This is a genomic window from Actinocorallia sp. B10E7, assembly GCF_039871655.1.
Classification (GTDB): domain Bacteria; phylum Actinomycetota; class Actinomycetes; order Streptosporangiales; family Streptosporangiaceae; genus Actinocorallia.
In genome coordinates this window covers 227,674-283,036 of the sequence record NZ_JBDPLZ010000004.1, presented here as the reverse complement: position 1 = coordinate 283,036, position 55,363 = coordinate 227,674, and the positions used below count along the sequence as shown (strand labels likewise).

Sequence of the window (55,363 nt, the reverse complement as noted above, 5' to 3'; positions counted from 1 at the left end):
CGCGCAGGTACTGCGAAGCGCCGGTCTCGTTCCCGAACACGCCGTCAGGGAGACTTCGGATGCCGTGGAAGGCACAGCCGTCGGAACCGACCCTCCCGCCGGGAGCACCGTCAAGGCCGGATCCAAGGTGACCGTCTACATCGCCAAGGCCCCGCCCCTCACCCTCTCGGCGGCGGCGTACGTCAGTCCGCCCACCGCGTACGCCCGCTGCGACACGGGTTACGCCTTCACGTTCTCAGGGTCGATTTCGGTCTCCCGGGGCCCGGTCACCGTGACGTACCGCTGGATCCGCAGCGACGGCGCGTCCGGCCCTGTCGGGACCCTGCGGTTCACCGGTACGGGACCGCAGACCCTTCCCGTGGGACGGAGCCTGTGGAGGATGGGCGGCCGGGACTACGCAGGCTGGCAGAAGGTGCAGATCCTCACCCCGAACGCCGTCCTGTCCGAGGCCGCGAACTTCCGGTACGACTGCCGCCGGCGCGGCTACTGAGCCCCTCTCGGAGGCGGACCGCGCCCGCGCGTGGCCGGACGCCGCGTTCTGTCGTGGCCCTGTCGTAGTGTGCTCGGCGAGAGCGGCCGGGAACGGAGGACGGCTTTGGGCGCGGAGGATGCCGGGGGCTTGGCCGCCGCGCGGTCGGGTGACGGCGAGGCGTTCGCCGAACTGGTCGAGCGATACCGGGCCGAGTTGCGGGTGCACTGCTACCGGATGCTGGGCTCGTTCGACGAGGCCGAGGACCTGGTGCAGGAGACGTTCCTGCGGGCCTGGAAGAACCTCCCCGGCTTCGAGGGCCGCTCGACGCTGCGCGCCTGGCTGTACCGGATCGCCACGAACGCGTGTCTCGACTTCCTCGACGGGCGGGCACGGCGGGTCCTCCCGCACCAGGTGGAGGCTCCGTCGCAGCCGGATGCGGCACGACCGGCCCGTGCCGACTTCGCGTGGCTGCAGCCGTTCCCGGACAGGCCGTACGAACAGGACGGCGCACAACCGGAGTCCGCGGCACTGGCAAGGGAGACGATCGAGCTGGCGTTCCTGGCCGCCATCCAGTACCTGCCGCCCCGGCAGCGGGCGGTGCTGATCCTGCGCGACGTGCTCGGCTGGCCCGCCAAGGAGACCGCGGCTCTGCTCGACGGCAGCGTCGCCTCGGCCAACAGCGCACTGCAGCGGGCCCGGACCACGTTGAGAGAGCACCTCCCCGCCGACCGCTGGGAGTGGGCTCCGGCCGCGGAGCCCACCGAGCAGGAGCGGAAGATGCTGCGCCGGTACATGGACGCGCTCGAACGAGCCGACCTCGCCGCGATGGCCGGGCTCCTGGCCGACGAGGTCAGAACCACGATGCCGCCCTACCCGATGTGGTTCCAGGGGCGTGAGGCGGTCATGGCGGCATTGGCCTCGAGCTGGGATCCCGCCTCGCCGTCCTACGTCGGCCGGTTCCGGACCGCGGCGACCCGGGCGAACGGGCATCCGGCCGTCGCGGCCTACCTCCGGCGCCCCGGCGAGACCGTCCACCGGGCTTTCGCGATCGCCGTCCTGCGGATCGAGGACGGCCTCATCGTCGACCTCACCGGCTTCCACGACCCCGCGCTGTTCCCCGCGTTCGGCCTGCCCCCGCAGATGCCGCCGAAAGACCGATGAGTTTCCGCGCGGTCCTCCGTCTCAACGGGGACAGACCGAGCAGAGACGCACGGAGGTAGATCATGTCCGGGTTGCAGTGGCAGTTCACGATGTCCCTGGACGGCTTCATGGCCGGGCCGGGAGGCGACATGTCCTGGTTGCAGGGCTCGCTGGGACACGGACCGGAGGTCGCCGAGACCATGGAGCGGACCGGTTCCCTCCTGGTCGGCAACCGCACCTTCCGCGGCGACGACCCCTACGCGGACACGCCTCAGCAGGGCGAACCGTACGGCGGAGGGTGGGACGGCCACCAGTTCGTCCTCACCCACAACCCGCCGCGCACCCCGGTGCCGGGCGTGACCTTCGTAAGCGACCTGCGCGAGGGCATCGCAGCGGCCAAGGCCGCAGCGGGCGACAAATACGTCGGCGTCCTGGGCGCGAACGTCGCCCGGCAGTGCCTCGAAGCGGGGGTGCTCGACGAGATCCTCATGTTCGTCGCCCCCGTCCTGCTCGGCGACGGCACCCGCGTCTTCGACCATCCGGGTGGAACCCGCATCGCCCTCGAACGCATCCCGACCGGTTCCTCGGATCCGACGTACCACCGCCTGCGCGTCGTCCGATGAGCCGGCGGGGCTCCGGTCAGTCGTAGTAGCGGGCTTCGAGGATGTTCCCGTCGGGGTCGGTGAAGTAGAACGTCTCGGGTGCGTGGCCCTGGGCGCCGAAGGAGTCCTTCATCGTCACCGGGACGGCGATGCCGTGTTCCTCGAGCCGGGCCCGGAGCTCCTCGAAGCCGTCCCGGGAGAAGGACAGGCACAGGTGGTTGACCGGGTGCCCGGCGCTGCCTTCCATGCCGGGTGCCGAGCTCACGGACTCCGCCATCGTCCTCGGCATGAGGTCGATGATGCTCTCGTCGGTGACGCGGACGCTGGGGAACGGCACGGCGCCGGCGCGGAACTCCTCCAGCCGCAGGGGCTGAAGCCCGAGGACGTCCTGGTAGAAGCGGGTGGAGCGGATCGGGTCCGAGACCCACAAGACGACGTGGTCCAGACGGACGGTCACGGCTGTCCCCTCTCGGTTCGGCTTCCGCAAGTCTGACATCTTCCGGGGGTGACCGGGGCGTCTCCGCACGTTTGTCCGAGGATGGGCGTGCGGAGACGGTCAGGTCCAGCGCTCGCCGTCCACCTGGAGTTCCACCTTGTCGGGATAGAAGCAGAGCAGTCCGGCGATCTTCTGCGACTCGGCGAAGGGCGCCCGGTAGGACCAGGCGACGTCAGGGACGGAGGTAGCGCTCGACTCGAGCGACCAGTACTCGGCCTGCCCCTTGTACGGGCAGTGCGTTATGGTCTGCGACGGTTTGAGCAAGTCCATCCGGACATGGGTCTTGGGCAGGTAGACCCGGGCGGGCAGCCCCGTCTCGAAGAGCAGCCTCGGGCTGCGCGACTCCGCCAGCGTCACCCCTTCGAACGCCACGACGACATGCCGCGAACCGGCCAGGACGTCCACCCGCTTGTGCGGGTCCCGGGCGTGGGTGAAGACCTCCTCGTCCTCCTCAAACCAGGAGTCCACGGCACCCCAGTCGAACGCCACATGCCCGTCGTGCCTCCTGAGCCCGACGGCCCGCGCGGCGAGCACGTCCCCCCGCACGTCGTCCTCCGGGAAGTAGTAGGTCGGGTAGTAGGGCCGCTCCCACACCAGCAGCGTCCGGCGGGAGTCCGCCACCGCCTCTCCTCCCAGGAAAGCCCTGACCCGCTTGCCGCACCGTTCGGTCCGCATCTCGTCCATACGGCTCACCTTCCCCTGTCGCGGGATCTCAGCCCCGTGCGGCCGGGTCAGGGCACGGGGTCGGCCTTTCGGGGGGATCCGCTGGAGAGGGAGCCGTCTCCGGAGCGGTGGTGGATGAGCGCGGCCACCGCCGCGGTGAGGGGGGTGGCGAAGAAGGCGCCCGCGATGCCGGCGAGGGTGGCGCCCAGCGCGATGGCCATGATGACGATCGCGCCGGGGAGTTCGAGGGCCCGGCCGTAGATCTGGGGGGCCAGGACGTTGCCCTCGATCTGCTGGACGGCGACGGCGAGGGCCACGACGACCAGGGCGATGAGCCAGCCCTCGTCCGCGAAGGCCACGATCGCGGCCAGCAGGCCGGCGAGGAAGGCGCCGACGATGGGGAAGAAGGCGGCGATCCAGGTCAGGACGGCCAGGGGTATCGCCAGGGGGACACCGAGGAGCCACAGGCCCAGGCCCATGAGCAGCCCCTCCATGAGGCCCACGACGGCCACGCCGCGCATGTATCTGCCGATGACCCGGAAGACGACGGAGGCGCCCGAGCGAAGGCGTTCGCGGGACGCTTCGGGTGCCAGCCCGGTGAGCCAGGCGAACAGGTTCGAGCCGCTGTGGGTGAAGTAGACGGCCAGCACGAGGGTGAGCACGGCTCCGACGAGGATCTCGCCGGTTGTGATGACGCCGGTGATCGCCCCGTCGGTGATGTCGCCCCGCTGGCGGGACAGCCATTCCCTGCCCTGTTCGGTGAGGTCGGTGAAGCGGGTCTCGTTCACGCCGAAGCCGGCGGCGGCCTCCTGCAGGTTCACGACGAACCGGTCGACGCTGATGCTCAGGTCGTCGACGCCCGCGGCGATGATCGGGACGAGCCCCGTCACCAGGAGGGTCCCCCCGCCGAGGACGCCGAGCCAGACCAGGGCGGTCGCCAAAGCCGCCGGAAGCCCCCGGCGCACCATCCAGCGCGCGGGCGGAACGGTCATGGAGGCGATGAACACCGCCAGCAGGACCGGGATCGACACGGTCCGCACCCGCCAGAAGGCCCAGATCGCCAGGGAGACGAGCACCACCACGAGCAGCAGGTGCCCGGCCCGCAACACCCTGGTCTTCACCGCACCATCAGCATCCACAAGTCCGATCATCCCCTGACATAACCGGCATCACTAGTGCCTCAACCGGTCAAGCTCTCCGAGTCGGCCTGCGCGCAACGGGAAGAGCGGGGTTCTCGATGGGCGCACGGCTCGTCGCGGCGCTCACCGCGCGGGAAATCGGGCCTTGCAACCTACCGATCGATCGGTAGGCTCCTTGGCATGGAGATCGTGGTGAGTACACGGCTGGGCGGGGTCCGGGGGCGGGTCGAGGAGGGGATCGCCGTCTTCCGAGGCATCCCCTACGCGGCGGCGCCGTTCGGGAAGCACCGGTTCGCCGAGCCCGCAGCGCTGGAGCCCTGGGAGGGCGTACGGGACGCGCTGGAATTCGGGCCCACCGCGCCCAAGCGGCCCTACCGGCCGCCGCTGGACGAACTGATCCCCGAAGAGGACATCCCCGGGGACGAATGCCTCAACCTGAACGTATGGACGCCCGCCCTGGACGACGGGCGCCGTCCCGTCATGGTGTGGATCCACGGCGGGTCGTTCCGCAACGGCTCCTCTGGATTTCCCCTCTACGACGGTCGGGCGTTCGCCCGTGACGGAGTCGTGCTCGTCTCCCTCAACTACCGCCTCGGCGTCGAGGGCTTCGGCGTCTTCCCCGACGCGCCCGACAACCGGGGGCTGCTCGACCAGATCGCGGCCCTGGAATGGGTGCGCGACAACATCGCCTCCTTCGGCGGCGACCCCGGCAACGTCACGGTGTTCGGGGAGTCGGCCGGAGGCATCAGCATCGCGGCGCTGCTCGCCTCCCCGCGGGCGCGCGGCCTGTTCAAGCGCGCAGCGATGCAGAGCGGCCCGCCGCAGATCATGACGCGGGACGAGGGCGCGGCGATCGTGAAGCTGATGGCCGAGAGCCTCGGCGTCCCCCCGACCGCCGAGGCGTTCGCCTCCGTCGACCGGGAACGCCTGCTCGACGCCCAGGCCGAGGCCTCCGCCAAGGGAAGCCCCCTCGGCGGCGGACCCGGCTTCTTCATCGTCGAGGACGGGCAGGTCGTCCCGTCAGGCGCACGCGAGGGCATCGCTCCCCCGGAGGACGTCGCGCTGCTGCTCGGCACGAACCGCGAGGAGTACCGGCTGTGGTTCGTGCCCACCGGCGTCGTCGACAGGATCAACCGGCTGACGTTCCGGCTCGCCCTGCTGAAGTTCCGCGTCCCCGGCCGGATCGCCAGGCTGTACCGGGCGAACCGGCCGGACGCCGCCCCCGGCGAAGTGCTCGGCGAGATCGCCACCGACATGCTGCTGCGCGCTCCCGCCCACCGCCTCGCGGACGCCGCCGCCCGGGCCCACGTCTACGAGTTCGCCTGGCGCTCCCCCGTCCGGGACCTGGGCGCCTGCCACGCCCTGGAGATCGGCTTCGTCTTCGACACCCTCGCCGCCGGCGAGCAGCTGGCCGGCCCCGACGCGCCCCAGCCGCTCGCCGACGCCGTGCACCGCGCCTGGGTCGCCTTCGCCGCCCACGGCGACCCGGGCTGGCCGCTCTGGGACGAGACCCGTCCCGTCATGACCTTCGACCACCCCGAGTCCCGGGTCGTCCCGGCCCCGCGTCACGACGAGCTCCAAGCCTGGTCGTGACGCTCCTCCCCACCCCCCGTATCGAGGAGCCCCCCATGTCCCACCGCCGACGTCTCACCCGCCTGGCGCTGACGGCCGTGCTCGCCGCCACCGCCTTCCTCCCCCTCCAGGCGCCCGCCTCCGCGCAGACCGCGTTCCCGTCCGTGAACGGGAACTGGGGCGCGCCCGGCCCGTACGCCACCGCCGTCGAGATCGGCGCGGTCAACACCCTCTACTACCCGCGCGACATCGCCTCCAGCTCCCGCCGCCACCCGGTGATCGTGTGGGGCAACGGGACCGGTGGCGCCCCGCTGGTCTACCGCGACCTGATGCTGCACTGGGCCAGCCACGGATTCATCGTCTCGGCCGCCAACACGCCCATGTCGAACCTCGGCATCTCCATGCGGCTGGGCATCGACGAACTCGCCGCCCGCGACGACGACCCGTCCAGCGCCTTCCACGACCGCGTCGACCTGGCGAACATCGGCGCGTCCGGCCACTCCCAGGGCGGCGCGGCCGCGATCGTCGTGGGAGCCGACCCGCGCGTCGACGTCATCCTGCCGATCCAGCCCGGCCCGCTCGCCGACATCGACGACGTGCACGTCCCGGCCTTCCTCATGGCGGGCCAGTACGACGACATCGTCCACCCGTTCCTGGTGAAGGCGTTCTACTACGACGCCACCCACATCCCCGCGATCTACGGCGAGCTGCGGAAGGCCGACCACTTCACCATCGTCGGCGACCCCGGCCCGTTCGCCGCCCCCACCACCGCCTGGTTCCGCCTCCACCTCATGGACGACGCCCAGGCCGCCCCGGTGTTCCACGGCCCCGGCTGCGGCATCTGCACCGACACCGCCACCTGGTCCGACGTGCGCCGCAACTCCCTGGTGCCCTGATCCCGCCCCGGCGGGCGGCGACTCCACGGCGAGGATGGAGCGCGGCATCGCGGTCCTGGGCTCCCTGAGGAATTCCTTCGGGGCCCGGGGCCACGCCCCCGAGACGCTCTGCTTCGCCGGCCCCGACGGCGACATCCTCGAGGCCCGTTCGGACCGTCCTGTCAGCGGTCGGCGAGGACGAGGTCGGCGGCGTGCCAGGCCATGGCCATCATGGGCCCGTTGAGATTGCCGGAGACCATGGTCGGCAGGATCGAGGCGTCGACGACGCGGACCCCCTCGAAGCCGCGCAGGCGCAGGCTCGGGTCGACGACGTCCTCCTCGTGCGGGCCCATCGCGCAGGTGCCGATGGTGTGGTAGCCGCAGAAGCCGCGGTCGAGGGCGGCGTCGATGATCTCGTCGTCGGAGCGGACGTCGGCGCCGGGAAGGGTCTCGTGCTCGATCCGGGACGCGATGGGCTCGGCGGCGAAGAGGTCGCGCATCCGGCGGAAGATCGCGGCGCTGGTCTCGCGGTCGGAGTCCGAGCGCAGGTAGCCGGGGTCGAGATCGAGGGGCGCGTCGGGGTCGGCCGAGGTGATGGCCAGGGAGCCCTCGGAGGTCGGGTCGAGGACGTAGCCGACGCAGGAGAGGCCGGGCTCGCGCTCGACGCCGACGGTCTCGCCCGCCTGGTAGGTGCCCGGGGACATCGGGCCCATGAGGAGCTGGGCGTCGGGGCGCTCCAGGCCGGGGCGGGACTTGAGGAACGCGATGACGTCGTAGGCGGGCGTCGACAGCGGGCCGGAGCGGTCGAGGAGGTACTTCAGGGCGGTCACCGCCTGGCGGCCGGGGGTGCTCAGCATGCGGTTGTAGCCGATGTTCTCGCGCAGGCGGAACTTCAGGACCATGCAGCGGTGCTCCCGCAGGCGGGCGCCCACGTTGGGGCGGTCCAGGCGCAGCGGGACGCCCGCCGCGCGCAGCACGTCGGACGGGCCGATGCCCGAGAGCTGAAGGAGTTTGGGGGTGGCGAGGCTGCCCAGCGTCAGGAGCACCTCGCGGGAGGCGCGGTACTCGACGGGGGCGCCGCCGCGGGAACGTCCCGTGACGCCGACGACCTTGTCGCCCTCGAACAGCAGGCCGGTGACGACGGTGTGCGTGACGACGGTGAGATTGGGACGGTCCATGACGGGCCGCAGGAAGGCGCGGGCGGCGCTGACCCGGCGGCCGTCCCTGATGGTGGCGGTGGCGTAGCCGATGCGCTCGACGTCGGCTTCGTTGGCGTCCTCGGTGACGGTCAGGCCGAGGGACGCGCCCGCCGCGATCATCTCGTCGCACAGCGGTTCGGCGCGGCCGGGCGGGCCGACCTGGAGGGGGCCGCCGGAGCCCCGGGTGTCGGACGGGCCGAGGGCGTGGTCCTCGATCGCGCGGAAGATCGGCAGGAGCGTGTCCCAGTTCCAGCCCGGGTTGCCGAGCCGCTCCAGTTCGTCGTAGTCGGTGCGCTGGCCGCGGTTGTAGACCATCCCGTTGATGGCGCTGGAGCCGCCGAGGGCCTTGCCTCGCGGCCAGATCTCGTGTTTGTTCCCCGGCCCGAAGGGGCGGGTGGGGTGCTGCCAGGAGGCTTTCGGGTCGTCCATGAGCTTTCCGAAGCCCTTGGGCATGGTGAACATGAAGCCCGTGTCGGGCCCGCCCGCCTCGACGAGCAGCACTTTGATCTTCGGGTCGGCCGACAGCCTGTTGGCCAGGACGCAGCCGGCCGAGCCGGCTCCCACCACGAGGTAATCAAACATAGCGATCTTTTATCGCAAAAATCATGTATTAGAAGTTTTCTAACAAACCTTGCTATGTCATAACTAGTGACCGTTTCCGGCCACCCGTGGAACGGGCTCACCCGGCCGTGAACCCACAGAGCGGCGCCCGGGAAGCCGGAGGCCGCCGGCGCGGCGGAAGGGCCCCGGCCTTCCACAGCCTGGTCGGGGTTCCCGCCGCCGGGCGGCAGAATGAGGGCATGAGCACCGAGCGAACGGCCGTCGCCGAGGGGCAGCGCCGCATCGCGGCCTTCGAGGCGCGGCTACCGCCCCACGTCCGGCTGGAGGGCACGGCGGGCCGCATCCTGAGCGAGGCGCTGCTGCTCTTCGCGGAGAAGGGCTTCGCGGGGACCTCCATCCGGGACCTGGCGAACGCCTGCGGGATCCGCTCGGCCAGCCTCTATTCCCACTTCCCCACCAAGGAGCACATGCTGGCCGAGCTCGCGCGCATCGGCCACGAGGAGCACCACGCCCGCCTGACCGCGGCCGCCACCGCGGCCGCCGACCCGGCCTCCCGCCTGCGCGACGTCGTCCGCGCCCACGTCCTGGCGCACGCCCAGTACCCCCTGCTGGCCATCGTCGCCGACAACGAGCTGCACTCGCTCTCCCCCGAACTGGCCGAGCCCATCATGCGCCTGCGCGACACCGGACGCCGCCTCCTCCTCGGCATCCTCGACGACGGCCTGGCCCGCGGCGTCTTCGACGTCCCCGACTCCTACCTGGCCCTCACCGCCATCAGCGGCATGGGCATGCGCGTGGCCAACTGGTACGGCCCCGACACCCCCTACACCCCCGACCAGGTCGCCGACTCCTACGCCGAGTTCGCCCTCCGCCTGGCGGGCACCCGCCAGACCTGACCCGGCCGGGGGGCGACGCGGCCAAAGCGCTCACCGCCACGGCCTCTTAACGGCCGAACGTCCGCCGCGGCGGAAGGCGAGAACGCCGCGGATCGCCGCCAAGCGGCGACGGCGGGCGCGGAGAACCGCCTCTTCATCGCCCTGCATCCTCTCTCCGCCGTTCCTCCGGCAGGGCGGAGAGAGGTTCCGGCGCCCATCGGGGAGACGGCTCCGCCGTCCGGGGTCGGGGGCGGAGCATCTCCCGCTGGGCGGAGGTCAGCCTCGGGTCGTCCCGGAGTTCGCGGATGCTCCGCCCCCTCACGGGCACGACTCCCCCTGGACTTTTCCGGCCCCGTGCCCGCAACACCACCCAGGACACGCCGATCCAGCCCCAGAGCGCGAGAATGAGGAGGGCGAACAGCGCGGGCAGGGAGAACAACACGACGAAGACCAGGTTGCTGATTCCCGTCTTCTCACCGCCGAAGACCTCATCACGCGCGCCGGTGTCACGCGCGGAATGCAGCTCCCCCTCCACGTCGCCGCAGTACTCGTCCCCGACGTAGGAGACGCCTCGCCGGACCTCGCCGGTCCGGGACGTGAAGGTCCCCTCCCAGCCGCAGGCCCCCGTCTTGGCGTTGCGGCTCAGTGACTCGATCTGGAAGACGCCCGGAGTGCCCCCGCCCCGGACCGCGTCCAGAGTCGGTTCGACTGCCAGCAGACCGTGGACGAAGGACAGGTAGACCAGGCCGAGGGCGACGAGCCACCCGAGCGTTTTCTTCACCGCGTCCACCGCCGACCCGCCTCTCCTTTGTGTCTTCCTCTTCTTTGAGACAGCAGGAGAGGCGCTCTGGTTCCTCACCTTTCCCGTACCGAGCCGTGGTTCCGCTCCGTCCGGCCTCCGGAAGACCATAAAGTCGGAAGGACGGATTCCGAGTAGGAGGAGCGATGGGCAAAGCGTTTGACTGGTCGTTTCTCAACGTACGGCCGCCCGTCGTCGACATGGCCGTGTACTCGGAGATGCCCGAGGACCTGTCCCGGCTGATCGAGATCAAAGACGGCCTGATCTTCTACTGCGAATCGCTGTCACCGAACCACATCGCGATCTCCCGGACGATCGAGATGGCACTGCGCAACGGGGTGGCGAAGCAGGAGGGGCGCGGCCCCTGTCTGAAGGCCAGCGGGGATCTGGACATGCTCGTCTCCGAGGTGCCGTTCAGCTTCAGACGGCCGGACGCGATCGTCTACCGGTGCGTCGAGGAGCCACGCGGCCGGTGGAAGACGAAACCGACGGCCGCTGACGCACTGCTGGTCGTGGAGGTCGTCTCACCCGGGACCATCACCGCGGACCTGCGTGACAAACGCACCGAATACGCCGCTCTGGGAATCCCTCACTACTGGATCGTGCGCATGGCACAGGACGACGGGCCCGCCGTCTCTGTGGAGCGCCTCCGGCTGATGTCCGACGGCGCCTACGTCACCGACGGGATCGGCCTGCGCTCCCATGGGCCCGCCGTGGACGTCGTCGACCCTGTCGAGGTCCTCATCACCTGGGAGGACCTCGATCAGGGGCTCGACTGACACCGGCGAAGAAGCGCCAGATGGCGGAGGTGGCGGCGGGCTGCTTGCACCGGGCGGTGGCGCGCCGGTCCTTCACCACCGAGTGGATCGTTTCCGGGCTCCTCATGCCTCCGGCCACGAGAAGGATCTCTTCTCGTGGCCGGAGACGGGGCCGGGATTCCCCTGGGAGAGGGAGGGACCGGCGGCGGAGGTCAGGCCCGCTGTTCGGCGGCGAGCTCCAGGGCGATGTCGATGAGCTGGTCCTCCTGGCCGCCGATGAGCTTGCGCTGGCCGGCGCGCAGGAGGATCTCGGCGCCGGAGACGCCGTAGCGCTCGGCCTGGGTGGCGGCGTGCTTGAGGAAGCTGGAGTAGACGCCGGCGTAGCCCATCATGATCTCCATGCGGCCGAGGTTGCACTCCGACGGCATGGTGGGGCGGACGACGTCCTCGGCTGCGTCGACGATCTTCATGACGTCGATGCCGGTCTTGATGTCCAGCTTGTCGCAGACGGCGGCGAACGCCTCGACGGCGGTGTTGCCGGCGCCCGCGCCGAAGCGGCGGACGGAGCCGTCGATCTGGAGGGCGCCCGCACGGACGGCGGCGATGCTGTTGGCGACGCCGAGGCCCAGGTTCTCGTGGCCGTGGAAGCCGACCTGGGCGTCGTTCCCGAGCTCCGCCACGAGCGCGGAGATGCGGTCGGAGGTCTGCTCGAGGATGAGCGCGCCCGCCGAGTCGACGATGTAGACGCACTGGCAGCCCGCGTCGGCCATGATGCGGGCCTGCTTGGCCAGCACCTCCGGCGGCTGGGTGTGCGACATCATCAGGAAGCCGACGGTCTCCAGGCCCAGGTCGCGGGCGAGCCCGAAGTGCTGGATGGAGACGTCCGCCTCGGTGCAGTGCGTGGCGATACGGCAGATGGAGCCGCCGTTGTCCGCGGCTTCGCGGATGTCGTCCTTCACGCCGACGCCCGGCAGCATCAGGAAGGCGATCTTGGAGCGCTTGGCGGTCTTCGCCGCGGCCTTGATGAGCTCCTGCTCGGGCGTCTTGGAGAAACCGTAGTTGAAGGACGAGCCGCCCAGGCCGTCGCCGTGGGTCACCTCGATGACGGGGACGCCCGCGTCGTCCAGGGCCTCGACGATCGAGACGACCTCGTCGACGGTGAACTGGTGGCGCTTGTGGTGGGAACCGTCACGCAGGGACGAGTCCGTGATGCGGATGTCCCATTCGTCGTTGTAGGGCATCGTCAGGCTCCCGCGATCTGCTTGGCGAACTCTTCGCCGACCTTCGTGGCGGCGGCGGTCATGATGTCGAGGTTGCCGGAGTAGGGCGGCAGGAAGTCACCGGCGCCCTCGACCTCCAGGAAGATCGCGACACGGGCGAGCCCGCCGCTGATCGGCGTCGGGTCGTCGTACTGCGGCTCGGCGCGCAGCCGGTAGCCGGGCACGTACTCCTGCACGGCGGCGGCGATCTCCACCACCGACTCGGTGATCTTGTCGCGGTCGGCGTCGGCGGGGATCGCGCAGAACACCGTGTCGCGCATCAGCGGCGGCGGGTCGGCCGGGTTGAGGATGATGATGGCCTTGCCCTTGCGGGCGCCGCCGATGGTCTCGACGCCGCGCGCGGTCGTCTTGGTGAACTCGTCGATGTTGGCGCGGGTGCCGGGGCCGGCCGACTCCGACGCCACGGACGCGACGATCTCGGCGTACTCGACCGGGACGATGCGGGAGACCGCGTAGACCATGGGGATGGTCGCCTGGCCGCCGCACGTGATGAGGCTGACGTTGTCCTCGCCGATGTGCTCGAGCAGGTTCGCGGGCGGGACGACCGCGGGGCCGACGGCGGCGGGCGTCAGGTCGATCGCCCGGATGCCGGCCTCCTTGTAGCGGGGGGCGTCGGCGCGGTGCACGTAGGCGCTGGTCGCGTCGAAGACCAGGTCGGGCAGCTCGTCGCGGGACAGCAGCCAGTCGACGCCCTCGTGGCTGACCTCCAGGCCCAGCCCGGCGGCGCGCTTGAGCCCGGGAGACTCCGGGTCGACGCCGACCATGTACCGGGGTTCGATGTGCTCACTGCGCAGGAGTTTGTACAGCAGGTCGGTGCCGATGTTGCCCGGACCGACGATGGCGGCGGTTGCCATGATCACCCCTTACTTGAAGGTGAGAGAGACGGAGCCGAGGCCGGTGAACTCGGCGGTGAAGGTCTGACCGGCGGCGACGTCGATCGCACGCGTGCAGGAGCCGGGGAGGATGACGTGTCCGGCGTGCAGGCGGACCCCGAACGAGGCGACCTTGCGCGCCAGCCAGGCGACGGACGTGACGGGGTTGCCGAGGACGGCGTCGGAGCGGCCGGAGACGACGAACTCCCCGTCGCGGGTGAGCGTCGCGTCGATCGCCTTGAGGTCGAGCCCCGCCGGGGAGACGCCCTCGCCGATGACGTACCCGGCGGACGAGGCGTTGTCGGCGATCGTGTCGGCGATCGTGATCTTCCAGTCCCGGATGCGGCTGTCGATGAGCTCCAGCGACGGCACGACCCGTTCGGTGGCCTCCAGGACGTCCTCTTCGGTGCAGTCCTCGCCGGGCAGGTCCTTGCCGAGGACGAAGCCGACCTCGACCTCGACCCGCGGGTAGCAGAAGCGGGAGATCTCCACGGGGACGTCCTCGCGCAGTTCCATGTCGCCGAGGAGGTGCCCGTAGTCGGGTTCGTCCACCCCCATCATCTGCTGCATGGCCGGGGACGAGAGGCCCACCTTGTGGCCGTTGATGACGGCGCCCGCGTCGAGCTTGCGCCTGATGTTGATGAGCTGGATCTCGTAGGCGTCCACGGCGTCGACGCCGGGGAAGAGTTCGGTCAACGGGGCGATGGGTGCCCGCTCCAGCTCGGCGGTGTACAGCCTTTCGGCGGCCGCTCGCCGGTCGTCCTGGGTCAGCATGCCCAAGACGGTACGTACCGGTGAGCGGCCGGTGCCTCCTCCCATCCCGCTGGATGGGAGTGATTCGACCTATGCTCCGTAAACAGGCTCAGGAGCGGCGGATTCGGCGAGCAGCTCGCGCACGACGGGGTCGACGTCGGCGGGGTCCCAGCGCTCACCCTTGTCCACGGTCGGGCCGTGCCGGAAGCCCTCCATGACGGTGATCTTGCCGCCTTCGAGCTCGAAGACCCGGCCGGTGACGTCCGCGGACAGCGGCGAGCCGAGCCACACGACGGTCGGGGAGACGTTCTCCGGCGCCATCGCGTCGAACTCGCCCTCGCCGGGGGCGGCCATCGTCGCGGCGAAGACCTCTTCGGTCATACGGGTGCGCGCCGCCGGGGCGATCGCGTTGACGGTCACGCCGTAGCGGCCGAGTTCGGCCGAGGCGACGAGGGTCAGGCCGACGATGCCGGCCTTGGCCGCGGAGTAGTTGCCCTGCCCGACGCTGCCCAGCAGGCCCGCGCCGGAGGAGGTGTTGATGATCCGCGCGTCGGGCTGCCGTCCGGCCTTGGACTCGGCCCGCCAGTGCTGCCCGGCGTACTTCAGCGGCAGGAAGTGGCCCTTGAGGTGGACGCGCATGACGGCGTCCCACTCGTCCTCGCCGAGGTTGATGAGCATGCGGTCGCGCAGGAAGCCGGCGTTGTTGACCAGGACGTCGAGCCGGCCGAAGGTGTCGAGCGCGAGCTGGATCAGGGCCTTGGCGCCGTCGTCGGTGGCGATGTCGTGCGGGCTGGCCACGGCCTCGCCGCCCAGCGCCCTGATCTCGGCGACGACCTCGGCGGCGGGTCCCTCGGTCTGCTCCCCGGCGCCGTCCCGGCTCACTCCCAGGTCGTTGACGACGACCTTGGCGCCCTGGCGGGCGAACTCCAGCGCGTGGGCCCGGCCCAGGCCGCGGCCCGCTCCGGTGACGATGACCACTCGGTCCTTGCAGATCATGACAGCTCCATCCAGTGAGACTCCGGCGTGACGGCCGCGGGGCCCTCCTGCTACGTTCTAACAAATGTTAGATTGAACGAAGGTAGCTTATGGGAATCCTCACCACCACGAAGGGCTCTGACGGGATAGCGGGGCTCGCTGAGATCACCGTGGAGGCCCCGCCCGTCAACGCACTGACCGTCCAGGGCTGGTTCGACCTGGCCGACGCCGTCACCGCCGCGGGCCGCGACCCCGAGGTCCGCGTGGTCGTGTTGCGTTCCGAAGGACGCGGCTTCAACGCCGGCGTCGACATCAAGGAGATGCAGCGCACCGAGGGCTTCGACGCCCTCCTGGGCGCCAACCGCGGCTGCTACGCGGCGTTCAAGGCCGTCTACGAGTGCGAGGTCCCCGTCGTCGTCGCGGTCCACGGCTTCTGCCTGGGCGGCGGCATCGGCCTGGTCGGCAACGCCGACGTCATCGTCGCCTCCGACGACGCCACCTTCGGCCTCCCCGAGGTCAAGCAGGGAGCGCTCGGCGCGGCCACCCACCTGGCCCGGCTCGTGCCCCAGCACCTCATGCGCGCCATGGTCTACACGACGCAGACCGCCACGGCCGCCCAGCTGCACGCCTTCGGCTCGGTGCACGCCGTCGTCCCGCGCGAGGAGCTGCGTGACAAGGCCCTGGAGGTCGCCGGGCAGATCGCCGTCATGGACCCGTTCGTGATCCGCCGCGCCAAGGAGTGCCTGAACGGCATCGACCCCGTCGACGTCAACCGCTCCTACCGCTTCGAGCAGGGCTTCACCTTCGAACTCAATCTCCAGGGTGCCGGCGACCGGCACCGCGACGCCTTCGTGGGGGGCAAATGAGCAAGCTCGTCTCAGTTGAGGAGATCGTCGGCAGCGTCGAGAGCGGCATGACGCTCGGCATCGGCGGCTGGGGGTCGCGGCGCAAGCCGATGGCCCTGGTCGAGGCGCTGTGCAAGACCGACGTGAGCGACCTGACCGTCGTGTCCTACGGCGGCCCGGACGTCGGGATGCTGTGCGCGGCCGGGAAGGTCAAGCGCGTCGTCGCCCCGTTCGTCACGCTCGACTCGATCGCGCTGGAGCCCCACTTCCGCAAGGCCCGCCAGAGCGGCGCCATCGAGTTCACCGAGTACGACGAGGGCATGTTCATGTTCGGCCTGTACGCGGCCGCGCACCGCCTGCCGTTCCTGCCCACCCCCGTCGGCATCGGCTCGGACGTGCTGAAGTACGCCCCCCAGCTCAAGACGATCACCGACCCGTACGGCGACGAGGAACTCGTCGCCGTCCCCGCCCTGAAGCTCGACGTCGCGTTCGTGCACATGAACCGCGCCGACGCCCGCGGCAACGGCCAGTACCTGGGCATGGACCCGTACATGGACGACCTGTTCGTCAAGGCCGCGACCCGCGCGTACGTCTCGTGCGAGCAGATCGTCGAGCGGTTCGAGGGCCACCCCTCCACGCTGCTGATCAGCCGCATGCACACCGCCGGGGTCGTGGAAGTGCCCGGCGGCGCCGGATTCACCGAATGCCTCCCGGACTACCCCCGCGACGAGGCCCGCCAGAAGTCCTACGTCGAGGAGGCCGGAAAGTGACCGTGACCCGAGCCGAGATCTGCGTCACCGCCTGCGCCGACGCCTGGCGCGGCGACGGGGAGATCCTCGCCGCCGCCATGGGCACCTGCTCGGTCCTGGGCGCGCGCCTGGCCCGCTCGACGTTCGAGCCGGACCTGCTCACCACCGACGGCGGCCCGCTGCTGACGGCCGAGCCGATCCCGTTCGGCGCCAAGGCCGGCGATGTCGAGGGCTGGATGCCGTTCCGCGATCACCTGTGGCTGGTGCTGAACGGCCGCCGCCACGTGATGATGGGCGCGTCCCAGATCGACAAGTTCGGCAACACGAACATCTCGTGCGTCGGTGACTGGGCCCAGCCGAAGTCCCAGCTTCTGGGCGTCCGGGGAGCTCCGGGCAACACCCGCTGCAACCCGACGTCGTACTGGATCCCCAAGCACTCCACCCGGGTGTTCACCGAGAAGGTCGACATGGTCTCCGGCATCGGCTGGGACCGCGGCGCCCACGAGATCCGCCGTGTCATCACCGACCTGTGCGTCCTGGACTTCGAGACCGAGGACCGCCGGATGCGGCTGCGCTCGGTGCACCCCGGTGTCTCGGTGGAGACCGTCGTGGAGCAGACCGGTTTCGAGCTGGTCGTCCCCGACGAGGTCCCCGAGTCCCGCACCCCCTCCGAGGAGGAGCTGAAGGTCCTGCGCGAGGTCCTCGACCCGCGCGGCCTGCGCGACCGCGAGGTCCGCTCATGATCCGCACCGCGCTGACGGAGCTGGTCGGGGTCGAGCACCCCGTCGTCCAGACGGGCATGGGCTGGGTCGCCGGTCCCAAGCTGGTCTCGGCCGTCGCCAACGCCGGGGGCCTGGGCATCCTGGCCTCGGCGACGATGACGCTCGAGCAGCTCGAAAGCGCCATCCACGAGGTCAAGGAGCGCACCGACGCCCCGTTCGGCGTGAACCTCCGCGCCGACGCCACGGACGCCGGAGCCCGGATCGACCTCATGATCCGCGAGGGCGTCAAGGTCGCGTCGTTCGCCCTGGCCCCCAAGCAGGAGCTCATCGCCAAGCTCAAGGACGCGGGCCTGGTCGTCATCCCCTCGGTCGGCGCCCGCCGCCACGCCGAGAAGGTCGCGGCCTGGGGCGCGGACGCCGTCCTGGTGCAGGGCGGTGAGGGCGGCGGCCACACCGGCGCCGTCGCCACGACCGTCCTGCTCCCCCAGGTCGTCGACGCCGTCGACATCCCCGTCATCGCCGCGGGCGGCTTCTACGACGGCCGCGGCCTGGCCGCCGCCCTCATGTACGGCGCCGCGGGCGTCGCCATGGGCACCCGCTTCCTGCTGACGGCCGACAGCTCCGTGCCCGAGGACGTCAAGCAGGTCTACCTGGGCAAGACCGACACCCTGGTCACCCGCCAGGTCGACGGCATGCCCCACCGCGTCCTGCAGAGCGAGCTGGTCACCGAACTGGAGTCGACCAACGCCCTCTCCCGCACGCTCCGCGCCGTCCGCAACGCCGCCCGCTTCAAGAAGATCTCCGGCCAGTCCTGGAAGACGATGATCCAGGACGGCCTGGCGATGAAGCACGGCAAGGACCTCACCTGGTCCCAGGTCCTCATGGCCGCCAACACCCCCATGCTGCTCAAGGCGGCCATGGTCGACGGCCGTCCCGACCTCGGCGTCATGGCCTCCGGCCAGGTCGTCGCCCTGATCGACTCCCTGCCGACGTGCGCCGAGCTCATCGAGAGCATCGTCACCCAGGCCGAGAAGCAGATCCGCTCCATCGATCTGCGGTAACCCGCTGCACGGAAAGGGCCCGGAATCCCTCCGGGCCCTTCGCCTTTCCGCCGACCGTCCGTGCACCGCCCTGCTCCTCGGTGAACCGCATCGGCCTGTCCATGAACCAGTTCGCCCAAGCCTCGGCCGCACCCAGCAGTGGATCCGCAAGACGGAACGGGTCGAGAAGGCCGTCTCCGAACAGGAGGTACCGACCGGGACGTTAGGGGTTCGCAAGATCTTTCCTGCGGGATCGGGACTAGTTTCGATCATGTCGAGGCCGGGCCCGCTTCGCATCATCAAGCTCCCGTGGAAAGCAGGTCTCCATGCGTACTCCCCTGAACGTGCTGGTCGGTGCCGCTCTCGCGGTGCCCGCCGTTCTCGGCCCTCCCTCCGCCGCGCACGCGGCCGACTGCGCCGCGACCACAGACCGGTGGTCGGCGCCCGTGCTCACCAGGGCGGAGTTCCGGCCGACCGCCATCAACAACGCCGGGCAGATCGTCGGTTACAAGGGCGGCCCCGGATACGGCCAGCACGGCGTGGTCTACAAGGACGGCGGGCTGACCGACCTTCCGGCGCTGTTCGGCGGCTCCGACGGCAAGGCCACCGACATCGACGACCAGGGCCGGATCACCGGCTCCAGCAAGAACCTCGGCGGCCGCACCCACGCGGTCGTGTGGAAGGACGGCAAGGTCACCGAACTCGGCGGATTCTTCGGGCCCGAGTCGATCGGCAACGCCATCAGCAACGGGCAGATCGCGGCGACGGCCGACGCCGACGACGGCACCGCCGACGCCTACGCCCGCAAACGAGCCATCCGCTTCGGCCTGAACGGCACCCAGATCGACCTGGACGCCGACCAGGGCAGCACGACCGTCGGCATCAACCGCGTCGGTGAGATCACGGGCACCCAGAACCTCTCCAAAGCCGTGGTCGAGTCGCCCTACGACCGGGTTCAGCGGGCGTTCATCACCCACGGCGACTCGGCGTTCGACCTCGGCACCCTCGGCGGCAGCTGGAGCGAGGCCGTCGCGCTCAACGACGACGGCCACGTCATCGGCTACTCCGCGGCCGGGCCGCAGGGCGCTAACGGCGCGGCCTTCTACTGGAGCGTCGAGACCCGCATGAAGCGCCTCGCCGACTTCGGCGGCGAAGCCAAGCCGGCCGCCATCAACAACGCGGGCGACATCGCCGGCCAGCTCGCCTGCCCGCAGGGCACCCAGACCGACCTCTCCCAGGCCGCCGTCTGGAGCGACGAGGGCGCCGCCGCCGCGTTCCTTCCCCGCCCCTCGGTGGAGGGCCGGACCTTCGCCGTCGACATCAACGACAACGGCGACGTCCTCGGCTACGTCCAGGCGCCCATCACCAACAACATCCAGGTGATTCTCTGGAAGAAGGCCTGACCACCGTCCTCTTCCCCGAGGCGGAGCCCTCGGGGAAGAGGGGTGGTCGCCGCGGATCACGTTGTGCGGGTCGCGGCGGCGTTCGATGTCCTGGAGGCGGGTGATGACGGTCGGGGTGAACACGGCGGGAACGTCCTGTTCCACGGCCAGGTTCCAGGGACGGCGTGCCCGGTCGAAGAAGCCCGTTACCACTGAGTAAACCGCGTATCCAAAAACACGGTTACGTCGTAGGATCGACGCCCATGCGAAAGGCAGTCATCACCGGCAGCACCAAGGGAATCGGTTTCGCGATGGCCCGCGAACTGCTCCGCCGCGGACACTCCGTGGTCGTCTCGGGCCGCACCCGGACGGCGGTGGACGACACCCTCGAACGGCTGCGTCCGGAGGCCGCCGGAGACGCCGCGGTCCACGGGCAGGTCGTGGACGTCACCGACGCCGCGCAGGTCGAGGAGCTGTGGAGCGCCGCGGTGGACGCGCTCGGCGGAGTCGACCTGTGGATCAACAACGCCGGCGTCGCCCACACCACCCGTCCCATCGTCGAGACCACCCCCGACGACGTCCGCGCGATGGTCACCACGAACATGTTCGGCACCATCTACGGCTCCCAGGTCGCCGTCCGCGGCATGCTCGCTCACGGCGGCCAGGTCTTCAACGTCCTCGGCGGCGGCAGCGACGGCCGCGTCCGCCCCGGCATGGGCGTCTACTCGGCCACCAAACGCGGCTTGGACTCCTTCACCAGGGCACTGGCCAAGGAGGTCGCCGGCACCGGCGTGCGGATCGGCCAGATCAGCCCCGGCATCCTCATCACCGAGGGCTGGCTCCGCGAGGCCGCCGCCGCCCCGGACCAGGTGGCCAAGCAGCGCAGGCTCCTCAACATCCTGTGCGACCACGTCGACGACGTCGCCCCCCACCTGGTCGACAGAATGCTGGCCAGCACCAGGAACGGCGACGCCATCGCCTGGCTCACCACCGGCCGCATGACCCGCAAGTTCCTCATCCCCAGCAAACGCGACGTCCTCGGCCGCTACGGCCTATAAGCCCGTCTCCCGACATTTCGCAGCTCGAATGGAGCCTGATCTCGATCGGGCTTGATTTTCTCTCGAGATTCTGTACTAATTATTAGTACAGGAGGCTTAGGCTTTGCTACATGCCTGCCAAGGAGATCATCGCCGCCCTCCACGCTGCGATCATGGCCGGGCGGCAAGAACCCGACCGACCATCCGGAGGGAGTGCGCACGTGTACCGCAAGCTGCGCTGTCCGGGAGGCCGAGGTTGCTGTCCCCAACTCAACGTGTACGGAACGCCGCGAGTACCGGAGCATGAGGCGGCGAAGATCTACCGGGCCATCGCCTCATGCCCCGCCGGCAAGTGAAGGAGAGTGAGACGTGAACGTGTACTGGTTCGACCTCGAGGTCGCCGGACCGGTGACCGACGAACACGTCGACCGGCTGGCCGAGGTCATCGTCGAGAACCGCGGTGACGGTATCGATGCCACCGTCCAGGCCGACGAACGCGGTGGGATGGTGATGTTCTCCCGCGAGGCCCAGGACGTCGCCGAGGCGATCCTGTCCGCGGTCTCCGACGTCCGCGCCGCGGGCATGACGGTCACCGGCGTCGACGGAGGCGATCTCGTGCCCGTCGAGGCCATCGCCACGAGGGCGAAGGTGACGGTCCACGCGGTCCGCCACTGGGTGTCGGGTGTACGGGGGCCGGGCGGCTTTCCCGCACCGGTGCGGGCGAAGTTGTTCTCCTGGGCCCAAGTCTCGGACTGGCTGGTCCGCAACAAGCTCGGCGACGTGGACCACGCTGCCCTGGAGGTGGCCCGTGCTTCGGTGTTCTTCAACGCGCTGCTGACGGCCGACAGAACCATTGACGACGTCATTCCGGCACACCGTCGGGCCGAACTCGCAAAGATGCCCGACAAACTGACCGACCGTCTGACGCCCTGCGGTTGAGGCCCTGGCGTGTGGGGAGCCCGGATCTGTCCGACCTCGCCTTTGACCCGGTGGTCAGAAGGCGAGGTCGTCCCAGGAGATCTCCAGGGGGAAGGGCTCGGGGAAGTCGATTCCGGGGCCTTCGGGCTCCCATTCCCCCACCGGGACGTAAACCGCCGGCCGCAGCGGCTTCACCGTGAGCCCGGCGGCGGGAACACGTGCCAACTCGTACGCGCGCACCACGGAGATGTCCCACGAAGCCTCAGAATCGAGTTCGATCTCCCAGTACCAGGGGATCGAGGCTTCGGCGTACCGGTCCATCTTCCACACGCGCCGCTTCGGCGTATCGGAACCGGAGAGCACCTCACCCGCCACGACGACGTCGGCCGCGGTGGTGTCCGCCCCCCGGGGCAGGCACCTGCGGACGAGGAAGTCCGGGGTCAGGTAGCTGGACTTGTCGTCGGAGAAGAACACGTTCGTCTCCACTCCGACCTGCCAGCACGGCGGTTGATCCCCGTCGTCACCACGGACACGCATGGCACGGCGGGCATGGGACTCCAACGCGTTGCGCATGCGGACTGAGAACTGCTGGTGCTCCAGCGGCCCACGCCGATTCCACACCACGCGCCGGTCCCACAACTCGATCTCCGCGGCGATGTCTTCCGGCAGTCGCTGAAGCTGATCCCAGCTCAGAAACTCGGGTACATGGATGCCCGACGTGTCAGACGCATTCGTCGGCATCCCGCCTCCCTGCTTCGACGCACGTTACGTCCACGATATCGGACCGCACCGAAGCTGGAAGCCGACCTTGATCGCAACTGATGATCCGTTCCCGTTCCCTTCGCTTGAAATCGCCCTGATCCGGGACAGAGCTCTGCGGTTCAGTCCTCGACTTTGATTCCCAGCGCCGACGCCAGGGTGTGCAGCAGGCTCTGCGCGTCGGCGCTGCTCACGACCGAACCGCGCAGGCTTTCCACGCCCGACACTCCCCACAGGTCGCAGCGGGAGAACCGGGTGCCGGCCGTCTTCGCGCCGCTGAACTGGGCGCCTTCCAGCCTGCAGTCCTCGAAGCGGGCACCCGTCAGGTCCGCGCCCTGGAAGTTCGCCTCCACCAGGTTGCAGCCCCGGAACACCACGTTCCTGAACCGCGAGAACCGGAACGACGCCAGATCCGAGCGGCAGCCGTCGAACAGCACCTCGCGGAACCCCGAGTCCGTCCACGCCGAGCCCGTCAGCCTGCACTGCAACACCGCCGCGTTGACGAGCGCCGAGTCCGCCAACCGCGAACCGGCCAGGTCGGCGCTCTTGAACTCCACGTCGGAGAACTGGCCGCGGCGCAACGACAGGCCCGACAACCTGGTCCCGTCGAACCTGCAGCGCTCGAACTCCACGGCCTCCGCGACCTGCCCCGACAGGTCGTCCTGCCCGAACTCCAGAGACAGGAACACTCCGTCGTCCGCGATACCCTCCGCCGGCCGCGCGGAAGCGAGCTCCGCCGGGAACTTCGGGGCGACGGGATCACGCGGGGGACGGGGAGCTCGGGTCCGGGACGCTGGCATGCGCCGACCTTATCCGTTGTCTCCGCTACCGGCTCGGACGGCGCCGGTTCGGCCCTTTCGCCGTTCCGTGCCGGTACCGCCGGGAATCCCACGAAAAGAGGAGAGCGATATACCAGGCTTGTCGGTTATTGATCATCGCTTCCCTATGCTTCTCCGATATCAGCACTTTCAAGGAGTCACGCGATGCGGATGAAACCCGTGGGAGCAGCCTTCCTGGGAGTCGCGACGTGGCTCTCGCTCTGCGTCCCGGCCACGGCGGCTCCCGGAACGACCACGGCGCCGGCCGCCGACCGGCAGCATGCCCGGGTGAACTGCGCCAAAGCGAAATGTGTGGCCTTGACCTTCGATGACGGGCCCTCCTCCGGCACCTCCCGTCTACTCAAACTACTCAAGCAGGGCGGTGCGCGGGCCACGTTCTTCGTCGTCGGCCCGCAGGCCCGCTCCCGTCCCGGCCTGGTCGCCCGCGCCCACGCCGACGGCCACGAGATCGGCGACCACACCGAACGCCACCCGCAGCTGACCGGGCTGTCGTCCGGCAGGATCCGCCAGGAACTCAGCGGCACCCGCCGGACCATCACCAAGCTGACCGGCACGCGACCCGCTCTCTTCCGCCCGCCGTACGGCGCGACCGACCGCAGGGTCGCCGCCGAGGCCCGGCGCCTGGGCCTCGCCCAGATCCTCTGGGACGTCGACACCCGCGACTGGCGCGACCGCAATTCCTCGATCGTCGCCCGCCGTGCCATCAGCGGCCTGCACCGCGGCGCGATCATCCTCATGCACGACACCCACCCCACGACCATCGCCGCCGTCCCCCGCATTCTGCGCACCGCCAAGGCCAGGGGCTACACCCTCGTCACCGTCTCCGAACTCCTCGGTTCCCCCGTCCCCGGCAGGGTCTACCGCCACGGACGGCGCTGAGCCCGGCCGACGGCGCTCACACGCCTGGGAGGTGTCCCGGATCGTCCCTCACTCCTCGGTTTCCTCGCGAGGTGCCGTCACGGGAGGATGCGGTTCCTTCTCGGGCCTGCGGACGGCCTGCGCACCCTGGTAGAGCACCGCGGCGCAGCCGAGCCAGGCCGCCAGCGCCACCAGGTCCAAGAGGTCGAAGGACACGTCGCCGGGCCGGCGCGGAGGGACGACTCCCACGGGATCGGCGACGACCCTGACCTCGTCGCCCACGTCCAAATCTCCATGGCGCAAGGAGCCTGCCACGGGCCGATCGTCCTTCCCCGCGAGATCGTAGGACCAGGAGCAGCTCCCCTTGGAGCGGGAGCAGATCTCCTCCACCACGACCGCCTCACGGGACTCGCCGAAGATCTTGAGGTAGAGGTCGCCGGGCACCGTGAACGCGGTGAACGTCAGCGCGAGGCCGACCGCCACCATGGCGCCGAATTCGGGCCCTCCGCGCTCGAGCACGAGCGCCATGCCCAGCGGGAACAGCAGGAGTATCAGCATCGCCGGGCCGGCAAACAATATGGCGACCCCGCCCCACGCGGACATGAGCCCCACGAAGCACCAACTGGCCGCCACCAGCGTGGTGAAGAAGGCCATCCGAAGCCACAGAGGCCTGCCCGGAAGCGTCACCCGCTCAAGGAACATGCCAGGACGGTAGGCGGCGCGCGCTCCCGCCGGAAGGGCCCGCTGTCCCGCGACCCTCGGGACATGCGTCAGGCATGACGCCACCGCGATCAGCCGGTTCGCTCTGATGTTGAAGCGTTTCGCAGCTACCGCGCCTTGTGCGATTCTCCCGTTTTGCCACAATCGTCCCGTTGAACGCACGGGGATCGCCGGTGGCCTCCCTCTCCTCTGGAGGCACCAGTGGCCATCGTCGCCGTGAAGAGCCGGCTCATCGACTTCGAATGGCTCTGGCGGAGCCTGATCTGCGCGTTCCTGCTGTTCGCCGGGCTGGCCGGCAACGAGTACGGAATGGAGAAGCGGGCATCGCTCGCGCAGCTCTACGCCGACACCCGGTCCGGCCGAGCAGATGTCGTCGAACACCGCTTCAGGCAGAACGGCGAGAACTACGACCTCATGGTGCGCTGGGCCACCGGGCCGTTCTCCTGGTACCAGTTTTCCGAGGGCGGCAGCATGGACGGCGTCTCCCCAGAACTCGTGGAGGCGTTCCCCGAGCACTATGCGGGGCCGCAGGGCCACACCTTCCCGAAGGACTTCGACGCCGCCAACAGCGCCGGGCACGTCCGCGTCGAACCCTACTCCCGCCAGTCGGACAGCGCCTTCTGGGCGTTCGACCTCTTCCCCGGCTGGTGGGCCGCCCCCGCCGCCGGCATCGCCATCGCCCTGTCCATCCTCATGCTCCGCACCCGCGACCACCACTACGCCAACCGCTGGGCCTGGTTCTGGATGTTCCTGTCCACGCCTCTCGGCATGATCGGCTACATCCTCCTGGAACGCCGTCCTTTCCCGCCCGTGCGCGCTCCCCGAACAGCCGAGCCCATGGGCGGCTTCCGCGGCTTCGTCCTCGGCACCATGGTCTTTCCCATCCTTTTCGCCGCCCTCGCCCTCGCCGTCGGCTATCTGCTTTCCTGAGCGGGACGCTCAGGATCCGAGATCACGGCCTGGGAACGGTGATCTGGGAGTTCTCGGAGCGGCAGGCTCTTCGATGATGACGGTCACGGATTCGTCGCTAACCGGTCTTACGCCGCCGCAGGACCACGGTCGTACCGAGAGTGAGGACGGTCAACGTCGCGCTGGCCGCGAGCCACCACCAGCCTGGTGACTGCGCGGGTGTGGGTTCGGCCTTGGCAGAGGTTGAATCCGTTGGTGGCGGGGGTGCCACGTCGGGTAGCCGGCGGACTCCTGCGCACAGGCCGGTGGCGCCGCCGATGGAATTCACCCGGTACCGGGTACCGACGCGGAAGCCGTAGCCGCAGGTGTTCTCGTCGCGGTTCGTTTTCAGCTCGAGGGTGGGTCCTTCCCCAGGGCTGCCTTTTTCGGTCGACTCGACTGCGAGCCGGATCCCCGTGTTCGTGACCTCGGTGACGGTGCCGATGACGATGAGATCAGCCCGTTCGTCCTGGCCACCGGCAACGCAGGAGCAGGCCCAGGCGGGCGCTGCGGGTGAGGCCAGCGGAATCAAGCTGAGACCGAGAACGGTCAGGGCCAGCAGAATCGTGCCACGCGGTTTCATACCGTTAAGACGTGCCTGAAGGCTTCCTGCGTTGCCTCTCGAAAAGCCTGGGGAAATGGCACCTGCGGTTGGATCGGTTACAGCTGTGCCAACCAGTCAGTGATCGTGGCGAAATCGGCGTGTGTGAGACCACGACGGGGGTCGACACGGTGAAGGAGCGCCTGTCCGTGGTGGTGTGCGGACACCCAGGCGCGATCCGCGTCGGTGATCTCGTCGTCGACCCAGACGAACGGGCGTCCGGCCGCCCAACCGACCAGGCCGCGGGTCTTCCAGTGCAACGGTCCTTCGTCGTCCGAGTCCGGCCAGTCCACCACCGGCAGCTCGGGCAGACCGAGCAACGGGCTGATCACTTCGTTCGCGTCGGCCATCCAGGTCGTCGCCCACACGAGATCGCACGGCAGCGCCGACAATCGTGTTCCATGCCGGGGATCGATCCTGGCCAGCAGCGGGTTCGCTCCCGTCGGCGGCGGGGGCGGCGCCGACAGATCAGCTGATCGCTCACCGAGGTGCGGCGCGGGCGCCCCGAACGGGATGAGGGGGCCGTCGACGTCGAGGAACAACAACGGGCGGTCCGAGGAGTGCAGCACCGCCCAGATTCTTCGGCCCGGCTCCGCAGGTTCGCAACCCCATTTCAGGGACAACGTTTCGACCATCCACAGTCCGCGGCCGCTGACGGCGTCGGTGTCGACGGTGCAGGCCGCCGGTTCCTGTTCGGCGCCCATGTCGGTGACGGCGACGGCCACTTCGCTCGGGGTGAACCACGTCTCCACCGTGAACCATCCGCCGGGTTTTCCGCTGTCGCTGTGCAGGACGGCGTTGGCCGCCAGTTCACTGGCCACGAGTTCCGCCAGGCGCATCGCCTCGTGTCCACCCGCGGCGAGCCTGACGAACCGTCGGACCTCCGCCAGTTGGTCCAGGGTGCCTTCGAAGCGGTGTTGCGGCATCTTTCTTCTCCGTTCGGTCGTTTTCGGTGAGGGTCGGCGACTCCTTAGAATTTGTGCCGATTTCCGCGCGTTTCTCTAATATTAAGCACTCCGATGAACAGGGCGATGATAAGGATCACGACCCAGAGAACAATGGTGAGTATCGCCACGCCGCTTCACCTCTCTGTGTAGGTTGCCAGGGTTGTTCGACAGCCGAGATTTCCAGTGCCAGGCGTGATTGTCACGAGTTACTCGGGGGCTGGGAAACCCGCGGAAACCTGGAGGTGGCTTCATGTACATGCGAGAGAACCCGGACCCGAAGGATTCACTCGGCACGCTCATCGCTTTCATGCTGCGGTTCTACCGACTCCGTGCCGGAGAGACCGGCGAACAGGTCGGGCGGATCATCGGCGTGGGCAAGGCCCAGGTTTCCAAGCTCGAACACGCTCGGCAGCCGATCGGCAGCGCGCAGGCGGCAGCCCTGGACCGGCACTGGAAAACCGGCGGATTGCTCGCTTATCTGGTGCATTTCTCAAAGGTGCTGCACAATCCGGCTTGGCTGGATCAGCATTTCCAGCACGAGGCGCAGGCACTGGCGATTCGCTACTTTCATCCGACTCTGGTACCGGGGCTGTTGCAGACCGAGGATTACGCGCGCGCCGCTCTGGTGGCAGGGCGGACACCCGACGTAGCGCAGGCGCTCAAGCGGCGAATGAAACGGCAGGAGCTCCTGACCCGGGCCGAGCCTCCGATGATCAGAGCCATCGTGGACCAGGCCGTCCTGGATCGCTCGATACGTCCGCAGGGTGTCCGCCTCAACCAACTGCGTTGGCTCGCAGAATTGGCCGATCGACAAAATGTCAGCATTCGAGTGGTCCCCAAGGGGGAGCCGCTGTATCCGGGGGTCGACGGCCCGATCAAGATCATCACTCTTCCGACAGGCGATGTCGGCTTCATGGAGACCCCCGGTGTCGGCAGTGTCGTCACCGACCCGGACAGAGTGCGTGATCTGGTTGCCCGCTATGAATTGGTGAGCGATCATGCCCTATCGGTCGGGGCAACCAGACGGCTGATAGAAGACATGATCGGAGATGCGGAACGTGATGACCAACTGGCGTAAATCCAGCTACAGCAATACGCAGGGCGGCGAATGCGTCGAGGTCGCCGACTTCGGCTCCGGGCTGGTCGGTCTTCGTGACTCCAAGAACCCCGGTGCCGGGCACCAGGAGGTGACGCGAGGCGCGTTCGCCGCTCTCGTCGCAGGGATCAAGAACGCTTAGAGACCGTCCCGGGGAGGCGGGCCATCAGGTGGGCGTCGAGGAAGCCCCGCTCGGAAGCCGGGTCGTGGAGGAGCCGTGCGAACGGGACGAGCCCGGCCCCGGCCAGCAGTTCGGCGAGCCGGTCCACCGGCCAGCTGTAGGCGGGCGTCACCTTGTGGTCGAAGCGGACCGGCTCCAGTCCATCGGTCGCGAAGAACGAGACCAGGAGCAGGCCCCCCGGTGCCAGGACGCGCGCCTGTTCGGCGAGCAGCGCGGGTAGTTCCCCGGGCGGAGTGTGGATCATCGAGTAGTGGGCCAGCACGCCGCCGAGCGCGCCGTCCTCGACCGGCAGGGCCTCCATCCGTGCCTCGTCGAACCGCAGCGCCGGATGGGCCCGCCGGGCGTGGTCGACCATGGCCGGGGAGAGGTCGAGCCCGAAGGCGTCCAGCCCCAGGTCGTGCAGCATGGCCGTCAGATGTCCGGGCCCGCACCCGACGTCGGCCACCCGCGGGTTCCCCGTCTCCCGCACCAGCTCGGCGAAGCTGCCGAGCATGGCCCGCGTGAACGGCCGTGCCTCCAGCCGGTCGGCGAACATCGACGCGTACAGCTCGACGACCCCGTCGTAGGCCGCCCTGGTCTCATCCTGATGCTTCACCACGGGCAAAGAAGCTAACACCCGCAGAAATGACGTAGGTGGCGGAACGATCCCGCGTGGAAGGATCGGTCGGCATGGGCGCCTCCCGCCGCCGGACGCCGCCGGCACGGTACCGGCGGAAGAAGGCGCCCTGGGTCCGCCTCAGCCGCCCTGGTACGCCTCCCAGACCATTCTCCTGTGGATCTTCTCCTCGCAGGCCTCCGTCCTGAGGTACTCCAGGTCGCCCAGCGAGCCTTTGGTGAGGCACCGCTTCGGGAGGCCGGGCGAATGGAACGCCTCCTGGAAGACCACCCTGTCGGCGCTGCCCTGCGGCAGGGTGACCCAGATGACCTGACTGCCGTCGCACGATGAGAGGACCGGCGCGTAGGTACCGTCCGATGTCCTGGCGATCCTGCTCGAGATACATTTTCCCGTCAATTTATTCCGCAATTTTATCTGGCCTATGCTGCCCCGCGCGGGAAACACCGCCTTCCACAACTGCGAGTCCTTCGGAGATCCGCTCGCGTTCATCCGGATGAATCCGGTGATCCTGCCGTCAGGAGCCCACTGCGTATCCATCGAGCGAAGGGCGAAAGGTACTTTCGAATCCTTGACGGTTCCCCGGATGTGGAACCATCCGGCGGGCAGGGCGTGAGCGGGTGCGCTCACGACAGGCGCGAACCAGGACGCCAGGACCGCTGCGGCGGCGAGGGCCGACGCGGGACTGACACGAAGAATCCGTCTGCTCATATCCGTTTTCCCTCCCAGCGAGGAGACCCGGGCGACGATTCGATCAGAGAACTCCGCCTACCACTCTAGGACCACACTGACACCGAACGCCGAACAGAACATATATGAAAACGTCAAATATCCTGCCATATACATCAATCCATGCGACAGGTGTTCACTCTTCAACAGGATCTGGCGAGGAATCCCGGCCGTTCACGGCCGGGAGGCATTGCTCCCCGCGGAGCGGGGTCAAGCGCCGCGCGCCGGGTCAGTCGGGGCGTTTCTGCTGTTCGATGTAGTCCTTGATGATGTTCGGTGGTGCGCCGCCGCAGGAGGTGGCGAGGTACGACGGCGACCAGAAGTGATCTGCCTGCAGGTGGTGGCGAACGTGCTGGTCGAACTCTTTGCGCAGGTAGTGCACCGATACCCTTTTCAGCCGGTTGACGAGGGTGGAGATGGGGAGCTTGGGCGGATAGTGCACCAGGAGGTGCACGCGATCGTCCTTGCCGTTGAACTCCCGGAGCTCTCCGCCGAGCCGGGCGCACATGTCCCGCATGACCGTCTCGCAGCGGGTGAGCAGGGCGTCGGTGAGGATGCCACGCCGGTACCTGGTGACGAAGACAGAATAAACATGCAGGCTGTGGCCGATACTCCGTTCCCTTGCGTGTCTCGGGGTCACCGAATCTCTCTCGGCGACGGGGGCAATACGCTACGTTGCGGGTGTGAAGCTCGTGGTGCAGGTGAAGCTGCTGCCGGACGAGGCCGCTCGGGCGGCTCTTCGGGAGACGCTGCACGCCTGCAACCGGGCAGCGAACCACGCCTCCCGGCGCGCGTTCGCCACAGGCGTTCAGGGCAAGATGCCGCTCCAGCGGCTGGTGTACGCAGAGGTGAAGGCGATGGGCCTGTCCGCCCAGCCCGCGATCCACGCGATCCGCAAAGTCGCCGGGGCCTACACGACCTTGAAGGCGAACCTGGAGGCCGGGAACTACGGCCGTGAGGGTTCCCAGCGGCGCAAGGCGGTGGAGGGCAAGCCGGTCCGGTTCCGCAAGGAGGCCGCCCAGCCGTTCGACGACCGGTGCCTGTCCTGGCAGCTGGAGGCCCGTACCGTCTCGATCTGGACCGTCTGCGGCCGCCTGAAGGGTATTCCTTTCCAATGCTCGCCGTCCCAGTGGAAGATGCTCACCGAGCACCGGCGCGGGGAGTCCGACCTGGTGTTGCGGGGCGGGAACTGGTACCTGTACGCGGTCTGTGAGGTCCCCGAACCCGACCTGGGCGACCCGGTCGGCTTCCTGGGTGTGGATCTGGGGATCGTGAACATCGCCACCACCAGCGACGGCACCCGGTATGCCGGCAGGCACCTCAACCAGGTCCGGCACAAGAACCGGCGGCTGCGCGCCAAGCTCCAGAAGAAGGGCACCAGGTCCGCCAAGCGGCTGCTGCGCAAACTCTCCGGTAGGGAGGCGCGGTTCGCGGCCGACACGAACCATTGCATCGCCAAGCAGTTGGTGACCGAGGCTCAACGCACCTGCCGCGGTATCGCCCTGGAAGATCTGGGCGGTATCCGCGACAGGGTACGGCTGCGCAAGCCCCAGCGGGTCACCCTGCATTCCTGGTCGTTCGCGCAACTGGGCGCGTTCGTCTCCTACAAGGCCGCCCTGGCGGGGGTGCCGGTGGTGTTCGTCGATCCCCGCCACACCTCGCAGGGCTGCTCCGCCTGCGGGCATGTCAGCCGGGGCAACCGGCCCGACCAGTCCACCTTCCGTTGCACGTCGTGTGGCTTCGCTGAGCACGCCGATGTGAACGCAGGCCGCACCATCGCCAGGCGCGGTGTGGCGGTCTGGGCAGTGAGTCACGCTGCCGACGACGCGGCCTGAACCACACCGGCCAGGTGTGGTGAAGAGCTGCAAGCTTGGCCCTTCAAGGCCGAGAAGCTGACTGAATTGACCGGCTCGCAACCGGCCTCGGCCCGCACCCGACGTCGGCCGCCCGCGGGTTCCCCGTCCCCGCACCGGCTCGGCGATCCCGCCGTAGACCGCCCTGGCCTCGTCCGGATGCTCCGGCTACGGGCAAAGAAGCTGACACCCGCAGAAATGACTTGGTGGCGGAACGATCCCACGTGGAAGGGTCGGCCGGTATGGCGGTCACCATGCGGAGGTATGAAGGCGTCCATGATCTGCGGGCGATGCAGGGGCTGACGCAGCGGCTCTGGTCCACCGCCGCCCCTCACCATGTCGGGGACCTCGCCTGGGGACGGTTCATGTTCCCCGTCGAGCAGGCCGACTGGCCGATCGCGTTGTGGGAGGACGACGGCCGGGTCGTCGCCTGGGGCTGGACACAGCTCCCCGACGACCTGCGGCTGCAGATAGATCCGGCGTACCCGGAGTTGCCGGCGGAGGTCTTGGACTGGTTCGACGGACTGGCCGATGGCGGAACCCGTGAGGTCAACCCGCTGGACGCGCAGGACGACGTACGGGAGGCGCTGCTGCGGCGCGGGTACGAGCCGCTGGACGACGACGCGCCCTTCTTCGCCCATCACGTCCGGGAACTCGACGACCTGCCGGATCCGGTGCTGCCGGAGGGCTTCACGGCACGGGCCGTCCGTGGCGCGGAGGACCTGGACCGGCGGGTCGCCGTGCACCAGGCCGCCTGGAATGACCCAGGAGTCCTACGGCACGCTCATGACGACCTGGCCCTACCGGCCCGACCTGGACTGGGTGGTCGAATCCCCGGACGGACGCTTCGCCGGCAGTTGCCTGGTCTGGTACGACGACGTCCACCGCGTCGGCCTCATCGAACCGGTCGGCACCGACCCGGAGTTCCGCCGCCTCGGCCTCGCCCGCGCCGTCTGCCTCGCCGCCCTGCACGCCCTGGCCGAGGCGGGCGGAGAACGCGCGATCGTCTGTCCGCGAGGCGACGCCGCCTACCCCGTGCCTCAGCAGCTGTACCGGGGAACGGGATTCCGCCCATACGGAAGAACACGCACCTACCGCAGGTGAAGCGACCGACCTCGGGAGAGCCCGGCCCGGAGGCATCGGCGGCATCGGCGGCATCGGCGGCCTGACGCTACCGGCTTAGAAAAGCGCGGTACCAGGCGAGTTGTCCCAGCCAGTCCGCGAGAGCCGCGGGATCGTCCTCGCACCACTCGTAGTACTCGTTGTCCCCAGGGCGCACGACCCGGTCGAGGGCAGCGGCCGCCAAGGCCCGCAGGTCCTCGGTGACGCTGAAGAGGATTTCCTCCAGGTGTCGTTGTGCGTCTTCGTCAAGGGCTCGGCCGGACAGGCGGGCGGCGACGAGGCAGGCCGCTGCGACGGGACCGTCCGTGTCGTCGGAGTAGATCCGGTCCGACGTGCGGCCGAAGTCCGCGAGGAACGCCGTGAGCGCGGCTTGGACGTCGGTGGCTTCGGCGATTCCCGCCAGGTCGTCGGACGCCTCATCGCTGTCGAAGGGGCCCGGATAGTGGCCGAGCCCGGGGGCGTTCCACGGGAGTACCGGCGTCACCGTCTCCCACCAGGCTTTGCCTTCCTCCATCACAGGCATCTTGTACATCGTTCCTCACCCGTGTTCTACCGCATGCCGGGCATCCGCTTTCGTCGGTACCGGCTGTCATGATCCCTTCCATGACGAGGCCCGCTGTTCCGTGTCGTTCCGGAGCCGATCTGGCACGGCTGCTGGAGGAAGTCACGCAGGACGTCTGGCCGGGGGTGCCCGGAGAGGATCGGCGGGTCGTCTTGGACTGGTTCCGGCTCCTCATCGAGGGTGGCGGCGACGAGTTCGGATTCGAACTGGCCGAAGGCTCGTGGCGGATCGTCGAGGGCGGCATGGTCGGAGCCGCGGCTGCGTACGCGGTGCCGTATCTGGTGCGGTTGGTCGTGGCCGGGATCGAGGTGGAACCGCTGATGCGGGTGCTCACCGAGGTCGCCGCGGCGGATCACGGCGGACGGGCGCGGGAGGCCGTGCTGGCGGGGCTGCCCGATGTGCTGCGACTGGCGGGTGAGGCGGATACGGAGACGCGGGAGGTCGTGATCTCGGCCTGCCCGGCGTTCGGGGCTCCCGAGGCCGTCCTTCCGGTGCTGCGGGAGCGGTGGGCCGTCGAGACGGAGCCACTCGTACGTGCGGCGGTGCTGGCGGCGTTGGCCGAGATCGATCCGCACGAGGGCGTGGCGCTCGCACGGGAGGTGATCGCGGGACGGGTCGTCGCGGACGGCGCGGTTCGGGCACGGGCGGTCGTCGTGGCGGTGGGTGCGGGTGAGGCCTGGGCTCCCGAGCCGGTGCACGCACTGCTCGGAAGTTATGAGAACGATCCCCGCCAGTTCTGTGCCGTCGTGTCTGAGCTGTGCCGCAGGGGCTCATGGGAGGACGCGTGCGCGCTGGTCGTCGAGGCCGTGAAGCGCGGAGCGGCGGACGCGCCGTCGCGGGGAGCGCTGTTCGCGACGGTTGAGAAACTGTGCGGCACGTTCCGGTCCGCGCCCGCTCTGCTGCTGCCCTCGCTGATCGTGATGCTCGGCTGGGACGGTTTCCCCTTGGACCCCCGTTCCTGGACCCGTGGGCCCGAGCGGGTGATGGAGCTGATCGGCGACCTCGGTCCGCTGGGCGCGCCCGCGGGCGACGCCATCGTGACGAGACTGCACGACCTCGACTCGCTCGACTGCGCCGTCACCGCCCTGGTGAAGATCGGCGACGCGAGGGCGGCAGGGCTGCTCGCGCGGCATCTCCCCGAATGTCCCGGTGCGGTCTTCGCGGCGCGCGAGCACGGGCTGCCCTGCGACCCCGTGCTGCTGGCAGCGGTCCGGGCGCAGCTGCGCGACCCCGTCGACCACCATTACCAGCGACAGGAAGGCCTGTTGGACCTGCTGCGCTCCTGGGGTTCGCACGCCCATACCGCGACACCCGAGGTGTACGCGGCATGGCGCGACCACTACGAGACCCAAGACCTGCTCGCCGTCCTTCCGGTCGAGCCGCAGGAGTTGGCGTTCGCGGTCGAGGCGTTGCGGGAGGCCCTCGCGACAGGTGGACGCAACACACGAATCCACGCCGCGGCTGCGCTGTTCCGGCTCGCCGGTGACGCCGAGCCGGCGCTCACGGAGCTCACCGCGGTGTTCCGGAAGCGTCCCGGCACGCTGCACGGCATGGCGGCCGCGCAAGCCTGCCTGGAACTCGGGGAAACCGCCCGTCCGCTTTTGCCGCTGCTCCTGACCGTTCTCTCCCGGTCCATCGCAGAGGCCGAGGAGGAGATATGGCCCGCGCTCCTCGCGACGGCCGTCTGGCGTCTGACCGGGGACCCGGAACCCGTCCTGCCCGTCCTGCGCCGGGCCGTGCGGGGCGTCTTCTTCGACCGGTTCCCCGCGCTCGAGCTGGTGAGGGAGATGGGTCCGGCGGCGCGGCCCCTCGCCGATCTCCTGGCCCGCCATGCGGGAAAACGCTCCTACGCGATGCCCGAGATCGTCCGGGCGCTGCGTGCAGCCGTCCCCGAGGACGCGGATCGGCCGCGTGGCCGGACCGACCGCAAGCTAGCCGGGGCGCTACTGCAGAGCATCTACGACGATCCCGGCGACGTCGGGAACGCGCTGGCCGTCCTGTCCGAGATCGGAGTCCGCCGCCTCTCACCGAAGGCACGCGCCCGGCTCATGAAGTATGTCCATGCCGAACGCCGCCCCCGCGAATTTCGGGAGGTCGCCGTCGATGAGGCGGTGCGGGCCGCGTGCAGGGAGATGCTCCTCAGCCCGAGCGCGACTTCCTGAAAACGGCCGCCGGGCGCCCGGGCGCCCGCTCTGTCGAGCAGACCACGAAGGCCCGCGTCCCTGCGGGGGCGGCTCAGGCCGGTGGAGGAACAAGAGGAGGCGGTCCCCGCGCCGGGACCGCCTCCTCAAGCCGGTTGTGTCAGAGGCGTTCGATGATGGTGACGTTGGCCTGGCCGCCGCCCTCGCACATGGTCTGGAGGCCGTAGCGGCCGCCGGTGCGCTCGAGCTCGTGCAGCAGGGTGGTCATGAGGCGGGCGCCGGTGGCGCCGAGGGGGTGGCCGAGGGCGATGGCGCCGCCGTTGGGGTTGGTCTTGGCGGGGTCGTAGCCGGTGTCCTTCAGCCAGGCCAGCACGACCGAGGCGAACGCCTCGTTGATCTCGACCGAGTCGATCTGGTCGATGGTCATGCCGGTCTTCTTCAGGGCGTAGGCCGTGGCCGGGATCGGCGCGGAGAGCATGCGGATCGGGTCCTCGCCGCGGGCGCTGATGTGGTGGATGCGGGCGCGCGGGGTCAGGCCGTGGGTGCGGACGGCCTCCTCCGAGGCGATCAGCAGGGCGGCGGAGCCGTCGGAGATCTGGGAGGAGACCGCGGCGGTCAGGCGGCCGCCCTCGACCAGGGTCTTCAGGCCGCGCATCTTCTCCAGGCTGGTGTCGCGGCGGGGGCACTCGTCCTGGGTGAGGCCCTCGACCTCGACGGTCTCGCGGGAGAAGTAGCCGTTGTCGATGGCGTTGATGGCGCGCTGGTGGGAGTTGTAGGAGAACTCCTCCATCTCCTCGCGGGAGAGGTCCCACTGGGAGGCGATCATCTCGGCGCCGTTGAACTGGGAGACCTCGCCGTCGCCGTAACGGGCGACCCAGCCCTTGGAGCCGACGAACGGGCCCTGGGTGAAGCCGAGGGGCTCGCCCGCGAGCATCGCGTAGGAGATCGGGATCTGCGACATGTTCTGGACGCCGCCCGCCACCACGAGGTCGGACGTCCCGGACAGGACGGCCTGGGCGGCGAAGTGCACGGCCTGCTGGGAGGAGCCGCACTGGCGGTCGATGGTCACGCCGGGGACCTCCTCGGGCAGGCCGGCGGCCAGCCACGCGGTCCGGGCGATGTCGCCGGCCTGCGGGCCGACGTTGTCGACGCAGCCGAACACGACGTCCTCGACGGCGGACGGGTCGACGCCCGTCCGCTCCATCAGGGCCTTCAGGGCGTACGCGCCCAGGTCGGCCGGGTGCACGCCGGACAGCGAGCCGCCGCGGCGGCCCACGGGGGTGCGGACGGCGTCGACGATGTAGGCCTCGGCCATGGGGTTCTCCTTATGTCGCGGGGTGCTGGTTCGCCTGGATCCCTTCGAGGACCATGGCGAGGTACTGCTGGGCGATCTCCTCGGCGTCGAGCCGCCCGCCGGGCTGGTACCAGGACGCGGCCACCCAGACGGTGTCGCGGATGAAGCGGTAGATCAGCCCCGTGTTGAGGTCCGAGCGGAAGGCGCCTTCCTCGACGCCCTGTTTCAGGAGGTCCTTCCAGGTGCTCTCGAACCGGTGCTGGGACTTCGTCAGGTACCCGAACCGCTCGTTCTCCACCAGGTGCTTGGACTCGTTCTGGTAGATGACGACGGCCGCGCGGTGCCGTTCGATGCTCTTGAAGGAGGACGCGACCAGCGCCCGGAGCGTCCGGGTCGCGTCCAGCCCCGAGGCGAGGACCTTCTCGTAGTCGGTCCACATCTCGTCCAGGAACGTCGAGAGGATCTCGTCGACCATCGATTCCTTGGAGTCGAAGTGGTAGTAGAGGCTGCCGCCGAGGATTCCGGCGGCCTCCGCGGCCTCCCGGACGGTGGTCGCGGCGTAGCCGCGGGCGGCGAAGACCTCGGCGATCGCGGAGAGCAGCTCGGCTCTCCGCGTCGCCCGCGTGGCGGCGGTGCCTTCGGCATCACGCCGACGTGCGCACATGGGACTCCTACCGGTGCCGACCGACGCGGGAGGCCCGAACCTTCGGGGAAGTTCTCACGGCCGTGCCTCGCGCGGAAGGCCGAGCACCCGCTCGGAGATGATGTTGCGCTGGATCTCGTTCGACCCGGCGTAGATCGTGTCGGACCGGGAGAACAGGAACAGCCGCTGCCAGTCGTCGAGGTCGTAGGGCTCACCTTGGGCGAGCATGCCCGCGGCGCCCAGGACCTCCATGGCGATCTCGCCGAGCTCGCGGTGCCAGGTGCCCCACACCAGCTTGGAGATCGACGATTCGGGGCCGGGCGCGCCGGCCGCGACGCCCTCCATGATCCGGACGGCGTTGAGGCGCATCGCCTCCAGTTCGATGTAGGAGCGGGTGAGCCGGTCGCGCAGCAGCGGGTCGTCGACGGCGCCGGTCTTGCGGGCCAGTTCGGCGACGCCCTCGAACTCGCGGCGGAACCCGACCTGCTGGCCGAGGGTGGCGACGCCGCGCTCGAAGCCGAGCGTGGCCATCGCGATCTTCCAGCCCTCGCCGGGCGCGCCGATGATGTGGGACGCGTCCGTGACGGCGTCGTCGAAGAAGACCTCGTTGAACTCGCTGGTGCCGGTGATCTGGACGATCGGCCGGATCTCCACGCCGGCCTGGTCCATCGGGACCAGCAGGTAGGACAGGCCGTGGTGCCGGGACGAGCCGGGCTCGCTGCGGCAGACCACGAAGCACCAGTCGGCCTCCATCGCCAGCGACGTCCAGACCTTCTGGCCGGAGACCTTCCAGACGTCGCCGTCGAGGACGGCCTTGGTCTGCACGTTGGCCAGGTCGGAGCCGGCGTTGGGCTCGGAGTAGCCCTGGCACCACAGTTCGGTGGCGGCCACGATCGGCGGGAGGAAACGCTTCTTCTGCTCCTCGGTGCCGTAGGCGATGATCGTCGGGCCGATGAGGTTCTCGCCGATGTGGTTGACGCGCCCGGGGCCGTTGGCCAGCGCGTACTCCTCGTGGAAGATCACCTGCTGCTCGACCGAGGCGCCCCGGCCTCCGTACTCCACGGGCCAGCCCACGCACGTCCAGCCGTGGGCGGCCATGTGGCGCTCCCACTCCAACCGGATCTCGAAGGCCTCGTGCTCGCGTCCGGAGCCGCCCAGCCCACGGGCGTGGGCGAAGTCGCCGTTCAGGTGCTCGGCGAGCCAGGCGCGCACCTCTTCGCGGAAGGCCTTGTCCTCGGGCGTTTCGTTCATACCGCGAACTCTACCAAACAGTTGTTAGAAAGAATCGGCTACGATCCCACTCCACGGGACCGGCGTTGCCCCCGGCGTGCGCGTCCCTGTCATATAGCGGCATCCGATCAGGCACACCCGCGTGTCCCGTGATCGGGACACATCGGACGAAGGAGAGAAGGCCGGATGGTTCCGAACACGGTCCCGGCGCTCGTCGAGTACGCCGCCGCCACCCACGGCGATCGCGAGGCCCTCGTGGACGGCGAGGTCCGCTGGACGTTCGCCGAACTCGCCGCCGAGATCCGGCGCGCCGCCCGCGCCGCGGCCTCGCGCGGCATCCGCCCCGGCGACCGGGTCGGCCTCTGGGCCCCCAACAGCCGGCACTGGATCGTCCAGGCCCTCGGCCTGTCCCTGGCGGGCGCCACCCTCATCCCCCTCAACACCCGGTACAAGGGCCCGGAGGCCGCCGACATCCTGCGCCGCTCCAAGGCCGTCGCGCTCTACACCGTCACCGGCTTCCTCGGCGTGGACTACCCCGAACTACTCAAGGGCGAGGACCTGCCCGACCTGAAGCAGACCGTGATGGTCGACGACTACGCCCTGTCCTGCTCAGCGGAATCCGAGCCGCTGCCCGAGGTCTCCCCCGACGACATCTGCGACATCATCTTCACCTCCGGCACGACGGGACGCCCCAAGGGCGTGCTCAGCTCCCACCAGCAGAACATGCGGACCTTCAAGGTGTGGGCCGAGGTCGTGGGCCTGCGCCCGGGCGACCGCTACCTGCTGATCAACCCGTTCTTCCACACCTTCGGCTACAAGGCGGGCATCTTCGTCTGCATGCTGAGCGGCACGACGATGGTGCCCGAGCCCGTCTTCGACCTCGACGTCGTGCTCGACCGGCTCGCGAACGAGGGCATCACCGTCCTGGCCGGGGCGCCGACCATCTTCTTCTCCCTGCTGGAGCACTCCCGCGAACTCCGGCACTCCCTGCGCATCGCCGTCACCGGCGCCGCGAACGTGCCCGAGGACCTCGTCCGCCGTATGCGGGAGGACCTGCGCATCCCCTCCATCCTCACCGCCTACGGGCTGACCGAGTGCGGCGTCGTCTCCATGTGCCCGCCGGACTCCGACGCGCAGACCGTCGCGACCACCACCGGGCCCGCGATCCCCGGCACCGAGATCCGCATCTCCGAGCGCGGAGAGATCTGCGTGCGCGGCTACAACGTCATGCGGGGCTACCTCGACGACCCCGCGGCCACCGCCGAGGCGATCGACCCCGACGGCTGGCTGCACACCGGCGACATCGGCGTCCTGGACGAACGCGGATACCTGACGATCACCGACCGGCTCAAGGACATGTTCGTCGTCGGCGGCTTCAACGCCTACCCCGCCGAGATCGAGAACGTGCTCGTCACCCACCCGGCCGTCGTCGAGGCGGCGGTGATCGGCGTGCCCGACGAGCGGCTCGGCGAGGTCGGCGCCGCCTTCCTCGTCACCCGCGCCCCCGTCGAGGACGCCGAGCTGACCGCCTGGCTGCGCGAGCGGCTGGCCAACTTCAAGGTGCCCCGGCACTTCCACGTCGTGGACGCCCTGCCCCGCAACCCCGGAGGCAAGGTCGTCAAGCCCGAACTGCGTGCCCGGGTCAAGTGACACGCCCCCAAGCCCCACCGAAGACCACTGGAGGACGTCCATGACCCCCGACGAGCGGGAAGAACTCCGCGCCACGGTGCGTTCGGCCCTGCAGCGCGACGACGCCGCCGCGATCCTGGCCGAGCAGCTCGGCGCGTTCGGCCTGGCCATCCCCGAGGAGCACGGCGGCATCGGCTGCACCCTCGCCGAGACCCACATCGTCTGCGAGGAGCTGGGCCGCGCCGTCTCGCCCGTGCCCTACCTGAGCTCGGCCGTCCTGGTGCCGCAGGCGCTGCTGGCCGCGGGCGCGCACGACCGGCTGCCCGACCTCGCCGAAGGCTCCGTCACCGGCGCGCTCGCCTGGGCCGAGCGGGGCTCCTGGGACCCGGCCGCCCTCCGCGCCGAGGTCCGCGACGGCAGGCTGCACGGCGTGAAGGAGCACGTGCTGGACGGCGCCGAGGCGGGCTTCTTCCTCGTCCCGGCCCTGCTGGACGGCTCCCTCGCGCTCTTCGAGGTCGAGGCGTCCGCGGCGTCCGTCGAGTCCCTCGTCCCGATGGACCAGACCCGGCCCCAGGCCCGCGTGACCTTCGACGGCGCCCCCGCCACCCTGCTCAGCGCCGACGGCGAGGCGGTCCTGGAGCGCCTGCTCGCGGTGGCCGCGACGGCTCTGAGCGCCGAGCAGCTCGGCGGCGCCGAGCGGTGCCTGGAGCTCACCCTGGAGTACGTCAAGACCCGCGAGCAGTTCGGCCGCGTCATCGGCTCCTTCCAGGCGATCAAGCACCGCCTCGCCGACATGTACGTCCTGGTGGAGTCCTCCCGCTCCCTCAGCCACGACGCCGCCCGCGCCCTGGCCGAGAACGCCCCGGACGCGGCCGAGCGCGCCGCCATGGCCCAGTCCTACTGCGCCGAGGCCTTCCAGACGTGCGCCGCCGAGACCATCCAGCTCCACGGCGGCATCGGCTTCACCTGGGAGCACCAGGCCCACCTGTACTTCAAGCGCGCCCACAGCGCGGCCCAGCTGTTCGGCACCCCGGCCTGGCACCGCGCCCGCCTGGCCCGCACCGTCCTCCAGGGCGACGCGGCCTGACCCTCCGTGCCGGGACCTGGCTCCGGCGGGGCTGAGCTGGCGGGATAGGATCGGGGAACGTGACTGTCAAGCCTCGTATCCCCAATGTCCTCGCCGGCCGGTACGCCTCGCCGGAGCTGGCCGCGCTCTGGTCGCCGGAGCAGAAAGTCGTGCTGGAGCGGCGGCTGTGGCTGGCCGTGCTGCGCGCCCAGGCGGCCCTCGGGATCGAGGTGCCCGAACAGGCCCTCGCCGACTACGAGCGGGTGCTGGAGGACGTCGACCTCTACTCGATCGCCGAGCGGGAGAAGGTCACCCGGCACGACGTCAAGGCGCGGATCGAGGAGTTCAACGCGCTGGCCGGGCACGAGCACGTGCACAAGGGCATGACCTCGCGCGACCTCACCGAGAACGTCGAGCAGCTGCAGATCCGCCTCAGCCTGGAGCACGTGCGCGACCGGCTCGTCGCGGTGCTGGCGCGGCTGGGGTCGCTGGCCTCCCAGTACTCCGAGCTGGTGATGGCGGGCCGCTCCCACAACGTCGCGGCGCAGGCCACCACGCTGGGCAAGCGGTTCGCGGGCGCGGCCGACGAGATTCTGGTGGCGTTCGCGCGGCTGGAGGAGCTCATCGCGCGGTACCCGCTGCGCGGCATCAAGGGCCCGGTCGGCACCGCGCAGGACATGCTGGACCTCCTCGGCGGGGACTCCGGCAAGCTCGCGGAGCTGGAGCAGCGGGTCAGCGAGCACCTGGGCTTCGGCACCGCCTTCACCAGCGTCGGCCAGGTCTACCCGCGCTCGCTGGACTACGACGTGCTCTCCGCGCTGGTGCAGGTGGCTGCGGGACCGTCGTCGCTGGCCAAGACGATCCGGCTGATGGCCGGGCACGAGCTGGTCACCGAGGGCTTCAAGGAGGGGCAGGTCGGCTCCTCGGCGATGCCGCACAAGATGAACACCCGCTCCTGCGAGCGGGTCAACGGCTTCATGGTGATCCTGCGGGGCTACGCCTCGATGACGGCCGAGCTCGCGGGCGACCAGTGGAACGAGGGCGACGTCTCCTGCTCGGTGGTGCGCCGGGTCGCCCTGCCCGACGCGTTCTTCGCCGTGGACGGCCTGATCGAGACGTTCCTGACCGTCCTGGAGGAGTTCGGCGCCTTCCCCGCCGTCGCCTCCCGCGAACTCGACCGGTACCTGCCGTTCCTGGCCACCACCAAGGTGCTGATGGCCGCCGTCAAGGCAGGAGTCGGCCGCGAGGAGGCGCACGAGGTCATCAAGGAGCACGCCGTGGCCTCGGCGCTGGCGATGCGCGAGCAGGGCACCGCGGACAACCAGCTGCTGGACAGGCTCGCCGCCGACGAGCGGCTGCCGCTGGACCGCGCCGCGCTCGACGCGCTGATGGCCGACCGGCTGTCCTTCACCGGCGCCGCGGCGTCCCAGGTGAGCGCGGTCGTCTCCCGGGTGGACGAGCTGGTCAAGCGCCACCCGGAGGCCGCGTCCTACTCTCCGGGCGCGATCCTCTAGCGCGGGCTCCGATCCGCCGGTCCCCCGCCGTCCGCCCACTCATTTTGCACAAAGTTTCTGTCAGGATGTGAGGATGGATTCCGGACCAAGGCGACGACGTTCCTACGGCGGCGCGAGCGCTGAGGCCCGGGTGGCCGAGCGCCGTGCCCGCCTCATGGAGGCCGGTCTCGAACTGCTGGGGACCGCGGGGCTGCACGGCACCACGGTCCGGGGGGTGATCGAGCAGGCGAAGCTCACCCCCCGGTACTTCTACGAGAGCTTCACCGACCTCGACACTCTCGTCATCGAGGTCTACGACGCGGTCGTCGCCGAACTGCGGGAGGCCTCGGTCACCGCCCTGCTCGACGCGCCCAAGGACACCCGGGCCCGGGTCCACGCGGTGATCACCACCATCGTGCACCACTTCGGCGACGACCCGCGCAAGGGCAGGCTGGTGCTGGCCGAGGCGATGGCCAGCCCCGCCCTGATGCGGCGCAGGCTCGACACCTCGCACATGTTCACCGACCTGATGTCGGGCCGGGCCGCCGGCCACGAGGCCTCTCCGGCCCTGATGCTGGCCGCCCGCTTCATCGTCGGCGGCTTCGCCGACGCCCTCACCGCCTGGCTCCAAGGCGACCTGGTCTCCACCCGCGAGGAGCTCGTCGACGGCTGCACCACGCTCTTCATGGCCAACCTGGCCACGGCCCAGGCCCCGCAGTCCTGACCGTCCGAACCGCGTCACGGCCCCTGACGCCGACCTGCCGCCTCCCTTGCTCCGGTCATCCGGCGCGGGGAGGCGGCAGGTCTGCGTAGGCGGCGGTCTTCTACCGGCATCCGAAGTGGATCCTGCTGATCATCCGACTCTCACCCCCTCCGCTATCCGCACCGCACGCTCGCGGCTGAGCCCCGACGTCACGACATAGACGACCAGCCCGGGCTCCGGCTGGAGGATCACGTGGTGCCGGTCGTGCGTCCAGACCATCGCCTCTCCTCTGGACACGGGCACCCGCACCCGTTCGGCCGGGTCCTGGGCGATCCGGTACTCCGCGGCGATGCCGTCGATCGTGACGTTTCCGCTGAACACGCTGATCGCCGCGAAGCCTCCCCCATGGCTCCAGCGATAGTCGGTCCTCCAGATGAAGCGGTCGCCACGCGGATCGGTCTCGGCCTGTCCGGAGATCGTCGCGCCCAGCGGCAGCGACGTGACGGTCACCCGGCCGTCGAGCGCCCGGGGCCCGGCCGCGGGCGTGGCGGGCCCGGCGGGCGCGGTGACGTGGTCGTCGGCGGGCTGGAGCTGGAGCGAGGCCTCCACGCTCACGAGGGTGGCCGCCGTGGCCAGTACCGCCAGGCCGATGGGCCACTGGAGCCGCCTCGGGCGCCTTTTCTCGCGCGCTCTCCCGGTGACGCGCTCGGCGAACCCGGGCGGCAGCGCCACGTCGAGGACCTCATGGTCCACGCAAGCCTTGATCATGGACTCGAGAGGTTCGTCAGAGCTCACAGCGACCTCCCGGCCGGCTCGACGGCGGCTTCGTCCTTCAGTTCCAGCGAGATCCGCAGCGCTTTCATGGCACGGTGTGTCTGGCTCTTGACCGTGCCGACCGAGACGCCCATCAGTGCGGCGGCCTCGGCCTCGCTGAGCCCCTCCCAGTACCGGAGCACCACCACGGTGCGCTGCCCCGGAGCCAGTCCGCGCAGCGCCCTGCGCAGCGCGTCCCGCATCACATAGTCGTCGAACGGCAGGCAGACGGCCTCGTCCTCGGCGCCCAGCCGTTCGAGCGCCGCGTTCTTGCGGCTCTCGCCACGCCATCCGTCCTTGGCCGCGTTGACGATCGACCTGCGCACGTACCATTCCGGATCGCCGCGCCGGGAGATCTTCGTCCAGCGGGAGTAGGTCCGTTCCAGGACGGCCTGGAGGAGGTCCTCGGCCTGGTGCCGGTCGCCGGTGAGCGCGGTGGCGAACCGGAGCAGTCCCGCTCCGCGCTCCCGCACGAACCTCGTGAAGTCGGCCTCGACCTCGTCCACACGCCCTCCTTCCGCCGGTTCGACACCCACTACACGATCGCCGCGGTCGGAAGGTTGTCACCAGGACCCGTGAGACTCTCGAGCCTCACGGGTTCACCGCGGTCTCAGCAGAGGGAGGCGTTGGTGTAGTTGATCCGCGTCGAGTTGTAGTAGTAGGCGTTGCTGGTGAGCCGGTCGAAGCGGACGTTCTGCAAGAGGCCCGTGTAGCGGACGGTGGTCCCGCCCATGTCCGTGATGTAGTTGTCCGCCTTGGTCCGCGTGTTCCAACCCACGATCCCGTCCGCGGAGAGTCCATGCCCGCTCTGCCAGTTCCGGGTGCTGGAGGCGGTCAGCGAACCGAAGGAGCAGTCGAGGCTTCCCTGCAGGTAGGCGTCGGCCATCAGGATCCGCTGCCACATCCAGACGTAGTTGCTGTAGGAGTAGGAGCAGCCGTTGCACAGGTTCGCCTCGTCTCCGAGGTCGTCATCGGGAGCACCCGCGCCGTCCACGAACAGGCTGTTGGTGGAGCGCTGGGTCGGCTCGGACCGCCGCCTGGCCGGCGGAGCGGACCTGATGGCCCGCCGTGCCTTGCGGGAGGCCTGGACGCCGTCGGCGGGCAGCGCCTCGACCAGCTTGAGCAGTTCGCCCCGGGAGACCGGCCCCCGGGAGACGATCTGGTAGTTCACTCCGGTCCGCTCGCTCCAGGCGGCGATGGTCAGTCCCGGGTTCCCCTTCTCACCCGTGGTGTAGATCAGGACCTTGCGGGTGCCGGCGCGGGCCCGTTTGACCTTCTTCCTCTGCACGGCCCGGCCCACCACCGTGTCCCCGCTCACCGGGGCCACCGCCCCCACCGCGCGCAGGACGACGACGACCTTGCCGTCCGCCCGGAATGTCGCGGAATCCTCTTTGATCTTCTGCTTCGGGTCCAGGACGGACCGGCTCTCCAGTGTGTCGCTCTCACTCGGCTTGAGTCCGGAGTCGACCTTGGCCACCGCCTTGCCGGCGTTGTCCGCAAAGGGGGAGCCCGCGGCCTCTGCCGGAGCGCTGAGGCCCAGTGCCAGCACCAGGGAGACGGCCGAGGCGAATGACGCCTTGAACACGAGGTAACTCCTTTACACACTGTGCGGAAGTGTCATAACGAAGATCCATGATCAAGGAACTTGACCTCAAGATCCAGAGATGACCTGTGATGGCCAGATGATCACGGTTTGAGCCGGTTCGTCATTCACTCGCCGGACGACGCGCGCGGATACCATGATCCGCGTGGTCGTCGAATTCGACGGGGTCGTCCGGACCTACGGGGGCGGTCGTGTCATCGGACCGGTGAGCCTCGCGCTCGCCCCCGGCGAGGGCGTCGCCCTGACCGGCCCCAACGGCTCCGGCAAATCGACCCTGCTGCGGGTCGCCACCGGGGTCGACCGGGCCGACGAGGGAACGACGCGGGTCCTGGGAGGGACGCCGCGGCCGCACGATCCGGAGTTCAGGCGGCGGGTGCTGGTGCTCGACGAGGTGAGTTACTTTCCCGACCTGAGCGTTCGTGAGCACCTGATGCTGGTCGCGGTGGGGTACGGGCTGGGCCGGGCCGCGGACGGGCGGGTCGACGAGGTGCTGGAGGAGTGCCGTCTGGCCGGGCATCGCGACCTCAGCCCGTACAAGCTGAGCAGCGGGCTGCGGCAGCTGATGGCACTCGCAGCGATGCTCCTTCCGCCGGAACCCGAACTACTCGTCCTGGACGAGCCCGAGCGGCATCTGGACGACTCCGCGCGGGCCTGGCTGGCCGAGGTCCTCGCGGCCGGGAAACGTTCCGGGACGGCGGTCCTCTTCGCCTCCCACAGCGGGGAACTGGTGCGGGCCGTGGCCGACCGGGTGGTGAAGGTCGGCGAGAAGGGCGGCCCCGCGGATGGCTGAGGCCGTCCGCGCCAGGACTCGAGAGGTCCTCCGCCTGGTCCGGCGCGGGCGAGGAGCCCGAGGGCGAGGCGAGTCCGCATACCGGGTGTACTTCCTCCTGCTGGCCGCCGCGCTGGTGGTCCCTCCCGCGGCGGTGACGCTTCGGGACGCGCTCCGGGCGCCCGCGTCGCCGCCGGAACTCCCCGCCCAGATCCCCCTGGTCCTTCCCCTCGTCCTGACCGCGGTGGTGCTCGTCGGGCTGTGGGCCGTTCTCCAGGACGCGGTTCTGCGCGGACCCGTGCGGCTCTCCGTGCCGTTCATCGACTGGGTGCTGCCCCTGCCTCTTCCCAGGGAGGCGTTCCTGAGGCCCGCGCTGCTGCGCGCGGCCCTGTCGTCGGCCGCGCTCTGGTCGGCCGGATGCTGCCTGCTGTCGGTTTTCCTGTGGCGGACCGTGCCGCCCATGCCCGACGACGCCGGCGCGGCGCTCGCCCGGGCCGCCGCCACGGGGGCTCTGCTGGGAGTGCTCGGTTCGGGCACCGGTGTCCTCATCACCCGCCAAGACGGTCTCGCCGACAGGATTCGGCCCTTCTTCCACCTGCTGCTGTTCTTCCTGCTGGTCCTGACGGTGCTCGTCTGGACGGGACGGATACCGGCGGACGCGGTCGAGCCCGTCCTGTGGTCGGGGCCATGGGGCTGGGCGAGCCTGCTGATCCTGGGGTCCGGGCGGCAGGCGACGGCCATGTCCCTGCTCGCGGCGCTCACGACGGCCGCGGCTGTCACGGGCGTGAGGCTGCTGCCCTCGCTCGATCCGCGGCGGCTGCGTACCGGCGCGCACCTCGCGTCGGGGGTCCGTGCCGGGCTGTGGCTCACCGAGGCGAACTGGTTCCGTGCCACGCTCGGCGACGCACGGAACGCGGACTTCTCCGCCCGCAGGGGGTTGCGGCCTCCGAAGGACCCCCGGCTGCTCGTCCCCTGGCGTGATCTGCAGGGCATCCTGCGCGACGGCCCGGCTTTCACCCGCGCCCTCCTCCTCACCGGCCTCGTGCTCCTGTGCGCCCGGACCGACCTGGAGCTGCCCGTCTCCCTGCGGACGGTGCTCGCCCTCGCCGTCCCGCTCTGCGCGTACCTGGCGGTCGGCGGGCTCATGGGCGGGGCACGGGCGTACACGTCCGATCCGGGACGCGCCCGCTACTTCCTCCTGCCGCCGGGCAGGCTGGCGCTCGCCCACGGGGTGAGCCCGCTGCTCGCCGTGCTCCTGGCGGGCCTGGCGTGGTGCGCCGTCCTCACGGTCCTCGACGGGCCGTCGCCGGGAATGCTCTGGGCACTGGCGTCCCTGCCCGCTGCCGCCGCCGCGGCGCTGGCCGGGATCTACCGGGGCGTGCTGCCCTCCCACCTGACGCTCGGCTTCGACACCCCGTTCGGCAACAGCGCGCCCCTGCAGATGCTCGCCTGGCACGCCTCCGGCTTCCTCGGTCTGCTCGTCGTGGCCTGGCCGGTGCTGTCCGCCCGTCCCGGGCCCGGGTGGGGCGGTGTCCCGTGGCTGCTCCTGGGCACCGCCGCGCTCGCCTGGTGGGCGCGGCGCAGGGGCCGCCGGCTCATGGGCGCGGACGGTTCGTCAGATATCTGAGGAAGAGCACGCCCTCGTCGGTGTAGACGGAGTCGAGGGAGAGCTCGCGGCGTTCCAGGTCGCAGACCATGCGCGTGTGGTGCCGCGATCCGATGAGGGTCGGCGCGATGTTGACGCACAGCTCGTCGACGAGGTCCTCCTCCAGCAGGGCCGTCGCCAGCGCCGGGCCGCCCTCGCACAGCAGGTGCTGGAACCCGTGCTCGCCCTGGAGCCGGTGCAGCGCCAGCGGAAGGTCGATGTCGCCCTCCCCCGCGGAGACGACCCGCACATGGGCCGGCGGCCTGGCGTCGTCGGACGTCACCAGGATCGGCTCGCTCTCGGTGAACAGCGGCGCCCCGAAGTCCAGGTCGAGGGAGCGGCTGACCACGATGATCGGGGCCGGCGGGCGTCCCCGCCTCGCGGCCAGCTCCGCGGGCAGCCGGGCCGGGCCGAGCCTGCCGGTCCGCACGGTCCCCGCGCCGACCACGATCCCGTCGGCCAGGGCCCGCAGGGTGCGGAAGACCCGCTGGTCGGCCTTGCCGCCCAGCCGGTTGGACCAGCGCTCCTCATCGGTGACCGAGCCGTCGAGGCTGGCGACCATGCCCACTCTCAGCCACGGGCCGACCACCCGGTACTCCTCGTACGGATCGACCTCGGCCGCGGGCTCTGGCAGGAGACGCCTCATTGCCCCAGGTTACCGCGATGTCGCTCCCGGTTATCTTGGGCTCATGGACCTGCCGCTCAGCCCGCCCGTCGCGCCGATGCTGGCCAGGGCCGTGAAGACCCTGCCCGAGGGCGACTTCTTCTACGAGCCCAAGTTCGACGGGTTCCGGTGCGTCGTCTTCCGCGACGGCGACGAGGTCGAGCTGTCCAGCCGGGGCGAGCTGCCGCTCACCCGGTACTTCCCCGAACTGGTGGAGGTCCTGCGCCGGGAGCTGCCCGAGCGGTGCGTGGTCGACGGCGAGGTGATCATCCGCAGGGGCGGCAGGCTGGACTTCGACGCCCTCTCCCAGCGCATCCACCCCGCCGAGTCGCGGATCAGGCTGCTGTCGCGGGAGATCCCCGCCTCCTACGTGGCCTTCGACCTGCTGGCCCTGGACGGCGAGGCGTTCACGGACGCCCCCTTCTCCGAGCGGCGGGACCGGCTGGTGCGGGCGCTGGGCGGGGCGCGGCCTCCGGTGCACCTCACCTCGGTCACCACCTCCCGCGAGGAGGCCCTCCGGTGGTTCGAACGGTTCGAGGGGGCGGGCCTGGACGGGGTGATCGCCAAACCCGCGGACGCCCCCTACACGCCCGGCAGACGGACGATGTTCAAGGTCAAGCACGAGCGGACCGCCGACTGCGTGGTGGCCGGGTACCGGTGGCACAAGAGCGGCCCCGTCGTCGGCTCGCTGCTGCTGGGCCTGTGGAACGAGAACGGGCTGCAGTTCGTGGGGGCTGTCACCTCGTTCCCGATGGAGCGGCGCCGTGACCTGGTGGAGGTGCTGGCGCCCTACCGGATGGACGACATCTCCGGCCATCCCTGGGCGTCCTGGGCCACCCAGCGGGAGGACGAGCGCATGCCGGGCGCGATCTCCCGCTGGAGCGGCAAGAAGGACCAGTCCTGGGTGCCGCTGCGCCCCGAACTGGTCTGCGAGGTGGCCTACGACCACCTGGAGGGCCTGCGTTTCCGGCACAACGCGCAGTTCCGGCGCTGGCGGACCGACCGCACCCCCGAGTCCTGCGGGTACGGGCAGCTGGAGCGCCCGGTCCGCTTCGACCTCGACCGGATCCTGATCTGAACCCCGGCGGGCGAAAGGGCGTCCCACTGGGCGTAACAACCGCTGGAAGAGGAGAGCTCCCGTGTCCCGTGCCCTCGTGCTCGCCGCCGCCGCCGGCCTGGTCCTGCTGACCGGCTGCACCTCCGACGACAAGCCCGCGGCGTCCCCGACGCCGCCCGCCACGGCCACCGCCCCCTCGGACTCCCCCTCCGCGCCGCCGAGCGCGGGGATCCCGCCCCAGACGGGCGTCTCACCCTCCCAGGCTCCCGCCGCGCCCTCGCAGGCTCCCGCGCCGATCACCTTCGGCAGCGCCCAGCAGGCCGCCGACCATCTCATCACCGCCTGGCGCAAGGGTGACCGCGGCGCCGCGCTGCAGGCCGCGGGCCCGAACACGGTGGAGAAGGTCTTCGCGCTGCCCGCCCCGGCCGTCGACAGGGTGGAGGGCTGCGACCCCGGCTCCGAGGCGGGCGACCCCTCGTACGCCTACCGCTGCCACTACCTCTATGAGGGCGGCGCCTCGCACCTGTGGATCAACGCCTACGCGGCCACCGGCTGGCGGGTGGAGAACTTCACCCAGAGCGCGGACTGACGGCTCCGCCTCCGGCCGGACGCCCCGGCCGGAGGGTTCCCGAAGTCCCCGGTCAGAAGGCCATGGCCGGGGCCGTCCGCCCGTACTGGGCGTAGCCCGCACGGAAGATCATCATGGCCAGTTCACTGACGATGGTCTGCAGCAGCGACATCAGCACCTTGCTCAGCAGGGAGGACAGGAATTCGGACACGGTTGGGGACCTTTCAGGACGACCGTTTGTCCTTTTTATACCTGCTTATCCCTCACTGGGCGATGTGGGCAAGATGTCGTTTAGGTGAACCTTCCAGAACCGCTCGATGACGGCGGCCACCAGCGACAGGCCCGTCGCGCTGCCCAGCGCGATCAGCCAGCCGTGCGGGCCCAGCGGACGGCAGCCGAACAGATGGCTCAGGCCCGGCGTCTGCACCACCGCCCCCAGCGCCGCCAGCGAGCCCAGGGACGCGCCCAGCACCAACCGGTCCCGGCCGCCGGCGAGCAGCGTCTGGACGAGCTGGGCCGCCACCAGCGCCACCAGGGCCGTGGTGTCGGTCTGACCCCGGGTGCCCCAGAGCCTGGCCATGAACCAGGCCGCCTGGGCGCTCAGCGCCGTCGTGGCGGCCCTGGCCGCGATGTGCCGGTTCAGCACCTCCCCCAGCGACGTCTCCGGCCCCTCGGCCAACAGCTCCTCGGCCGTCTCCCCCGGAGCCCGCACGGCCAGCGCCATGGCCGGCAGCAGATCGGTGAAGAGGTTCACCAGGAGCAGCTGGCGCACGTTGAGCGGGCTGCCGCCCAGCAGCAGCCCCGACCCCGCGGTGAAGGCGATCTCGCCCAGATTGCCGCCCAGCAGCAGGGCGAGCGCGTCACGGGTGGACCTCCACATGCCGCGGCACTGGGCGATGGCCGCCACGATCGTCTCGATCCGGTCGTCGGCGATCACGATGTCGGCGGTGTCGCGGGCCGCCGGGGTCGCCCGCCTGCCCAGCGCGATCCCCACATCGGCCAGCCGGATGGCCGGGGCGTCGTTGGCGCCGTCCCCCGTGACCGCCACGACGTACCCGGCCCGGTGCAGCGCCTCCACGATCCTGACCTTCTGCGCCGGGCTCATCCGGGCGTAGACGTGCACCTCGGGCAGCCGCTCGGCCAGCGTGTCGTCGTCGAGGGCGTCGAGCTCCAGGCCCGTCAGCACATGGCCGTCCCGCCCGTCGACCCCGTCGATCAGGCCGAGCTCGGCGGCGATCGCGGTGGCGGTGATCGGATGGTCTCCGGTGATCATGCACACCCGGATCCCCGCCTCCATCAGCCGCCCGACGGCCCGGGCCGCGGTGGGCCGCACCGGATCGGCCAGCCCCAGCAGGCCCCGGAAGCACAGGTTCCGCAGGGCGGGACCGTCCGGGTCCAGCCCCTCGGCCACGGCCAGCACCCGGTGCCCGAGCCCGGCCAGCCGCTCCACCTCGCGGACCACGGTCTTGCGCGCCAGCTCGTCGAACGGCTCCGGCTCGCCCTCCGGCGCCCAGAGGGAGCACGCCTCGAGCACCACCTCCGGTGAGCCCTTCACGCTGAGCCGGGGCCCGTCGTCGCCCTCGCCCAGGACCGCGTGGTAGCCGCGGGCCGGCTCGAAGGGCAGCTCCTCGGTCCGCCGCCAGCGCCCCAGGCCCAGATCGCGGCCGACGCCCAGCCGCCCGGCCGCGTCCGCCACCGCCCTGTCCGTGGGATGCGCCAGCCGCGGCCCCGCGGGCGTGGCCCGCAGCGCCGCCGAGACGACCGAGCGCAGCCGCGGGGTCAGCTCGTCCGCGGGACGGCTCTCCCGTGCGTCGGAGACCATGCCGAGCCTCAGGTGCCCCTCGGTCAGGGTGCCGGTCTTGTCGAAGCACAACATGTCGACCCGGCCGAGCGCCTCGATCGTGACGGGGCTGCGGACGAGCGCGCCCCGGCGGGACAGCCGGCGGGCGGTCGCCAGTTCGGCGACCGTGGCCACGAACGGGAGCCCCTCGGGCACCGCCGCCACGGCCAGGCCGATCGCCGAGCTCAGCACCGTGTTCAGCCCCTGCCCGCGCAACAGCCCCGAGCCCAGTAGCACGCCACCCGCGCCCAGCGAGGTCGGCAGCGTCACCTTGGTGAGCTGCTCCAGCCGGCTCTCCACCCCGCCCGGCCTGGGGGCGCTGTTGACCAGGGTGACGGTCCGATCGATCTCGGTGCCCGCGCCGGTGGCCACCACCACCCCGATCGCCTCGCCGGCCGCGACGTTGGTGCCCCGGTAGAGCATGGAGGAGCGGTCGGCCACCGTCCCGGCCATCGTCGGCTCCGCCGTCTTGGTGACCAGCTGCGACTCCCCGGTGAGGCTCGCCTCGTCGGCCTCCAGGCCCTCCGTCCACACCACCCGGCAGTCGGCGGGGACCATGTCCCCGGCCGACAGCATGATCACGTCTCCGGGGACGAGCTGCTCGGCGGTCGCCGCCTGCTCCCCGCCCGGCCTGCGCAGCCGCACCGGGACGGTGACCCGCTCCACCAGCTTGCGCACGGCGCGGTCGGCCGCGACCCGCTGGAAACCCGACATCACCGCGCTGAGCCCGAGCACCGTGCCGATCAGCGCGGCGTCCACCGCCGAGCCGACCACGGCCGAGACGCTCGCGCCGGTCGCCAGCGCCGGTGTGAGCGGGTTGTCGAGCTCCTGGATCGTGCGCCGCACGATGCCCGCCGCCGCGGGCGGCTCCACCTCGCCGACCTCGGCGCGCCTGCCCTGTGCCTCGTGCTCGGGCAGGCCCTCCTTGGACGAGCCCAGCCGCTCCAGGACCGCGCCGACCGGCCACGCGTGCCAGGGCGTGCGGTCCATGGGCTGGAGCGAGGGCCGCCGCGAGAGCTGGGCCGCCGTCCAGATCCCGGTGCCCATCGCGACCAGCCTCGTGCAGTCCATGACCAGCCGGGCCCGGCTGAAGGCGGCGCGCCGCCGGGCGGTCAGCGCCGCGGTCGACGCGGTGACCGCGCCGACCGTCGCGACCTTCGCCCCGCGCCGGCTGGCGGCCCGCGCCGCCATGACCGCGTCGGTGACCAGGCACGCGCCGTCCAGGCGGCAGAAGAGATGCGCGCCCCACGGCGGGACGCCCTGACCGTCCGGCAGGCCGACTCCGACGTCGGCGGCCGCCAGCGCCTCGCCGTGGTGCCGGGAGACCAGCAGCACCACCTTGCCCGCGCGCTGGAGGGCGCGGACGGAGGCGGTCAGGTCGGAGCCGGGCAGCCGCCCGTCCACCGGCAGCCGCCGCTCCAGTTCCCGGGACCGGCCCGCCAGGTGCACCTCGCCGAGCCTGCGGGCCGCCGCGACGAACACCTCGCTGAAGGGGTCGAGTTCCTCCGCCAGCGCCAGGATCGCGACCGGCCGCCCCTCCCTGCGCAGCGCGACCAGCACGCAACCCCGGTCGGCGCACTCCAGCGCCCGGCCCGGCCTCTCGAGCTCGGCTGCCCGCAGCGGAGCCACCGACCAGCCGTCCGCGCTCCGTCTGGCCCTGGGACGCCGCCGGTCGAGCAGCGCGCGGGCCCGCTCGTCCAGGATCTCCAGGTCCAGGCCCTCCTCCAGCGCGATGATCTCCTCCAGGGCGTACTCGCCGGTGCGCAGGGCCGTGTCGTCGATGACGACGGTGTCCACCCGGTCCAGCCTGCGCAGCGCCTTGGGATGGGCGACCGGGATGTTCTGGCCCGCGGCGATCCTGGCGAACTGCACGGCGAACGCGTCACGGCAGGCGAACGCGGCCCTGGGCACCAGCGCGTGCAGCACCCCCTGGCCCCGGAGCGGGCTGCGGGTCATGGCCCACGCCCCTCCCGCCAGGACCAGCCCGTACGGCGTGTACCCGGCGAGTCTCTCGACGGGCCCGGGCGGCAGGGGCACCGGGCGCGGGGCCCTCTCGTGGGCCGGAGCCCGGTGCGCGCCGGGCAGCGTGCCGAGATCCTGGAAGCCCTGGTTCCACACCCGCCAGTGCGTGTAGGCCTCGCCGAGCCGGATCAGCCGCTGCGTCCCCTCCACGGCGAGCCCGACGGGCTGCTGGGCCAGGGACTGGGTGAGCAGGCCGCTCGCGGTGGCCATCACGTCGACGGTGTGCCGCCCGACCCTGCGCTCCAGCAGCGAGCGGACCTGGGGCGTGGTGTCGGCCAGCGCCACGAGGGTGGGCACGATCTGCGGCAGCGACGGCACCCGGGCGAGCCTGCCCGCCAACGCCAGGCCCGAGCCCACGAAGGCCGTCCCGGCGAGCATCGCCTCCACCACCATCGCCCGTTCGTCGCCCGGACGGGCCGCCTCGCAGAAGTCGTCCTCCTCCCGCCCGTAGCGGGTCTCGGCGGCCTCTATCACCTCGACCAGGTCGTCGACCGAGGACTCGGCGTCCTCGTCGAGGAAGACCACCGCCAGCCCCAGCACGGCGTTGATCTCCGCCCTGTGCACTCCCCCGAGCCGCTTCAGGGCGGGCTCGAGGTGGGCTGCCATCTCCTGGGCTTCGGGCAGGTGGACG

The 55,363-nt window shown here is 70.4% G+C and carries 56 protein-coding genes (2 of these 56 running past the window's edge); 29 read left to right on the top strand and 27 right to left on the bottom strand.

From position 1 onward, the window contains the following. The 3 genes from ABGB12_RS15185 to ABGB12_RS15175 all read left to right on the top strand — a co-directional run. On the top strand, nt 1-490 hold the end of the coding sequence (locus tag ABGB12_RS15185) for a PASTA domain-containing protein (RefSeq protein WP_347678240.1). 1,838 nt of this gene lie to the left of the window's left edge; 490 of the gene's 2,328 nt are visible here — the last part of the coding sequence; its start codon lies beyond the left edge, outside the window; the stop codon is at nt 488-490. A 105-nt stretch (nt 491-595) separates the two neighbouring features. Then, on the top strand, nt 596-1,633 hold the full coding sequence (locus ABGB12_RS15180; protein ID WP_347678238.1) for a sigma-70 family RNA polymerase sigma factor: 1,038 nt from the start codon (nt 596-598) through the stop codon (nt 1,631-1,633). A gap of 62 nt (nt 1,634-1,695) precedes the next feature. Beyond that, complete coding sequence (locus ABGB12_RS15175; protein ID WP_347678236.1) at nt 1,696-2,235, top strand: dihydrofolate reductase family protein; 540 nt, start codon at nt 1,696-1,698, stop codon at nt 2,233-2,235. 16 nt (nt 2,236-2,251) lie between these two features. Here ABGB12_RS15175 and ABGB12_RS15170 read toward each other — a convergent pair whose 3' ends face one another. The 3 genes from ABGB12_RS15170 to ABGB12_RS15160 all read right to left on the bottom strand — a co-directional run bounded on the left by ABGB12_RS15170 (nt 2,252) and on the right by ABGB12_RS15160 (nt 4,512). After that, on the bottom strand, nt 2,252-2,671 hold the full coding sequence (locus ABGB12_RS15170; protein ID WP_347678234.1) for a VOC family protein: 420 nt from the start codon (nt 2,669-2,671) through the stop codon (nt 2,252-2,254). Between the two features lie 99 nt (nt 2,672-2,770). Continuing rightward, nucleotides 2,771-3,394, bottom strand: a complete 624-nt coding sequence (locus ABGB12_RS15165) for a DUF427 domain-containing protein (RefSeq protein ID WP_347678232.1) — start codon at nt 3,392-3,394, stop codon at nt 2,771-2,773. A 47-nt stretch (nt 3,395-3,441) separates the two neighbouring features. Beyond that, the gene (locus tag ABGB12_RS15160; protein WP_347678230.1) at nt 3,442-4,512 is read right to left on the bottom strand and encodes an AI-2E family transporter; all 1,071 of its coding nucleotides are present in this window, start codon (nt 4,510-4,512) and stop codon (nt 3,442-3,444) included. Nucleotides 4,513-4,692: 180 nt separating this feature from the next. Between ABGB12_RS15160 and ABGB12_RS15155 the strand changes: the two genes are divergently transcribed. Together ABGB12_RS15155 and ABGB12_RS15150 are read left to right on the top strand one after the other, a co-directional pair. Further along, the gene (locus ABGB12_RS15155) at nt 4,693-6,105 is read left to right on the top strand and encodes a carboxylesterase family protein (protein WP_347678228.1); all 1,413 of its coding nucleotides are present in this window, start codon (nt 4,693-4,695) and stop codon (nt 6,103-6,105) included. Nucleotides 6,106-6,140: 35 nt separating this feature from the next. Continuing rightward, entirely contained in the window at nt 6,141-6,980 is an 840-nt protein-coding gene (locus tag ABGB12_RS15150) for an acetylxylan esterase (RefSeq protein WP_347678226.1), read from the top strand. 161 nt (nt 6,981-7,141) lie between these two features. Here the strand turns inward: ABGB12_RS15150 and ABGB12_RS15145 are convergent, their stop codons facing one another. Beyond that, nucleotides 7,142-8,740: a GMC family oxidoreductase N-terminal domain-containing protein gene (locus ABGB12_RS15145; protein ID WP_347678224.1), complete on the bottom strand. Its 1,599-nt coding sequence runs from the start codon at nt 8,738-8,740 to the stop codon at nt 7,142-7,144. Nucleotides 8,741-8,958: 218 nt separating this feature from the next. On the opposite strand from ABGB12_RS15145, the gene ABGB12_RS15140 reads away from it, so the two are divergent. Beyond that, nucleotides 8,959-9,615: a TetR/AcrR family transcriptional regulator gene (locus ABGB12_RS15140; RefSeq protein ID WP_347678222.1), complete on the top strand. Its 657-nt coding sequence runs from the start codon at nt 8,959-8,961 to the stop codon at nt 9,613-9,615. Between the two features lie 133 nt (nt 9,616-9,748). Here the strand turns inward: ABGB12_RS15140 and ABGB12_RS15135 are convergent, their stop codons facing one another. After that, nucleotides 9,749-10,384: a hypothetical protein gene (locus ABGB12_RS15135; protein WP_347678220.1), complete on the bottom strand. Its 636-nt coding sequence runs from the start codon at nt 10,382-10,384 to the stop codon at nt 9,749-9,751. Between the two features lie 155 nt (nt 10,385-10,539). Here ABGB12_RS15135 and ABGB12_RS15130 point away from each other — a divergent pair, with 155 nt between their 5' ends. Continuing rightward, entirely contained in the window at nt 10,540-11,172 is a 633-nt protein-coding gene (locus ABGB12_RS15130) for a Uma2 family endonuclease (protein WP_347678218.1), read from the top strand. 191 nt (nt 11,173-11,363) lie between these two features. On the opposite strand, the gene dmpG is transcribed toward ABGB12_RS15130, so the two are convergent. The 4 genes from dmpG to ABGB12_RS15110 all read right to left on the bottom strand — a co-directional run bounded on the left by dmpG (nt 11,364) and on the right by ABGB12_RS15110 (nt 15,052). Further along, the gene (gene dmpG, locus ABGB12_RS15125; RefSeq protein ID WP_347678216.1) at nt 11,364-12,392 is read right to left on the bottom strand and encodes a 4-hydroxy-2-oxovalerate aldolase; all 1,029 of its coding nucleotides are present in this window, start codon (nt 12,390-12,392) and stop codon (nt 11,364-11,366) included. Nucleotides 12,393-12,394: 2 nt separating this feature from the next. Next, nucleotides 12,395-13,285 (bottom strand): acetaldehyde dehydrogenase (acetylating), encoded by an 891-nt coding sequence (locus ABGB12_RS15120; protein WP_347678214.1) that lies wholly within the window; start codon nt 13,283-13,285, stop codon nt 12,395-12,397. A 9-nt stretch (nt 13,286-13,294) separates the two neighbouring features. Next, nucleotides 13,295-14,077, bottom strand: coding sequence for a 2-keto-4-pentenoate hydratase (locus tag ABGB12_RS15115; RefSeq protein WP_347678212.1), 783 nt, complete (start codon nt 14,075-14,077; stop codon nt 13,295-13,297). Nucleotides 14,078-14,146: 69 nt separating this feature from the next. Further along, nucleotides 14,147-15,052, bottom strand: a complete 906-nt coding sequence (locus ABGB12_RS15110) for an SDR family oxidoreductase (protein ID WP_347678210.1) — start codon at nt 15,050-15,052, stop codon at nt 14,147-14,149. Between the two features lie 89 nt (nt 15,053-15,141). Between ABGB12_RS15110 and ABGB12_RS15105 the strand changes: the two genes are divergently transcribed. The 7 genes from ABGB12_RS15105 (at nt 15,142) to ABGB12_RS15075 (ending at nt 21,745) form a co-directional block, all read left to right on the top strand. Next, nucleotides 15,142-15,897, top strand: a complete 756-nt coding sequence (locus tag ABGB12_RS15105) for an enoyl-CoA hydratase family protein (RefSeq protein WP_347678208.1) — start codon at nt 15,142-15,144, stop codon at nt 15,895-15,897. Beyond that, nucleotides 15,894-16,646 carry a CoA-transferase gene (locus ABGB12_RS15100; protein ID WP_347678206.1) on the top strand — a complete coding sequence of 251 codons (753 nt, stop codon included), beginning with the start codon at nt 15,894-15,896 and terminating at the stop codon, nt 16,644-16,646. The genes ABGB12_RS15105 and ABGB12_RS15100 overlap by 4 nt, the downstream gene beginning before the upstream one ends. Continuing rightward, a complete protein-coding gene (locus ABGB12_RS15095; RefSeq protein ID WP_347678204.1) occupies nt 16,643-17,368 on the top strand; it encodes a CoA-transferase in 726 nt (241 codons plus the stop codon). The genes ABGB12_RS15100 and ABGB12_RS15095 overlap by 4 nt, the downstream gene beginning before the upstream one ends. Next, nucleotides 17,365-18,408: a nitronate monooxygenase gene (locus ABGB12_RS15090; RefSeq protein WP_347678202.1), complete on the top strand. Its 1,044-nt coding sequence runs from the start codon at nt 17,365-17,367 to the stop codon at nt 18,406-18,408. The genes ABGB12_RS15095 and ABGB12_RS15090 overlap by 4 nt, the downstream gene beginning before the upstream one ends. A 305-nt stretch (nt 18,409-18,713) precedes the next feature. Next, nucleotides 18,714-19,790 carry a hypothetical protein gene (locus ABGB12_RS15085; RefSeq protein WP_347678200.1) on the top strand — a complete coding sequence of 359 codons (1,077 nt, stop codon included), beginning with the start codon at nt 18,714-18,716 and terminating at the stop codon, nt 19,788-19,790. 242 nt (nt 19,791-20,032) lie between these two features. After that, nucleotides 20,033-20,827: an SDR family oxidoreductase gene (locus ABGB12_RS15080; protein WP_347678198.1), complete on the top strand. Its 795-nt coding sequence runs from the start codon at nt 20,033-20,035 to the stop codon at nt 20,825-20,827. Nucleotides 20,828-21,175: 348 nt separating this feature from the next. Continuing rightward, nucleotides 21,176-21,745, top strand: coding sequence for a hypothetical protein (locus ABGB12_RS15075; protein WP_347678196.1), 570 nt, complete (start codon nt 21,176-21,178; stop codon nt 21,743-21,745). 54 nt (nt 21,746-21,799) lie between these two features. On the opposite strand, the gene ABGB12_RS15070 is transcribed toward ABGB12_RS15075, so the two are convergent. Next, entirely contained in the window at nt 21,800-22,465 is a 666-nt protein-coding gene (locus ABGB12_RS15070) for a Uma2 family endonuclease (RefSeq protein ID WP_347678194.1), read from the bottom strand. A gap of 140 nt (nt 22,466-22,605) precedes the next feature. Continuing rightward, on the bottom strand, nt 22,606-23,283 hold the full coding sequence (locus ABGB12_RS15065) for a pentapeptide repeat-containing protein (RefSeq protein ID WP_347678192.1): 678 nt from the start codon (nt 23,281-23,283) through the stop codon (nt 22,606-22,608). Between the two features lie 183 nt (nt 23,284-23,466). Between ABGB12_RS15065 and ABGB12_RS15060 the strand changes: the two genes are divergently transcribed. After that, entirely contained in the window at nt 23,467-24,201 is a 735-nt protein-coding gene (locus ABGB12_RS15060; RefSeq protein WP_347678190.1) for a polysaccharide deacetylase family protein, read from the top strand. A gap of 48 nt (nt 24,202-24,249) precedes the next feature. Here the strand turns inward: ABGB12_RS15060 and ABGB12_RS15055 are convergent, their stop codons facing one another. After that, nucleotides 24,250-24,882 carry a hypothetical protein gene (locus ABGB12_RS15055; protein WP_347678188.1) on the bottom strand — a complete coding sequence of 211 codons (633 nt, stop codon included), beginning with the start codon at nt 24,880-24,882 and terminating at the stop codon, nt 24,250-24,252. A 219-nt stretch (nt 24,883-25,101) separates the two neighbouring features. On the opposite strand from ABGB12_RS15055, the gene ABGB12_RS15050 reads away from it, so the two are divergent. Continuing rightward, nucleotides 25,102-25,830: a hypothetical protein gene (locus ABGB12_RS15050; protein ID WP_347678186.1), complete on the top strand. Its 729-nt coding sequence runs from the start codon at nt 25,102-25,104 to the stop codon at nt 25,828-25,830. A gap of 97 nt (nt 25,831-25,927) precedes the next feature. Here ABGB12_RS15050 and ABGB12_RS15045 read toward each other — a convergent pair whose 3' ends face one another. Then, nucleotides 25,928-26,431 carry a hypothetical protein gene (locus tag ABGB12_RS15045; RefSeq protein ID WP_347678185.1) on the bottom strand — a complete coding sequence of 168 codons (504 nt, stop codon included), beginning with the start codon at nt 26,429-26,431 and terminating at the stop codon, nt 25,928-25,930. Between the two features lie 77 nt (nt 26,432-26,508). After that, on the bottom strand, nt 26,509-27,375 hold the full coding sequence (locus ABGB12_RS15040; protein WP_347678183.1) for an ATP-binding protein: 867 nt from the start codon (nt 27,373-27,375) through the stop codon (nt 26,509-26,511). Between the two features lie 271 nt (nt 27,376-27,646). Here ABGB12_RS15040 and ABGB12_RS15035 point away from each other — a divergent pair, with 271 nt between their 5' ends. Together ABGB12_RS15035 and ABGB12_RS15030 are read left to right on the top strand one after the other, a co-directional pair. Then, entirely contained in the window at nt 27,647-28,474 is an 828-nt protein-coding gene (locus ABGB12_RS15035; protein ID WP_347678181.1) for a helix-turn-helix transcriptional regulator, read from the top strand. After that, nucleotides 28,446-28,634 carry a DUF397 domain-containing protein gene (locus ABGB12_RS15030; RefSeq protein ID WP_347678179.1) on the top strand — a complete coding sequence of 63 codons (189 nt, stop codon included), beginning with the start codon at nt 28,446-28,448 and terminating at the stop codon, nt 28,632-28,634. The genes ABGB12_RS15035 and ABGB12_RS15030 overlap by 29 nt, the downstream gene beginning before the upstream one ends. Here the strand turns inward: ABGB12_RS15030 and ABGB12_RS15025 are convergent. The 3 genes from ABGB12_RS15025 to tnpA form a co-directional block, all read right to left on the bottom strand. Beyond that, nucleotides 28,621-29,271 (bottom strand): class I SAM-dependent methyltransferase, encoded by a 651-nt coding sequence (locus ABGB12_RS15025; RefSeq protein WP_347678178.1) that lies wholly within the window; start codon nt 29,269-29,271, stop codon nt 28,621-28,623. The two genes, ABGB12_RS15030 and ABGB12_RS15025, sit on opposite strands and share 14 nt — an antisense overlap. A 138-nt stretch (nt 29,272-29,409) precedes the next feature. Continuing rightward, nucleotides 29,410-29,997: a hypothetical protein gene (locus ABGB12_RS15020; RefSeq protein WP_347678177.1), complete on the bottom strand. Its 588-nt coding sequence runs from the start codon at nt 29,995-29,997 to the stop codon at nt 29,410-29,412. 247 nt (nt 29,998-30,244) lie between these two features. After that, nucleotides 30,245-30,655 (bottom strand): IS200/IS605 family transposase, encoded by a 411-nt coding sequence (tnpA, locus tag ABGB12_RS15015; RefSeq protein ID WP_347678176.1) that lies wholly within the window; start codon nt 30,653-30,655, stop codon nt 30,245-30,247. 43 nt (nt 30,656-30,698) lie between these two features. On the opposite strand from tnpA, the gene ABGB12_RS15010 reads away from it, so the two are divergent. After that, on the top strand, nt 30,699-31,850 hold the full coding sequence (locus tag ABGB12_RS15010; protein ID WP_347678175.1) for a transposase: 1,152 nt from the start codon (nt 30,699-30,701) through the stop codon (nt 31,848-31,850). Between the two features lie 777 nt (nt 31,851-32,627). Continuing rightward, entirely contained in the window at nt 32,628-32,972 is a 345-nt protein-coding gene (locus ABGB12_RS15005; RefSeq protein WP_347678174.1) for a GNAT family N-acetyltransferase, read from the top strand. Between the two features lie 67 nt (nt 32,973-33,039). Here the strand turns inward: ABGB12_RS15005 and ABGB12_RS15000 are convergent, their stop codons facing one another. Next, nucleotides 33,040-33,504 (bottom strand): DUF4259 domain-containing protein, encoded by a 465-nt coding sequence (locus tag ABGB12_RS15000; RefSeq protein ID WP_347678172.1) that lies wholly within the window; start codon nt 33,502-33,504, stop codon nt 33,040-33,042. A gap of 89 nt (nt 33,505-33,593) precedes the next feature. Here ABGB12_RS15000 and ABGB12_RS14995 point away from each other — a divergent pair, with 89 nt between their 5' ends. Further along, on the top strand, nt 33,594-35,714 hold the full coding sequence (locus ABGB12_RS14995) for a hypothetical protein (protein WP_347678170.1): 2,121 nt from the start codon (nt 33,594-33,596) through the stop codon (nt 35,712-35,714). Between the two features lie 139 nt (nt 35,715-35,853). On the opposite strand, the gene ABGB12_RS14990 is transcribed toward ABGB12_RS14995, so the two are convergent. From ABGB12_RS14990 to ABGB12_RS14980, 3 genes are read right to left on the bottom strand one after another with little or no spacing between them, the layout of a single operon-like run. Continuing rightward, nucleotides 35,854-37,008: an acetyl-CoA C-acetyltransferase gene (locus ABGB12_RS14990; RefSeq protein ID WP_347678168.1), complete on the bottom strand. Its 1,155-nt coding sequence runs from the start codon at nt 37,006-37,008 to the stop codon at nt 35,854-35,856. A gap of 10 nt (nt 37,009-37,018) precedes the next feature. Next, on the bottom strand, nt 37,019-37,651 hold the full coding sequence (locus tag ABGB12_RS14985; protein WP_347678166.1) for a TetR/AcrR family transcriptional regulator: 633 nt from the start codon (nt 37,649-37,651) through the stop codon (nt 37,019-37,021). A 54-nt stretch (nt 37,652-37,705) separates the two neighbouring features. Continuing rightward, complete coding sequence (locus tag ABGB12_RS14980) at nt 37,706-38,881, bottom strand: acyl-CoA dehydrogenase family protein (RefSeq protein ID WP_347678164.1); 1,176 nt, start codon at nt 38,879-38,881, stop codon at nt 37,706-37,708. A 165-nt stretch (nt 38,882-39,046) separates the two neighbouring features. Here ABGB12_RS14980 and ABGB12_RS14975 point away from each other — a divergent pair, with 165 nt between their 5' ends. The 4 genes from ABGB12_RS14975 to ABGB12_RS14960 all read left to right on the top strand — a co-directional run bounded on the left by ABGB12_RS14975 (nt 39,047) and on the right by ABGB12_RS14960 (nt 43,772). Further along, a complete protein-coding gene (locus ABGB12_RS14975; RefSeq protein WP_347678162.1) occupies nt 39,047-40,510 on the top strand; it encodes a FadD3 family acyl-CoA ligase in 1,464 nt (487 codons plus the stop codon). A gap of 40 nt (nt 40,511-40,550) precedes the next feature. Continuing rightward, nucleotides 40,551-41,576, top strand: a complete 1,026-nt coding sequence (locus ABGB12_RS14970) for an acyl-CoA dehydrogenase family protein (RefSeq protein ID WP_347678160.1) — start codon at nt 40,551-40,553, stop codon at nt 41,574-41,576. Nucleotides 41,577-41,635: 59 nt separating this feature from the next. Then, a complete protein-coding gene (gene purB, locus ABGB12_RS14965) occupies nt 41,636-43,069 on the top strand; it encodes an adenylosuccinate lyase (RefSeq protein WP_347678158.1) in 1,434 nt (477 codons plus the stop codon). A gap of 73 nt (nt 43,070-43,142) precedes the next feature. Beyond that, nucleotides 43,143-43,772, top strand: coding sequence for a TetR family transcriptional regulator (locus ABGB12_RS14960; RefSeq protein WP_347678156.1), 630 nt, complete (start codon nt 43,143-43,145; stop codon nt 43,770-43,772). 129 nt (nt 43,773-43,901) lie between these two features. On the opposite strand, the gene ABGB12_RS14955 is transcribed toward ABGB12_RS14960, so the two are convergent. From ABGB12_RS14955 to ABGB12_RS14945, 3 genes are all read right to left on the bottom strand, one after another. Continuing rightward, entirely contained in the window at nt 43,902-44,546 is a 645-nt protein-coding gene (locus tag ABGB12_RS14955) for a hypothetical protein (RefSeq protein WP_347678154.1), read from the bottom strand. After that, entirely contained in the window at nt 44,543-45,070 is a 528-nt protein-coding gene (locus ABGB12_RS14950; protein WP_347678152.1) for a SigE family RNA polymerase sigma factor, read from the bottom strand. The genes ABGB12_RS14955 and ABGB12_RS14950 overlap by 4 nt, the downstream gene beginning before the upstream one ends. A gap of 104 nt (nt 45,071-45,174) precedes the next feature. Further along, nucleotides 45,175-46,149 carry a peptidoglycan-binding domain-containing protein gene (locus ABGB12_RS14945; protein ID WP_347678150.1) on the bottom strand — a complete coding sequence of 325 codons (975 nt, stop codon included), beginning with the start codon at nt 46,147-46,149 and terminating at the stop codon, nt 45,175-45,177. A 163-nt stretch (nt 46,150-46,312) separates the two neighbouring features. Here ABGB12_RS14945 and ABGB12_RS14940 point away from each other — a divergent pair, with 163 nt between their 5' ends. Beyond that, nucleotides 46,313-46,957, top strand: a complete 645-nt coding sequence (locus ABGB12_RS14940; protein WP_347678148.1) for an ABC transporter ATP-binding protein — start codon at nt 46,313-46,315, stop codon at nt 46,955-46,957. Beyond that, the gene (locus ABGB12_RS14935) at nt 46,950-48,563 is read left to right on the top strand and encodes a hypothetical protein (RefSeq protein ID WP_347678146.1); all 1,614 of its coding nucleotides are present in this window, start codon (nt 46,950-46,952) and stop codon (nt 48,561-48,563) included. Before ABGB12_RS14940 ends, ABGB12_RS14935 begins: the two co-directional genes overlap by 8 nt. On the opposite strand, the gene ABGB12_RS14930 is transcribed toward ABGB12_RS14935, so the two are convergent. Continuing rightward, the gene (locus tag ABGB12_RS14930; RefSeq protein ID WP_347678144.1) at nt 48,532-49,227 is read right to left on the bottom strand and encodes a dihydrofolate reductase family protein; all 696 of its coding nucleotides are present in this window, start codon (nt 49,225-49,227) and stop codon (nt 48,532-48,534) included. The two genes, ABGB12_RS14935 and ABGB12_RS14930, sit on opposite strands and share 32 nt — an antisense overlap. Before the next feature lie 43 nt (nt 49,228-49,270). On the opposite strand from ABGB12_RS14930, the gene ABGB12_RS14925 reads away from it, so the two are divergent. Both ABGB12_RS14925 and ABGB12_RS14920 read left to right on the top strand, forming a co-directional pair. Then, on the top strand, nt 49,271-50,323 hold the full coding sequence (locus tag ABGB12_RS14925) for an ATP-dependent DNA ligase (RefSeq protein ID WP_347678142.1): 1,053 nt from the start codon (nt 49,271-49,273) through the stop codon (nt 50,321-50,323). Between the two features lie 61 nt (nt 50,324-50,384). Then, a complete protein-coding gene (locus ABGB12_RS14920; RefSeq protein ID WP_347678140.1) occupies nt 50,385-50,891 on the top strand; it encodes a hypothetical protein in 507 nt (168 codons plus the stop codon). A 52-nt stretch (nt 50,892-50,943) separates the two neighbouring features. Here ABGB12_RS14920 and ABGB12_RS14915 read toward each other — a convergent pair whose 3' ends face one another. Next, complete coding sequence (locus tag ABGB12_RS14915) at nt 50,944-51,081, bottom strand: hypothetical protein (RefSeq protein ID WP_347678138.1); 138 nt, start codon at nt 51,079-51,081, stop codon at nt 50,944-50,946. Nucleotides 51,082-51,126: 45 nt separating this feature from the next. Then, a protein-coding gene (locus tag ABGB12_RS14910) for an HAD-IC family P-type ATPase (protein WP_347678136.1) crosses the window boundary here: on the bottom strand, nt 51,127-55,363 show its 3' portion. Its footprint extends 116 nt past the window's final position; only the last 4,237 of its 4,353 coding nucleotides appear in the window; the start codon falls outside the window, past its right edge; its stop codon occupies nt 51,127-51,129.

Coding starts and splice junctions, on each gene's coding strand:
- ABGB12_RS15175 (WP_347678236.1), top strand. CDS start 1,696: ATGTCCGGGTTGCAGTGGCAGTTCACGATGTCCCTGGACGGCTTCATG.
- ABGB12_RS15165 (WP_347678232.1), bottom strand. CDS start 3,394: ATGGACGAGATGCGGACCGAACGGTGCGGCAAGCGGGTCAGGGCTTTC.
- ABGB12_RS15155 (WP_347678228.1), top strand. CDS start 4,693: ATGGAGATCGTGGTGAGTACACGGCTGGGCGGGGTCCGGGGGCGGGTC.
- ABGB12_RS15150 (WP_347678226.1), top strand. CDS start 6,141: ATGTCCCACCGCCGACGTCTCACCCGCCTGGCGCTGACGGCCGTGCTC.
- ABGB12_RS15145 (WP_347678224.1), bottom strand. CDS start 8,740: ATGTTTGATTACCTCGTGGTGGGAGCCGGCTCGGCCGGCTGCGTCCTG.
- ABGB12_RS15140 (WP_347678222.1), top strand. CDS start 8,959: ATGAGCACCGAGCGAACGGCCGTCGCCGAGGGGCAGCGCCGCATCGCG.
- ABGB12_RS15130 (WP_347678218.1), top strand. CDS start 10,540: ATGGGCAAAGCGTTTGACTGGTCGTTTCTCAACGTACGGCCGCCCGTC.
- dmpG (WP_347678216.1), bottom strand. CDS start 12,392: ATGCCCTACAACGACGAATGGGACATCCGCATCACGGACTCGTCCCTG.
- ABGB12_RS15120 (WP_347678214.1), bottom strand. CDS start 13,285: ATGGCAACCGCCGCCATCGTCGGTCCGGGCAACATCGGCACCGACCTG.
- ABGB12_RS15115 (WP_347678212.1), bottom strand. CDS start 14,077: ATGCTGACCCAGGACGACCGGCGAGCGGCCGCCGAAAGGCTGTACACC.
- ABGB12_RS15110 (WP_347678210.1), bottom strand. CDS start 15,052: ATGATCTGCAAGGACCGAGTGGTCATCGTCACCGGAGCGGGCCGCGGC.
- ABGB12_RS15105 (WP_347678208.1), top strand. CDS start 15,142: ATGGGAATCCTCACCACCACGAAGGGCTCTGACGGGATAGCGGGGCTC.
- ABGB12_RS15100 (WP_347678206.1), top strand. CDS start 15,894: ATGAGCAAGCTCGTCTCAGTTGAGGAGATCGTCGGCAGCGTCGAGAGC.
- ABGB12_RS15090 (WP_347678202.1), top strand. CDS start 17,365: ATGATCCGCACCGCGCTGACGGAGCTGGTCGGGGTCGAGCACCCCGTC.
- ABGB12_RS15085 (WP_347678200.1), top strand. CDS start 18,714: ATGCGTACTCCCCTGAACGTGCTGGTCGGTGCCGCTCTCGCGGTGCCC.
- ABGB12_RS15080 (WP_347678198.1), top strand. CDS start 20,033: ATGCGAAAGGCAGTCATCACCGGCAGCACCAAGGGAATCGGTTTCGCG.
- ABGB12_RS15070 (WP_347678194.1), bottom strand. CDS start 22,465: ATGCCGACGAATGCGTCTGACACGTCGGGCATCCATGTACCCGAGTTT.
- ABGB12_RS15065 (WP_347678192.1), bottom strand. CDS start 23,283: ATGCCAGCGTCCCGGACCCGAGCTCCCCGTCCCCCGCGTGATCCCGTC.
- ABGB12_RS15060 (WP_347678190.1), top strand. CDS start 23,467: ATGCGGATGAAACCCGTGGGAGCAGCCTTCCTGGGAGTCGCGACGTGG.
- ABGB12_RS15055 (WP_347678188.1), bottom strand. CDS start 24,882: ATGTTCCTTGAGCGGGTGACGCTTCCGGGCAGGCCTCTGTGGCTTCGG.
- ABGB12_RS15045 (WP_347678185.1), bottom strand. CDS start 26,431: ATGAAACCGCGTGGCACGATTCTGCTGGCCCTGACCGTTCTCGGTCTC.
- ABGB12_RS15040 (WP_347678183.1), bottom strand. CDS start 27,375: ATGCCGCAACACCGCTTCGAAGGCACCCTGGACCAACTGGCGGAGGTC.
- ABGB12_RS15035 (WP_347678181.1), top strand. CDS start 27,647: ATGTACATGCGAGAGAACCCGGACCCGAAGGATTCACTCGGCACGCTC.
- ABGB12_RS15030 (WP_347678179.1), top strand. CDS start 28,446: ATGCGGAACGTGATGACCAACTGGCGTAAATCCAGCTACAGCAATACG.
- ABGB12_RS15020 (WP_347678177.1), bottom strand. CDS start 29,997: ATGAGCAGACGGATTCTTCGTGTCAGTCCCGCGTCGGCCCTCGCCGCC.
- ABGB12_RS15005 (WP_347678174.1), top strand. CDS start 32,628: ATGACCCAGGAGTCCTACGGCACGCTCATGACGACCTGGCCCTACCGG.
- ABGB12_RS15000 (WP_347678172.1), bottom strand. CDS start 33,504: ATGGAGGAAGGCAAAGCCTGGTGGGAGACGGTGACGCCGGTACTCCCG.
- ABGB12_RS14995 (WP_347678170.1), top strand. CDS start 33,594: ATGACGAGGCCCGCTGTTCCGTGTCGTTCCGGAGCCGATCTGGCACGG.
- ABGB12_RS14990 (WP_347678168.1), bottom strand. CDS start 37,008: ATGGCCGAGGCCTACATCGTCGACGCCGTCCGCACCCCCGTGGGCCGC.
- ABGB12_RS14985 (WP_347678166.1), bottom strand. CDS start 37,651: ATGTGCGCACGTCGGCGTGATGCCGAAGGCACCGCCGCCACGCGGGCG.
- ABGB12_RS14980 (WP_347678164.1), bottom strand. CDS start 38,881: ATGAACGAAACGCCCGAGGACAAGGCCTTCCGCGAAGAGGTGCGCGCC.
- ABGB12_RS14975 (WP_347678162.1), top strand. CDS start 39,047: ATGGTTCCGAACACGGTCCCGGCGCTCGTCGAGTACGCCGCCGCCACC.
- ABGB12_RS14970 (WP_347678160.1), top strand. CDS start 40,551: ATGACCCCCGACGAGCGGGAAGAACTCCGCGCCACGGTGCGTTCGGCC.
- ABGB12_RS14960 (WP_347678156.1), top strand. CDS start 43,143: ATGGATTCCGGACCAAGGCGACGACGTTCCTACGGCGGCGCGAGCGCT.
- ABGB12_RS14935 (WP_347678146.1), top strand. CDS start 46,950: ATGGCTGAGGCCGTCCGCGCCAGGACTCGAGAGGTCCTCCGCCTGGTC.
- ABGB12_RS14930 (WP_347678144.1), bottom strand. CDS start 49,227: ATGAGGCGTCTCCTGCCAGAGCCCGCGGCCGAGGTCGATCCGTACGAG.
- ABGB12_RS14925 (WP_347678142.1), top strand. CDS start 49,271: ATGGACCTGCCGCTCAGCCCGCCCGTCGCGCCGATGCTGGCCAGGGCC.